Source organism: Paenibacillus sp. 8b26 (genome assembly GCF_050626875.1).
Lineage (GTDB): Bacteria > Bacillota > Bacilli > Paenibacillales > Paenibacillaceae > Paenibacillus.
The window spans coordinates 5,162,402-5,220,072 of the sequence record NZ_CP192445.1 but is presented as its reverse complement, the minus strand read 5'-3'; the positions used below and the strand labels follow the sequence as shown (position 1 = coordinate 5,220,072).

Below are 57,671 nucleotides of genomic sequence, written 5' to 3'. Positions count from 1 at the left end.
CCCGCATACAAGCACAGCTTGTCTATCTCGGCAGCCAGCGATTGCAGCCCGGTCCCCGTATATTGAATGAGACTTTCAGCAGCTCCTGCAGCCAATTGGACTTCTCGTTCGCCTGCTCGCTTATGAATCCATGCCACCAGGTCATCTCCCCCCAACGGAGTGAAGGCAATGACCGAAGCGTCACTTTTCAGCCTTTTAACAATCTTTTTCCGTTCATCCAGCTTTTCAGCCTGAACCGTAAAAATGATAATGCTATAGTCAGCCGGGTTATCCATATAAGTCAGCAACGCTTCAATGCGGTGCTCAATCTTACCGCCATCCTTGCCTGCCGCAAATACACTGGTGTCCCGTACAATAATCAGCTTTTTGGGCACCAAAAAAGGCGCAGTCTCGGCCTCCTCCACGACTACCTCAATTGGCGTCTCGGTCAGATCGTAGGGAATAATAGCAAAGTCGCGATGCTCCTCTTCCACCACTTTTTCCTTAAGCATATCGACAAACTGCTTCATTTGATATTTTTCGCTGCCGTAGAGCAAATACACTGGCGAAATATCGCCTTTGCGAATAGCCTTAGCGGCTGTTTTTGCATCCATTCTCCGTACCCCCCATCCATTGATCGTACCCGACATCTGGTCGGAAGGCAAGTCATTATACAAACGAAAGGACCCTGCCTATAGGCAAGATCCTTTCACCACCATCTATATCAACACGGCAGCAGAAAGCTCTAGAAACTTTCAGCCGTCGGGATACGACGTCGGTTCATATAATCTATTCTCTGCTTTTAAAAATGTGTCATCTTCATAGCAACTATTTTCCGGAGGTACGCGGAACGGTATACGTATATTTACTTGCTGTACCATCCTGCTCAGTTTCATACATGAAGGTTTGGCTGTCTTCGGACCAGCTTCCTTTGACCCAGGCACCCTTCAAAGTACGCACTTCCAGCGTTGTCCGGTCTACACCGTTGTCGGAAAGCTTATACACTTTCAGCTTTTTGCCCTCAATGACCACCGCATAGCTGCCATCAGGTGAATTAAGCTGATCTGTAGACGTCGACTGGGCGCTAAAGGTGGAGGCATTATTGCTGTCCGGAGAGATTATTGAATTAGATGAGAAACCTTCATTGCGTACCGGGTTTTGCGACCCGGAGGGTTGCTGATCATTTGAAGCTGTATTGCTGCTCATATCTCCCGTCGTAGTCCCCGAATCCTTGGTAACCCCTTTGGAGGTCGTGTCTTTCGACGTTTCATTTGAAGCAATCCGATTCTGTAACATCATATCCTGACTGACAGACAATGACGAATCATTAGTAGCCGTGCTGTTGTCATTACTGTCTTGAGCAGTACCTGTACCCGCTATAGGTGCTTTTTCTAATTTTGGTTCTCCCTGCTGTTCAGGGGCAATCGTTTGTTGTTCGGATTTTCCCTGCTTTGACTGTTTATCATCGGACTTAGGAGTATCCGCAGCAGAACTTTGCCCGGCAGAGTTTTCTTTTGTCGCCTGACGATCCGTGTTTGGCTGTCCCTGCTGGCGATCCTGACGGGCAGGATGCCCTGCTGGCGTATGCTTCATTGAGCCTTTTTCACCAGCTCGCTGATCGTCACGTTGTGCAGCATCCTGTGTGGAAGGATTCTTTTGATCATCCGCACTGTTTACATCCTGTTTGCTCGGGTCAGGTTGCTCCCCTATAGGTGGCTGGGATGCGTCCGTTCCCTGATCCTGCTCTGACGGCTGCTTGATCGAATCCGATCCAATAGCTGCATCACTGCCTCCGCTTCCATTCACCGTACCTGGAACTTCTGTCTGTTTCTGCTGACTCATCACTCCAGGCGACTGGGAATCAAGCAAGCCTTCCGCATCCTGCACCGTTTTCGGTTCAAAATTGAATACCACAATGCCCAGTACAACAGCAGCGGCAGCCACGCCTATCGCAGCTCGCCCGCTCATCCGATTCCACCAAGGTATAGGCTGAGTACGCTGTCTCGGTCCCGGTCCAGGATCAGCAGCTACAGGCTGCATCTCCTGAAGCGCGCTTCCCTGCTCCTCACGTGCGCGGTCAATGGCATCAAGCTGAGGCATGATGGAATCCACCAGGCTGAACGACGGGGAAACCGCAGGCAATTCCTCCAGCTCGCGTGAGAGCGTCTGAAGAATGTGAAATTTTTCCGCACAGTCCGGGCAAGTCGCAATATGGTTCATTAATTGGGACGTCTCTTCTTCGCCCAGCTCATGATCCACATAACGCTGCATCCAATCCATCACCTCTTCCCCACACTTCATCCTGATACACCACCTTTCTGATATTCCTGAAGTAGCCCTTGCAATTGCTGTCTTGCACGATACAAGTATGACTTGACCGTATTTAGCGGCAAATCCAGAGAGTCGGCAATCTCGTTATAAGAGAAATCCTGCAAATATCTCAATACGATCACCGTCCGGTGGTGCTCTGGAAGCTGCTGTATAGCCTCACGAACATCCTGTGCCAGGTAAGAGGTCAACACCTCGGCCTCCACATTTTGGGGATCGTTGAATATCATGTCGTGCTCGTCAATGGATACCGAGGGCTTTGTCCTTCTGAATTTGTCGATACATATGTTCGTTACAATGCGTTGAACCCAGGTTTTGAACTGCGCCTTTTCCTCATAAGAGTTAATTTTGGAATAAATCCGTATGAGGGCTTCTTGTGAAGCATCCATGGCGTCCTGTTCATTGTTTAAAATGTAATATGCCGTACGGTACACATGCTGTTCTATCTCTCTTAATAGGGTAATGAGAGCGTCGCGATCGCCCGATTGAGCGGCTCGAATGAGTCCCTGCTCTACCACAAAGGATCCCCCTCTCCCTGCAATATTACAGACGTTTCCCCTTTGCAAATTGTTGCAGGATAGACGTCTGACGATAATTTTATTTTTTATAGTGTAAAAAATGTTACCAAAAAGCCCATATTCCCCATTATAGCCTCCCTTAGAATAACAGAAAAAGGGAAGGTAGTCACCTTCCCTTAGCCCTTACTCACATAAATCTGCTGGAATCTGTCGAATTGAACTTGCATATTGTTACTTCTTGGAAATCAGGAAATCCGATATGAGTTCTAACTGGTAATTCAGAGCGATCGGGTCCTGAAAATAAAAGTCGTCGATCGAATACTGGTATACTTTCCCTGCTTTAACGGCAGGAAGGTTTTTCCACACACTTTTAGATTCAATATCTTTCCCTTGATCTACTCCATCTCCCCTAATCCCCAGCATCAGGTAATCGGTATCGCCTAGCATCTCCGGTAAAGCCTCCATCGAAATGCTGGCCCAGCCCTGTTCGAACGCCACCTTTTCTACCTTCGCCGGGGCACGAAGCCCCAACTCATCGTAAAGTATGGCTCCTCCCCGTCCGTAGGACTTGCCATAGAGATATAATTCTTTGCCCGTTATCTCAAAAATAGCAATTTTTTTACCCGAATCAATGACATCAGACAAAGCCTGTTTCTTCTCAGCAATCTTAGCCGCAAAATCAGCAAGGCAATTCTTCGCTTCCTGCTCCTTCTTTAACACTTTGCCCAGCTCCATCAGACGATCCTTATATTTATATTTACCGTATGGAATAAACACTGTAGGCGCTATTTTTCTCAGATTTCCATAAGCTTTCTCATCATAGGTAATGATCAGATCCGGATTCAGGGTGGTCACCTTTTCAAGGGACAGTGCGGAGCTATCACCGATATTTTCAACACCATTCAAGTATTTTTTATAGTATGGAGCATCGAATACAGTGTCTGGAGCCCCTACAGGTGTAATCCCAAGTGCAAGAACATCGCCTACATAGTCGCCGACCGCTACAACGACACGCTGTGGATGTTCAGGAATAGTAACTGTACCTTTATCGCTTTTATATGTACGTGTGTCAGCTGCATCTCCGGTAGATGCAGTTTTCGAATCAGCCGTTGTCCCACTGTCCGTTGCCATTCCTCCTGCATTCGTGGCGCATGCGCTCAGTACCAGCATCAATGAAATAATCAATAAACAAGCCGAAGTTCGGAATTTTAAATAGTTCACAATATCCCTCCCATTAATAATGATTCTCATTTTCAATGATTCTTAGATTTTATCAAAGCTCACAAGTTATGTCCATGCAGGTTGGATTAAAAGCAAAAAGCCCACTCCTTAGAGTGAGCATATCTTTAGTATTTTTCCTGGGTCGCTCTTGTTCGTTGCTACAGTTCAAGCGTGTCCATTGGGGCATCAGCATATCACGGCAATAACTGTACAATTCATCTTGTATCCGCATGTTCAAGGTTATGTTTGTACCGCACACTCAATTTGCCTTGGTACGCATGGATTTGCACCTCTCCCATCGCATCTGTTCGATATATGGCAGAACCAACCGCTGATAGACGATCCAATACCGCTTCATTCGGGTGTCCATATGTATTGCTAGCTCCGACTGAAATGACGGATACCTTCGGTTGCCAGTAGGATAACCATTCTTCCGAGGTGGAGTACTTGCTACCGTGATGTGCTATTTTCATGACGTCTACAGCTTGCCTTACAGCCAACGTCTCCCCCTTTCCTTCGGTATGGGATGGAGAGTGAGCTAACTCGGAGAGCAACTGCGATTCTGCTGCATCATCCATATCTCCTGTGAACAAAAAGGAAGCCCCCTCCATCTCTAATATCATTGCAACGGAATAATGATTTTGGTCCTTCACAACGGCCAAACTTCCGGTTTCTTCCTCCTGCGACGGAAGCGGATGAATAAAGCGGATTTTCGTATCCTGATCCGGTCTCCACTCCATACCATAATGCGCACCATACAGCTTGACCTGCTTGTTTAAAGCCGTGTTCAACAGCTTGCGGAAAGGGGGCTTGTCTGTCAGGGTGCCGTTAAAAACCAAGGCTGATACTGGAATCTGGTCAAGCACAGCCTGCAATCCTCCGGCGTGGTCATGATCTCCATGCGTTAAAATGACTGCGTCCAGCCGATGTACACCGCGCTGCTTCAACAAGGGTACAATCGTATCCTCTCCTACCTCATAGGGGTCTTTTCGTTTGCGCCAGGCATTTTTTCCTGTCGTAAAATCCATCGTGCCCCCGCCATCCACCAATATATGTTTGCCACCCGGCGTTGTAATTAAAATGCTGTCACCTTGGCCCACATCCATGTACTGAACTATTCCCGTATTCCCTCCACCTGGAGTTACGTAACCAATACACAGGATGCCAAACCAGGCAATACCGCTTAAGGCCAGCGCCAAATGACTATAACCATTCCACTGTCGACGTGCATATTTGCCTGCTCCTTCAGGCTCATGTTCCGTCTGCAATATAGCCGCCCACTCCGCAGATGCCGCTAATCCTGTATGTATGGGTGATGGCATGGGAGCGGATGTGCTTTGTCCCGCCGAATTGCGTTCGGCTGAAAGCCTCCCCTTGTCCTTATCCGGTGCTACCTCCAAGCCCAGAGATTCTTCTGTTCGCCTTCGAGATATCATCCATGTTTTGAGCCAGTACAGAATACTGTACAAAGCAGCATAATACGCTATGACCCACAGAATGGAGGAAGACGGCCAAATACTCACATAAGTGTCATCCACGTTCATCCATTTTACAAGCCAAAAGGTCAGTTCGTTCAGCTGCTCTGCTGGCCACGCAAGGATACGTCCCCCGTCCTCCCATAGAAAGGCGATTCCCATCGCCACCGTTCCCAGTGGAAGCACGATATACGTGATAAGTGGAACAAGCACAAAATTAGCCGCAAACGATAGCAGCGAAAACTGATTAAAGTAGAAGACTGTCATCGGAAACGAAACAAGCTGCGCTGTGATCGTAATCGCAATTTCGCCGCCAATCAGAAGAGGCCATTTGGCGAAAAATGGCTTCATCAGCGGCATGTAAATGAGCAGCCCGGCTGTTACCAGAAAAGAAAGCTGAAAACTGACACTAAGCAGGTAGTAAGGATTCCAAAGCAGCATCAATAATGCGGACACACTCAAAATGCTAAGTCCGTCCTTGAGCATTCCCCGTCTGGCTGCAAACAGGCCGATCATAGCCATAATTCCAGCCCTCACAACAGAGGGAGAAGCACCTGTCAGCAGTACATAAGCCGGAATAAGCACCATCACGACCGTAAGAGACGTCTCGCGACTCACTCGCAATAGCTTGAGTAAATACAGTAGCGTAGCCGCATATACGGCCACATGCATACCGGATATCGCTAAAATATGCGTTAATCCAAGCTGCGTAAATTCGTTATACGTTGCCGGGTCCAGCTCATCCGTAACGCCTAGCACCAGTCCTTTCATATATCCTGCGTGATAAAGAGAACCAAAAGCTAATTCCATCCGTTGCCCCAATTGCTCCCTAAGCTGATCATTCCACCTGAACAAGGTGTAACGGTTCCACTGGGAAGCTTGCTGCTTTTGTAGCGAAGCGGCTCCATTCCCTTTGAAAAGCCAGTGAATCTCCTGTGTATGCAGGTATTCATTGTAATCAAAGCCGCCAAAATTCCCCGCTGTTGCAGGAGCCTTTAAGCTGCCGTGCAGTTGAATTGCATCTCCACGCTGCCATTCTGCCGCAAGTTGCTGTTCCTGTTTGGCAGCCAGCTTGATGTGCACGATAACCTGTTCAGAAATAGCTTCGCTCTTTCCAACCCCGCCCTGAAAAGTGTCATTTGGCAGTAATGTAGAACCAGTACGGGTACTACTCGCAGATGTAGGCTTCTTGTTCAAATTGGAATTGCCTCTCGTTTTGCTTATTGCAATAATCCTCATCTCAAATTGTGCCCGATCACCGTCTACCTGTACCTCGGAAGCAATAAACCCGGATGCTTGAACAGGCACGGCTTCCAGCTTGGAAGCCGATACATGAAGGGCCTCGGGAATATGGCTCACATTATGCGTATCATGCCAAGCCCAATGGAATCCACCTCCGCTCAAGGCAATCCACAGCAATACCACATGCCGGACTGGAATTTTCATCAATAGAGCTGCAAGAGGTAAAATCAGCGTGACACCCGCCCAGAGCAACAGCAGCATACGTCCGGAATACAAGCATGCTCCTGCACTTCCCGTAATCCAACATACCGTAAGGGTTAAGATAGGTCTGCTTAAAACCAGTTTGGCTTGAATATAACCACCTCCCGGTAGAAAAATAGGGTTCTGTGCTCAAACCGCAAAACAAAAAAGAACCCCTGACTAAATAGCATTCGTCAGAGGTTCTTCCTCGTGTACTTTTTAATTCATCATGTCTTAATTCATAACATCCATCAGCGTTTCTTTCGGTGGATGATAGTTCTCCAGCATACGGAAGGCAATACCTTTTTGCTCCATCATGGCACGAACCTTGTCGGCATCCTTTGGGTAAGGACGGTGGTATACAATCTCCACAATACCGCTGTTCGCCAGCATGTTGGCACACGTCCAGCATGGCTGGTCGGTCACATATACCGAGGAGCCTTCACGATCAATCCGGTCCGTGAACAGTAGCAAGTTCTGCTCCGCATGAATCGTGCGGATGCAGCGCTGCTTTTTAACCATTTCCTCCCGCCCCTCGCGATGCACGACCTCGTATTCCTCCGAAATCATACAACCTGCCTCAGAGCAATCAGGTACCCCGGATGGTGCACCATTATAGGCTGTACCCAAAAGCTTTTTGCCTTGTACAAGTACGGCTCCAACATGACGCCGCGAGCAGCGCGAACGGGTGGATACCATATAAGCGATATCCATAAAATAGGTGTCCCAGTCCTTGCGTACATCTGCACTCATATCCATCTCTCCCGTAAACACAAGTTACAACGTAAATATATCCGCTAAAGCCATCCTGACAGCCTTGTCACATGTCCACTTATAAGCTGACGTAAGGCTTCATTTTCGCCAACATTTTAGCACCGATTCCCTTCACATGATCCAAATCGTTCACACGCTTGAACGGCCCGTGCTGATTACGATAGTTCAGAATCGCTTCGGCTTTTTTAGCTCCAACCCCCGGCAGTTCCATTAACTCGGCAGCAGTCGCCGTGTTGATGTTCACCTTTTTTTCACCGGAAGCGGATGAAGCAACGGGATCGCTCACTGCATTCGTCCTGTTCGTCGTGGTATTCGAGTTGTCAACGCCAGTAGCGGAAGTAACGGAACCAGAATCCGTCGCCTCAGTCTGCTTTACAGTACTGGAGCTTTCGCTCCCGTCGACTGATGCACTAGCAGAACCCTGTACAGCACCACGCTTCACATTGCCAGCTCCTTCGCCATCCGAACTGCGTTCAGTTTTGCCTGAGGTTTCCGTTACAACACGCTTTCCTTGAGTCAGTCCGCTATTGCTCTGTGACTCATTTTGGTCCGGCTCTACTAAAGCCTGCTCTACCTTACGATTAAGCAACTGCCATTCTTCTTCTGGCTCCGGACGCTGCCCACCAGCAAACAGAATAAGCCCACTGCCGATTAGAGAAAGCACTATTGCCGTTCCAGTCCATACGCGGTTCATTTCCATTTCGTCCCCTTCTACACATAGATTTAGGGAAAGTGAGCCACTCAATACAGCATCACAATTGAACAGAGCAAGCCTGTCCTATCCCGTTAACCGGAGGATGTAAACAACCTCCATACGGTTCGCTGTGAGCCATTTTCCAAAGAGAGGTACGTCCTTGGGCACGATCTAATATGCTCAGACATAAAATTCGTCATGTCGGCCAAGACCGGGTGCATACACTAAGAAGAATGACAGCGTCTATACCGCAAAGTATGAAAGGAGGACGTTGAACGATGAAAGTTGGATTTATCGGGACTGGCAGCATGGGAAGTCTGCTGATTGAATCTTTTATTCATTCCAACGCACTAAAGCCACAGCAAATATCAGCAAGCAATCGAACGTATTCCAAGGTAGCCGAGCTGGCCCGTCGTTATCCAGGATTACATGCAGCCCAAAGCAACCGTGAGACGGCAGCGGATAGCGATATCCTGTTTATCTGCGTGAAGCCGCTGGAATCTAAAGCCGTGACGGATGAAATACGCAACGTCATTACAGAAGAGCAAATCGTCGTTTCTATTACAAGTCCGGTACAGATACGCATCTTGGAGCATTCACTGAAAGCCAAAGTCTCCAAAATTATTCCCAGCATTACCCACCAGGTAGGCAGCGGAGCCTCACTATGCATCCATGGCAGCCGGATTACAGAGGAGGATCGCTCCCTTCTGGAAGAGCTTATGTCCCACATTAGCAGGCCGATTCGGGTTAAAGAATCCCATACGCGTATTACGTCGGATTTTTCCAGCTGCGGCCCTGCTTTCCTGGCCTTTTTTATGGACCAGTGGATTCATGCTGCGGTTCAGGCTACGGGTATAGACCGTACGGAGCTATGCGCCCTGGCCGGTGAAATGATTATCGGCACAGGAAAGCTACTTACGGAGGGCGGAATGACACCAGCCGAGTTGCAGGCGAGGGTAGCAGTTCCCGGAGGTATTACCGCTGAAGCCCTTGCGCTGCTGGACATCAGCCTGCACAGCGTCTTCCCCGAGCTGATACGGGCTACGCACAACAAGTATGAGGAGGACATGCAAAAGATAGACGCCTCCTTCGGCTTAAAGCCGATTAACCCGCAACAATATTGACCAGTTTGCCTGGAACAGCAATCACCTTGCGGACCGTTTTACCAGCCAGCGCCTGCTGAACGTTGTCCAGCGACAGCGCGAATGCCTCCATCGCTTTGGCGTCAAGGTCTTTGGCAATCGTCGCACGCTGCACGATTTTACCGTTCACCTGCACCACAATTTCCACTTCGGCATCCACCGTCCATGCTTCATCATAAGCAGGCCAAGCCGCGTAGGTAATGCTTTCGCTGTGTCCCAGCAACTGCCACAGTTCCTCAGCCATATGCGGTGCAAGCGGCGACAGCATTTGCACGAAGTTTTCCATTGCTGCACGCGGCAAACGGTCTGCTTTGTATGCATCATTGGTAAAAATCATCAGTTGGCTGATCGCCGTATTGAAACGCAGCGCGTCCAGATCCTCGGTTACTTTTTTCAGCGTTTTATGCCAAGTCCGATTGAACTCATCACTGCCGCCTTCATTTGTAATTTTATCGTTCAGGCTGCCATCCTCGGAAACGAACAGGCGCCATACGCGGGACAGAAAACGATGCGCTCCCTCAACCCCGTTTTCGCTCCATGGCTTGGTCGCTTCCAGCGGCCCCATAAACATCTCATAAATGCGCAGCGTATCGGCGCCAAACGTATTCACAATATCGTCAGGGTTGATGACATTACCGCGTGATTTACTCATTTTTTCATTATTGTTGCCCAGAATCATACCCTGATTGACCAGCTTGTAGAAAGGCTCTTTCGTTTCCACAACACCGATATCATACAGTACCTTGTGCCAGAAACGGGCATACAGCAAGTGAAGAACTGCATGTTCCGCACCGCCGATGTACAGATCCACAGGCAGCCATTCGCGCTGCTTCTCCTTGGATACAGGCTCTTTATCATTGTGCGGATCAATATAGCGCAGGTAATACCAGCAGCTTCCTGCCCATTGCGGCATGGTGTTCGTCTCACGGCGTGCTTTCAAGCCCGTCTCGGGATCAATAGTTTCTACCCAGTCCGTCGCATTCGCCAACGGAGACTCCCCTGTGCCTGAAGGCTTGATGTTATCCATTTCCGGCAACACGAGTGGCAGTTGATCCTCAGGAACTGTTTTGATCGTTCCATCTTCCAGATGAATCACTGGAATCGGCTCGCCCCAATAGCGTTGACGGCTGAAAAGCCAATCGCGCAAACGGTACGTTACTTTGCCTTGTCCTTTACCCTCGGCTTCCAGCCATTCAATCATCTTCGGAATTGCTTCCTCATTCGTAAGTCCATTCAGCGGACCTGAATTGACGTGCGGACCATCCTCGGTGTATGGCTCTTTAGCCACGTCCCCACCTTGGACAACCTCAATGATATTCAGCCCGAATTGCTTCGCAAATTCCCAGTCACGTGTGTCGTGACCTGGTACAGCCATGATCGCGCCTGTTCCGTAGCCAGCCAGCACATAGTCGGCGATCCAGATCGGCAGCTTTTCACCGTTCACTGGATTCACTGCATAAGCGCCTGTGAAGACACCCGTTTTATCCTTTGCCAAATCCGTGCGCTCCAGATCGCTTTTACGGGCAGCTTGTTCACGGTATTGATTTACGGCATCCTTTTGCTCAGGTGTAGTGATAACATCCACCAATTCCTGCTCAGGAGCCAGCACACAGTAGCTTGCGCCGAACAGGGTATCCGGGCGAGTTGTAAATACCGTCAGTTGCTTGTCATGGCCCTCAATCGGAAAATGAACCTCTGCTCCGGTAGACTTGCCGATCCAGTTCCGCTGCATATCCTTAATGCTTTCGGACCAATCCAGCTCCTCCAAATCGTCCAGTAGACGATCAGCATATTCCGTTATTTTCAGCATCCATTGACGCATGGGTTTGCGGATAACCGGATGACCGCCACGCTCACTCTTGCCGTCAATTACTTCTTCATTCGCTAACACCGTTCCCAATGCAGGACACCAGTTCACAGGCACTTCAGCTACATAAGCAAGACCGCGCTTATACAGCTGGATGAAAATCCACTGTGTCCATTTGTAATAATCGGGGTCTGTTGTGCTAATTTCACGATCCCAGTCGTATGAAAAGCCAAGCGATTTGATTTGACGGCGGAAGTTATTTACATTTTTCACCGTAATTTCACGTGGATGCTCTCCTGTATCCAGCGCATGCTGCTCGGCAGGCAGACCGAAGGCGTCCCAACCCATCGGATGCAGTACGTTGTAGCCGCGCATTCTTTTATACCGTGAAACAATATCCGTTGCCGTATATCCTTCCGGGTGGCCTACATGCAGACCAGCTCCAGACGGGTACGGGAACATATCCAAAGCATAAAACTTCGGTTTGTCCGGCTCTTCCCCGGTACGGAACGTTTTGTTCTCATCCCAATATTTCTGCCATTTTGGTTCAATACTTTGCGGTTGATAGCCGTGCTTCGGCTGTGTGTCTGTCATTGTCATTTCCTCCTCAAACGGTATGCAACAAAAAAACCTCTGCATCCCGTAGCGTGTCAGCGCTAGGGACGAGAGGTTATATTCCCGTGGTACCACCCTAGTTAGCAGAAAGCGTTCTTCGCCTTCTACTCCCTTTGCACCTGATAACGGAGGTGATCCGATGCGGGTTAATAACAGGGTACAAGCACCTGTATAGGGCATTCCTGCGTTGGGCGCATATCTCCGAGGCGAGTTCACTTTGCGCTGTCAACCGGCTTGCACCATCCGCCGGCTCTCTACATGTCCAGACAAAACTACTATTCCTCATCAGCGATTGTTTAACCGTTAATAATGGCACTATTATATTGAAAACCGCGAAAAAAGTCAAATAGGGACTACATTTGGTGCTAAACACCAACTTCATTCGTTTGCTCCATGACACACGGAGGCAAATGTTTTATAATAACTCTGGGTCAGATTGAGATGAGTTGAGATGAGAAAGGTGAGCTGAGATATGGCACAAATTAAAATTTACGGAATAAAAGAAGCCCTGAATCCGATCAAGGAGCAACTTTCAGATGTGGTTCATTCCGCTGTGGTGGATGCCTTCCAATATCCCCCCGACAAAAGGTTTCATCGTTTTTTCCCTATGAATCAGGAAGACTTCATATTTGCCCACGATCGCTCGGAGGCTTACACTATTATTGAAATTAGTGTGTTTGAAGGCAGAACAACAGAGGCTAAAAAGCACCTTATCCAGCTGCTATTCCAAAGAATTAACGATTTAGGCATTGCTCCGCAGGATCTTGAAATCACTATATTTGAGACACCGAAACAGAATTGGGGCATTCGCGGTGTACCGGGTGATGAACTTCAACTGAACTATAAAGTAAACATATAATTTCGAAGCTCTTATGCAAAAAGACGCCCTTCATGTCATCATGAAAAGCGTCTTTCTTTTTCCATATTCGCTTTATGAAGCTACACTATTTTACAGCAACATAAAATAATCTGGCCGCGTCATCTACTGCTTCTACCCATTCAAAGTCCGCATATACTTTCACATCGCGAAAACCGGCTTTGGACAATTCCGTTTTCATCCAGTCCGGGTCATAGGCACGTTGCACATGAATTTCCTCGAACCGCTGGTATACATCGCGCCCTTCATTTTCTGCTCTCGCAAAAATGCTGAGATGATGCTCAATTTCACAGCGTGGAGCATCCAACGCACAAGTCCAAATATATGAAATGGAGCGCTCATCCAGTACAAAGGGCTGCTCTTCATCATAACGCACAAACGTCTGGGGATGATGTACATCGAACAGAAAGGTTCCGCCAGGCTTAAGGCCGGCATACGTCCTGCGAAAAGTAGCAATAATGTCCTCTTCCTCCAGCAAATAATTCAGACAATCGCAAAAAGAAATGACAGAATCCACGGGCTCAGGTAAATTCCATTCCCGCATATCCTGCTCTATCCAGCGAATGCTCCCCTCACGGAACAAACGCTGTCCCTGCGTAGTCGTTTCCATTTTGCGACGGGCTACCGCCAGCATATCTGAAGACAAATCGATGCCAGCCACCTCGAAGCCCGAGTTGACCAGTGGAATCGTAATGGAGCCCGTCCCACAGCCCAGCTCTGCAACTGTATGCGGCATACCATGCTGATCCCAGGCCTGCCGAGCAAAACGCAGCCAGTCCGGGTACGGCATGTCCTGCATCAGCTCATCATACACATAGGCAAACTTCCGGTAAGAAGCCATTTTTTATTCCCCATTCCCGTCCTTCGGTTCAGGCATTTTCTCCACCAGGTAGGTCCAGTTTTCCTTTTGTGTAACCAGCCCTTCCTTCATCAGCTTGCCCATCGCACGCTTGAAGGCAGATTTACTGATACCGAACCGTTGCTTAATAATATCCGGCGGCGTTGCATCGGAATAAGGCATACCGCCACCCGGGCGCTCTTTCAGAAAGGCAATTAGCCGATCCGCATCCTCATCACGGCCCACTTCCTTGCGCGGCGACATCGCCAGATTCACCCGACCGTCTTCACGAACCAGCGTAATCCGTACCTTAACCTCTTCGCCCAAGCGAAGCATCCGGTTACGTTCCGAGGAATGAATCATGCCAATCGCGCCAAAACCAAGCACACCTCCGTCCACCAGGACAAACGTACCCATCTGAAGCGGCTTGTACACCGTCGCCTGCACCCATGCATTTAGCCATGAATCAGGTGCATGGAAGGACAACGGAGCCAGCTCCTGCTCACCCGCCAGCTTCGCCCGCAGTCTGCCCTGCTTATCATGCTCCATGATAGCATACACGTAGTCGCCCACCTGAGGATGCAAATCTCGGTTCTCAGGCAACTCACGAATCGGCAGCAGCAATTGACGCCCCAATCCCATTTCCAGAAAACAACCCAGACGCGGATGTACATCCGCCACCTGTAGCTTTGCCAGTTCGCCCAACGACAGGAACGGTTTTTTCATAGTAGCGGCCAAACGGTCCTCTGTATCGTGAAAAATAAATACTTCCAGCCGTTCTCCAACCTCGATCTCACGTGTCAATTCTGTATAATGCAGCAGTACATCCTGATCGCCGACTGTGAGAAAGTAGCCGAAGGGGGATACCTCACGATCTACCATAATCGTGACATAAGTACCAGCAATCAGATTCATACCTTCTCCACGACCTTAGCATCCGACCAAAGTCTTTCAATGTTATAATATTCGCGCTCGTCACGATGGAAGACATGCACTACGACATCACCCAAGTCCATCAGAACCCAGCGACCGGAATCCATTCCTTCGATCCCTTTGATTGTCGTACCTTCATCATGAGCGCGTTTGCGAATTTCCGTCACAATCGCCTGTACCTGGGTATCCGAATTACCGTGGCAAATTACAAAATAATCCGCGACAAGGGATACCCCCCGCAAGTCAAGGGCTACAATATTCATGGCCTTCTTATCTTCAGCGGCCTCAACCGTAATTTGCATTAATTTCTCATTAGTTATGGTCATTCATGAACCTCCGATTTTCTCTGTTTAAGTTGTTGAATCAGATCATTTCGCGACAGTACCGTCAGCGGAAAAATAACCTTTTTCTTCTCCAGCAGCAGTGAAATCGTGGAATCAAATCCAGCGACAAGACCCTGCTCCAAACTTTTTTTCGCCTGCTTGCGGATATGCTCGACCCCGGGGAAATCCCGTCCCGGCTCGATGTAATCAGCTAGACACACGACTTTGTCCAGCAAACTCATACCCACACGCCCTGAGGTGTGCCAGCGAATGGCATTCCGTATTTCAAGGTCTTCCACCCCGTAGTCTCTAGAGGCAACGCAATATCCTACCTCAGAATGCCACAGTTGCTTGTCATGCTGTAAAAGCTCCTGGTCACATTCGGGATGATTGCGAATTACTTCCTCCATCTGCTGAACGGGCCAATATTTCGCTACATCATGCAAAATAGCCGCCAATTCGGCCTTATCCGGGTCCGCGCCATACCGCTTGGCAAGCTCCACCGAGATATGCATGACCCCCAGAGTGTGCTTCCAGCGTTTTTCAGGCATTTGACCGGATACGGCCTCCATCAATTGCTCACGGCTGTACTTCATACAAACCGCCCCTTGTAATGTAGTCATGCACACGATCAGGCACAAGATAACGAATGGTGCGCCCTTCCGCAACACGTTCCCGAATATCCGTCGAAGAAATATCCACCACCGGCATATCCGCCAGTAGCACCTTGTTCTGCAAATAATGCGGCAGTTCATTCAGCGCAAGTTGGAAACCGGGACGCCGGACACCGATAAAACAAATTCGCTGTGCCAGCTCCTCAATCCCCTGCCAATGAGGTAAGTAATTCACCATATCCGCGCCGATGATAAAATAAAAATCCACAGCAGGATGCAGCTCCTGAAGCTCTTTGATCGTGTCAATAGTATAAGATACCCCACCGCGAAGCACTTCAATATCCAACACTTCAAAAGCAGGATGGCCCGCCACCGCTTCACTCGTCATCTCCAGCCGCTCCGTGCCGCTCGCCCCCGCCTGATGCTTGTGCGGAGGGATATGGGAAGGCATGAACCATACATGGTCCAGCGCATAGGCATCCCTTGCCGCTTCTCCAGCCATTAGATGTCCAATATGAATCGGGTCAAATGTACCGCCCATAATACCGATTTTCATAGTCTTCTCCCCGCGTGCTTATCCTCTAGGCAACTCAATTTGCTTGTTATCACGGGATTCCTTGTATAAAATAATCGTGCTCCCGATGAGCTGTACAAGCTCGGAATCTGTTTCCGTAGCCAGTTCTTCCGCAATTTCATGCTTGTCATCCAGACAGTTGTTCAAAATCTGCACCTTCATCAGCTCGCGCTTTTCAATCGCATCGTTAATATGACGCATAAGATGCTCGTTCGTACCGTTTTTCCCTACTTGAAAAACGGGGTCCAGATGATGCGCCATCGAACGCAAATACCTTTTTTGTTTACCTGTTAACATGTATAATTAACTCCTTCATAACCACATATGCCATGCGGCAATTCCATAATTTTAATGTAAAATCCGACTTACGACAGGCTTCTCAGCACCGCCGCTCTCATTTCGTCTACAGCAGGAGCTACGCCCATAAAATACTCAAAAGCCACCGCTCCCTGATACACGAACATGCCCAAGCCTCCATGCACCGTGCAGCCGCGCTGTTCACGGCTTTCGCGTAAAAATCTCGTTTCCAGCGGGTTGTAGATCAAATCACTCACAATGATTCCTTGCGGAATCAGACTCGTTTCAAGTGGAAGCTCATCGGATAAAGGAGACATTCCTACCGAGGTCGTATTAATCAGCACATCCACCGATGCAAGCACGCGCTCCGCTTCATCGTTAGAATAGCCCGTCACAGGGATCGCTTCCGTCGTCCACTCCAATGCCAGTTGCTCTGCCTTATCGCGTGTCCGATTCAGAATAATGACCGATTCGGGCTGTTCCTCCAGTAAAGCATGAATCACACCTCTGGCAGCACCTCCAGCTCCGATGACCGCAATTTTTGTGCCTTTCAACTTAACCGAAGTCTCTTCTTTGAGCGAGCGTACGTAGCCGATCCCGTCCGTATTGTAACCCTTGAGCCGTCCGTTGTCGTTCACAATCGTGTTAACAGCACCGATGAGTCTGGCCCCTTCATCAATCTCATCCAAATATTTCATAACCTCAACTTTATGGGGAATCGTCACATTGACTCCGCGGAAATGCAAAGCCCGAATCCCCCTCATGGCGTCCTCTAGCTGTTCCGGCTTAACATGAAGAGGAACAAAATCCCCCTCTATCCCCGCAGCCTTTAAAGCTACTTTATGCATGAGAGGCGATTTGGAGTGCTTGATCGGATCACCCAATACGCCCAATAATACAAGATCTTGTTCAGTCACTCCAGACTCCCCGCTGCTCATCGTCGTTCTCCCCCATATTGCAAAATATTAGGCTGCACAAATACATGAACGGCGGCAGGAACCTGAATATGTTCCTTGCCGCCCTATCACATGGTTTAACATCCGTTAAATCAACGAAGGCCGTAGAAGAACACGAATTCCCCGAGGAGCATGAACCGCTACCAAAGCCCCGTTCTCACTATTGACCCTGATCCATCCCAGACCGGAGATATAAATATCCGATTGAGATTTACGGGGAATGCGGAACTCATGTCTTGTCCATTCCGGCATATCTGCCAACTGATCACGTGTCGGCGGTGACAGCAGTTCTCCGGCATGATCTTCGAACAGTTGATCCGCCCGCTCCAGCTTGGTGCGATGAATTTTAAGGCCGCCATTGATGTAGCATGTGAATGATTGGTGTTGCCCCTCTACAAAATCAAAACGTGCCATCCCACCGAAAAACAGCGTTTGTCCGGGATCTAGCTGATAAGCAGCTGGTTTCAGCGGCTTGTCTGGCATAATAGCGCCCAAATCCTGCCGGGACACGATTTCACTGAAACGCCAAGGATACACAATCCCCGGTGTATCAATAATATGCTTGCCGTCGTCTAGCGGAATATTCACCATATCCAGCGTCGTTCCCGGATAACGGGATGTTGTTAACTCCTGCTCCATATCGCTATGATCACGGATCAAACGGTTAATGAGCGTGGATTTACCAACATTTGTTGCACCGACCACATACACATCCCGATTGCGGCGCAGTTCGGATACTACATCCAGCAGACGGTCAAAGCCCTGATTTTTTTTGGCCGAGCACAGAACGATATCCGCCGTGCGAAGTCCTTGCTCCTTAGCCTGTTTTTGTACCCAGTTCAGGACCTTGTTCCAGTTCGTTACCTTAGGCAACAAATCCGTCTTGTTCACAGCCAGTACAACCGGATTAGAGCCTACAAAACGTTGTAAGCCGGAAATCAGACTACCTTCAAAGTCAAAAATATCCACAATGTGGATGACGAGCGCGTCCTTATCCCCAATCTGGCTAAGCAGTTTCAGGAACTCATCCTGATCCACGGCTACCGAAGACGTTTCATTATAGTTTTTAATCCGGAAACAGCGCTGGCAAATGACAGGCTCTCGTGTAAGCAGTTTTTCCAGAATATATCCCGGCAACTCCGGGCTGTTGGTCTGCATCGTGATACCGCAGCCACTACATTTGACGGCAGTTCCGCCGTCAGGTCTTTCAGTCATTCTTCTTTTCCTCCTCAAGCCATAAGCCTTTCTTACGTAACCTTGTGAGCGCGATTCGCTCCAGCCGCCGATTAAAGCGGGTCATGATTCCTTCATCATGGATGGATATCGGCAACACGAGCACTGTGTGCAATCCCAGTCGGTTGCCACCCAATACATCTGTCAACATTTGGTCCCCGACCATAATAGTCTCTTCCGGAGTAAGCCCCATCATACGGATGGCTCTGCGAAAAGACGAGTTGGAAGGCTTCCGTGCAGCATGTATAAATTCAATGTCCAAAGGCGTAGCGAACACGGATACACGTCCCATATTATTGTTGGACACGATGACAAGCTTAAAACCCGCCTGTTTGACCTTCTCAAACCAGGCCACCAGCTCGGGAGTCGCATTCGGCGCTTTTGCACCAACCAGCGTATTATCCAAATCCGTAATAATGCCGCGATATCCTTGAGCATACAAGCCTTCAAGATCAATATCAAAGACGGTATTCACCCGTAATTTGGGCATCAGCATTTCAAACAACGTCGGTCACCTCAGTTTCATACGACAAACTATACCATATTAATATGGGTTAGTAAAAAGCTATCCGCAACAAACGGACAGCTTTTTACTAAGCATATGATGAAGATTATAAATCGGCAGCATTCGAGCCGAATAAAAATGGTTTAGCCCTTTCGTTCAGTTTGCCGTCTGGACTAACCTTTCTTATGCAACAGGGCCGCTTGTCGGCGGACCTTGCGCCAATCCTCGGCAGTTACCGAGGAAGGACTGTAGCGTGCTTGTTCAAACAGCTCCAGCAGCAGATTCAGAATTGAAGCACGTTCCGGTGATTCAACCGACCATCTGCCGACCGATTCCCTCAGCGTCTCGTGGCTAGTGCGGGCAAACCCCTTACTCCGCATATACCTTAGCCAGCGCTCAGTTTCGACGATCACCTTTTCATCAGGGGTCAACGGCTTTCCTTTACGCAGACGCAGCAAATAAAAATGAATATCTGCCCGATTACGCCATACGATATAAGCGCCCCACAGTACGATAACAGCCACTGCCGCCGCTATGATTACCGGATGAATCTTCGTGCCTTCCTCTGAATTGACCTGCGCTGTCTGCGCAGACTGTTCCGGCTCAGGCTGATCTTTCACTTCTGGAGTATCAGGCGTTTTCGAATCCTCCTGCTCCGTAAGCAACGGCATATCAAAGCCCGGTGTGGCTTCTACAGGAACCCAGCCGTATTCACCCAGATACACTTCGGCCCAGGAATGAGCATCCGCGTTGGTAACGGAATAGGAAGACATATTTTCGTTACCATCGCTGGTCGTTGCATCATCCGAAAATGTTTGCTGACCAGGTGCATATCCTTTGACCCACCGTGCCGGAACACCAACGGAGCGGGCCATCATAACCATCGAAGTGGAATAATAATCGCAATATCCTTCCCGAATCTCAAACAGAAAGGCATCCACAAAATCCTTGCTTCTTTTGCGGGAAAGATCCGGATTGTTTGTATATGCATAATTTCGCTGTAAATATTGCTGTAGCAGTCCGACCTTTTCATAAGGTGTCTTCGCCGATGACGTTACATTTTGAGCCAAGTCACGCACTCGCTTCGGCAGCTCACTCGGGATTTGCAAATAGGCTTCCTGCTTGTTCTTTCCATACAGCTCATTAAACGTTTTCTTGCGCAGCTCTTTCTCCGGGATCACAGGTACATGTGACACCAGAGTATACGTTTTCGGATAAGCAGTTCTTCTGGAGGATGAATTCCAAAGCAGTTCTGCCTGTTCCGGTTTCCAACGCAATCCGTCTGCCCGCGAGTCTCTGTCCACCGATTGAACACGATGTACCGAATACGCGCCGAACAAAACCGGATAGCTCTGATCATTTTGCATCGTAATGGTCTGAACGACCTGCTCGGTCGAATGCCGTGTTTCTTGTGTATTTTCCAGCTCTGCTGTCATCGCTACATCGTTCAGCGTCTGGTCGTCGTTGCCTGCATCACTCCAGCCTGTGCCGGAATACGTTCGTTTCGTCTCGCCCCGCCAGTAGCTTCGCTGATTGGTTGTGATCGTCATTACCGGAGAATAGTCAAAATTAAATCCCCCGCCCAAACGATTGTCCTGCCGGCTATAGCCTGATGCCGTACTCATCCGCTGATTCATAGCCCCGGTTCCATTGTTAATACCAACAGTGGATGAGCTATTTCGCTGGGTCCATGCCGTATAAGGGTCAGTTAAGGTCGGCTGTATCTCTGGCATATTCACGCCAGCCATAATAATCAAAGCAAAAATCACCGCAATATTGGCTGCAATTTTGTACGGGTAACGGAGAATGTGCTTCCAGCCTTGAGGGTAATGCTGCCGAAAATACTGCAAATGCTGAGTCACCAGCCACCCCATACCCGCAAAGACCATCCATGCGACTTCTTGCCACAGCACGGTTGGCGTGAACGAATCAAGTACTGCCAGCGCGGCAATATTAATGCCTACAAACACCAGAATGCGCTGCTTCGTCGTAACGATGAGCGGTAACATCTCAATGACTAGCCAAGCAATCAGTGAAAACCAGATATACGGAGACATATTCGATATAAATTGATCCAGGCGGTTTGTAAAACCCCCGAAAGGAATAATGATCGAGTAAGACACGAGCGTCCGGTACAAAATAAAAAATAACGTCGCAGCCTTGAGGATAAATTCAATCCAAGGTCGAAGCGGCAGCAAAATTTTCACCAAAGCCAGCATCGTAACCGTCGCCAATACCAGCGTTCTTGTCTCTTTCAGCCATAGGTCTGAAGCAAAGGATACCCACTGCATGGCAATAATAATAATCCATAAAAATGTAAAGGCAGCAGCCCAAGAGCCCTTCAGCGATTGCAGCCAGTTTTTCATAGCGTCCCTCCCCCCATTACTGTCGGGAGCTCTTCAAGACCCGGAACATGATAACCCTGAATGCCTCTTGTACGAAGCATGCTCATCCATTCTTCAGCCTGTCCCTCGCTTGAGCCTTCTCCGATATAGATGTGGCAAGGGGTCATGCCCCGGGTATCGGCCCAGCGAAGAAGCTCCAACGCCTGATGATCCTTCAACGGACTGATCAGCACAAAATGGCAGCCTTGTGGAAATTGCCGCACACTGCTTTCTACAGCAGCCATAAGACTGCCTTGGGAAGTAGTGTGTATGTCCACCAAATGATGCATCATCCGTTGCCGTTCTATCATCTGCTCACTGGGCTGAAAAACAGTACCTGTTTTCCCGGCCGTACAAAGACCTACTCCCATCCGCTCCCGCCCGCCATATTCCAGCAATGAAGCAATGGAGGATACGGCCAGCTCAAACTGATCGGCATTTACATAATGTTTTTTGTGTGTATCCAGTACAAGCATCGTTTTGGGAACCGTCTCATGCTCAAATTCCTTAGATTTCCAACTGCCTGTACGTGCGGTCGCATTCCAATGGATACGTGAAAAACGGTCCCCATATACATAGTCCCGCACTCCGTTAATTTGCGTCGTTTCGCGCCGTGTTCGAGTCTGGACAGTTTGTGGTCCAGACATCCGCGAGCGACGATCATTCAACTGCCAATACGGAATGAATACTGTACGGGGCAGTACCCGAAATTCGCCGGGTGCGTTTAACTTGCCTTTATGCTCCAACAGACCGAAGATATCCTCACTCACGCATTCGGTTTCGGCAAAATAATAGCTTCCCCGCTCCAACGCAGGCGTCTGGAAGGCAAGCTGTCCGCCTCCTTTCATGCTGGGGATAACACTGTCCTCAAACGACCAGGATTCACCTGTATGACGCTTGAGCACCTCGCGAACAATGATATACGGCAACGGCAGAAAGCCGGGAAGGCTCAAGCTCAGCTTTACATGTACCTGATCTCCCGCATGCAGTAGCTCCCCAAACTCTGAGCCTTGCGAAAGCTGCCTTGAACCCTGAACACGGCGTACCCCGCTCAGCCCAACGATCCATAAATATATGCCCAGTAGCGTAACCATGGACAATAGCATGACTGACGTCTTGCCACCCTGAAACAACAGATATAGCAGACATACCACCCATATGACCATCAGAAGCCAGATTCGGCCCGACAGCCGGGGAAGCCTGCGCTTCCTTTTGACCATCTTCATTCCCTACGGACGCTCCATTCGTACGGGTACGTTCACCTGCCGAAGGACAGCCTGAAGTACAGACTGGGCATTGGAGCTGTCGAGACGCGCCTCGGGACGTAACAGCAAACGATGCGCCAGCACATAGGGTGCCAATATTTTCACATCATCAGGGAGAACGTAATCCCGATTTTCCAGAAAAGCGTATGCCTTGGCCGCCATCACAAAAGCAAGCGCCGCCCGCGGACTGGCTCCCAGCAGTACCGATGGATGCTCTCTTGTCGCACGGACAATATCAAGTAAATAGGACGTAACTGCTTCGTCCATATACATTTCTCTGATTTCCTGCTGGATCGAGGCAATCTGTTCCATATGGGCTACCGCCTCCAGACGGTCTGCCGGCTGACCCTCCTGATGACGAAGCAGCATGTTCCGCTCAGTCTCCATATCAGGATAGCCGAGACTGATTTTGAGCATAAAACGATCAAGCTGCGCTTCCGGCAGCATATAAGTCCCTTCAAAATCAATCGGATTTTGCGTAGCACACAGCATAAAAGGATGAGGCAGCATATGTGTTTCTCCATCCACGGTTACACTGCGCTCCTCCATCACTTCCAGCAAAGCCGATTGGGTTTTCGTCGTGGCCCGGTTAATTTCGTCTGCCAGTAAAATATGGGTCATCACGGGACCCGGACGGAAATAAAACCGCTCATCCCGTGGATGAAATATGGAAACCCCTGTAATATCACTGGGGAGAATATCAGGATTACATTGAACACGGCGGTAATCACCGCGCATGGATTTAGCAAGAGCCTTGATCATTTGCGTTTTTCCCGTACCCGGAACGTCTTCGATCAGAATGTGCCCACCCGCCAGCATAGCTGTTAGCAGTAATTTTATTTCAAAGGATTTACCTAATATGCATGATTCCAGATTAGATCGGATTGCAGATACAATCTGCACAGATTCTTGATGCACGGGCATAGCCTAATAAACCTCCTAGATAGCAACATGTTTCCTATTATTGTACATGAAGGAGGACATAGAGTACACTTGAGTCCTTGTCCAGATGTTCGAGCCAGTACCACAGTTTGGCAACATTTTGTAGGCAGGCACATAAAAAGCCCTCCGAGCATACAGATCCGAAGGGCTGATTTTTATGCTTGTTCCATTGTATGTTTTAATCTATAATGCGTTGCTTTTATGTGGTTATCCTTTAGGACGCACGACCAAGGCCGCCAAAAAGGAGAAAATAATCGCCGAGGAAATACCTGCACTTGTCACACTAAAGATCCCTGTAATGACACCAAGCCATCCATCCTTTTCCAGCTCGGTCAATGCGCCGTGTACCAGTGAATTACCAAAACTTGTAATTGGAATCGTCGCACCCGCGCCTGCAAATTTGATTAGCGGATCATATATGCCCACAGCATCCGCAATCGCACCTGCCACCACCAACGTGCTCATTGTATGTGCCGGGGTCATTTTAATAACATCCATCATCAATTGACCCACGACGCAAATAGCACCGCCGACTAAAAAAGCCCATAGATATATCATATTCTTAGCCTCCCGCTTCCAAAGCTACTGCATGCGCAATACAAGGAATACTTTCCCCTTGTTGTGTTGACAATGGAGACAGCAAGGCCCCGGTCGCCACGACCAGCACTTTCTGGAGTTCTCCCTTTTCAATCCGCTTTAGCAGATGTCCGTAAGTTACGACAGCCGAGCATCCGGCACCACTGCCGCCTGCAATAACTTGCTTTTGTTTGTTCAGATCATAAATAAGTAAACCGCAATCGTTGAATTCCGTCTGATTCATATCAATATTTTGTTTTTTTAGCAGCTCCTTGGTAATCGGTAAGCCCACAGATGCCAAATCTCCCGTTACAATGAGATCATAATAACCAGGGTCCCGGCCTGTATCTCGAAAATGTGACAACAGGGTATCTGCCGCCGCCGGAGCCATCGCTCCGCCCATGTTAAACGGGTCTTTAATGCCCATATCCGTAACACGTCCAATGGTAGCGCAATCCACCACCGTTCCTGTCTTGGCATGTCCCACCACTACGGTGCCAGAGCCTGTGACGGTATACTGGGCCGTTGGCGGCTTCTGGGCTCCGTATTCCGTAGGATAACGGAACTGCTTTTCCACAGTACAGTTATGGCTGGTCGTACCGGCCATAACATAGTCGCCTGCCTCTGAATCCACAATAAGCGCGGCTAAGGCCAAACTTTCCATCGACGTAGAGCAAGCTCCGAAAACACCCAAATAAGGAATCGCGAGCTTACGTGCCGAAAAGGAGCTACTGATAATCTGGTTCATCAGATCACCACTGATAAAAAACTGCACTTCCTCTTTGTTCAAATTGGCATTCATTAAAGCCAGCTCAGTGGAGTGCTCAAACAATCTGCGTTCCGCTTTTTCCCACGTTTTTTCGTTAATTTCGAGATTGTCATAAACGTAGTCAAAATCCGTGGACAACGGTCCCTCTCCTTCATCCGGGCCAACAACGGTTGCACTTCCCACGATGCGCGGTCTGGATTCGAACTTCCAGGTTTGTCCTCCCTGTCTTCTCATAAATGGTTGCCTCCCACTCCAAGAATGGCGTAGATGACACCCACAACGAATGCGGCAACAACCCCGAATACGATAACCGACCCTGCCAGCTTGAACATATTCGCGCCTACTCCGAGCACCAGCCCCTCAGACCGATGCTCCAGTGCAGCCGAACACATCGAGTTAGCAAAGCCTGTAATCGGTACAGCGGTTCCCGCACCCGCCCATTGGGCAAACTTGTCGTAAACCCCGAAGCAGGTCAATATAACCGCCAACAGGATCATCATGGATGAGGTCGGCGGTGCCGCCTCCTTGGCCGAAATGTGCATCCCTGCCATGAAGGCTTCCTGAATCGCCTGACCAATCACACAGATGCCGCCTCCAACCAGAAAAGCCCGCACACAGTTGGCAAAAACTTTTCTGGATGGCTCGTGCTTTTTGGAAATACTTTGATAGTCCTTCTCATTTATGGACAGCGGCGGCGTATTGGTACGAAAACCGCTTTGCCCGGATTTAGCTGGCATCATTCACCACCCCTTGTTCGTAATTTTCCGCACTTGGCGGTTCGGATTCATTGTGTCCTTATCATTATTAGCTTTATGGGGAATTGTTATGTCAGGAAAATGATATCGTGGACATTCCGTACAAATCCATTCATACTGGATGGATGACGACCACTGGTTAATTAATAAGGAGTGAGGTATAACATCATGGAATTAAAAACATTAGAACTGTTTAAAACTTTAACGGAGTTTCCTTCCATTCCCGGGCATGAGCGAGAGCTGCGGGCATGGGTTAAAGAGCGGATATCCGGTTATACAGACGAAATCGTACAGGATCGTTTGGGCAGCCTTTTCGGCGTGCTGCGCGGTGAAGAGAACGGACCGCGTGTCATGGTGGCAGGGCATCTGGATGAAGTCGGATTTATCGTCAATGGCATTTCGGAAAATGGAATGATTCGTTTTCAGCCGGTTGGAGGCTGGTGGAGTCAGGCCATCATGTCACAGCGTCTTCAGGTGCTGACTCCGAATGGACCAGTTATCGGTGTCGTTGGCTCTGTCTCCCCCCATTTACTGGATGAATCGCAACGCAGCAAGCCTATGGACATCAAGCATATGTATCTGGATATCGGCGTGGACAGCCGTCAGGAAGCACAGGATTTTGGCATCGTGCCGGGAACAGCCATTGCGCCGATTTGTGATTTTACTCCACTGGCGAATCCGAAAAAAATTATGGCTAAAGCGTGGGATAACCGCTATGGTGTAGGCTTGGCTATTGAGCTGCTTGAAGCGTTACATAAGGAAAAGGACAAACTGCCTAATACGCTGTATGCGGGGGCTACTGTTCAGGAGGAAGTGGGACTGCGCGGCGCACGCACGGCTGCTAACCTGATTCAGCCGGACGTTTTCTTTGCACTGGATTGCAGTGCGGCCAACGATATGGGTGGTGATCCGAATGCATACGGGCATTTGGGTAAAGGCGCGCTGCTACGGGTATTTGATCCGGGTATGATTACCCATCGCGGAATAGTGGAATACGTGCAGGATATGGCTGAGACGCACAAGATCAAGTATCAATACTTCATCTCCACAGGTGGAACCGATGCAGGTCAGGTCCATTTAAGCGGAATTGGAGTGCCATCCACCGTTATTGGCATTTGCGGACGATACATCCACACTTCCTCGTCCATTATTCACACCGACGATTATGATGCAGCCAAAGAGCTGATCGTCAAGCTGGTGCAAAACCTGGATCGCACGACACTGAATACGATTATTGAACGAGCTTAAGCTTTTTCCAGAGAACTAGAATCTATTAAAAACAGTCAAAGCACGGATAACGTGCTTTGACTGTTTTTTAGTTGAATAGAGTTACCGATTGGAGCATTTCATATCAAATGCTTATAACGAAGCAAGGCGATAATAACAAGTACAGCTGTCAAGGCAATGCAGATGTTCTCCACCTGCGCCCCTTTGCGCGTTCCGGTACTCATCAGCTTAAATCGCAGCTTCCATTTGAACGGTGGCAAAGGTTTAATTCCGTTATTCGTCAAGGAATCTGCCAATAAATGCAGCAGATACGCCAAGCCGCCAGCCAGCCATATGCTGTCACCATGCAGACGGGTTGTACCGTACAGCAACGCAGTCCATGCGACTGTTCCATACACCGTATGCGTCAATCCCCGGTGCGGGACAAGCGTACAGATAATCAGCAGACACCCGGCTATGTAATTCCACGGCGCATAGGCTTCTCCATACCAGGCCAAGCCAATTCCAATTAAAAAGATAATGGCCTTTCGCATCGACCGTGAAGGCATAAAGGAAGCGCTGATCATCAGCAAAGCCAGAACAAGATTCCACGGCGGCGGAGCCAGACGGGTAAAAAATACCCAGCCCGCAGCCCCAATCATCAGGAGCTGTACGAGTCTGAGCATTTTGGTAGGCAACGCACGACTCACGAGCATGGAGTTAGGCTCATCAATATCCGGCAGCAGTGAACCGACTACAGCGGCAGCCACGGCAGCCGGAGTCACTTCGTATCCGTTCAAGGCTAATACCGACAGGGAGACCCCGGTTCCAATAATCAAATGGGCTCTTCCCATCATGGTGCATAACATCCTTTCGTTGCAGCATACAACAGAGTTTGACATCACTCTATTTGAATCAGCATGATTCGATTGTATACGACAAACAAAAGGAGAACAATAGTTCGCTTATTCTATTTAAAGGATATCGTTCAAAAGTCCCGGTCAAAAATTCGCCTTACAGTATTTTTTGGAACAACGCGATAACTTCCTCTTTGGTCGGCTGAAACGGATTACCAGGCGCACACGCATCTTTCATCGCATTGTCGGCTAACAGATTAAGATCCGGGTCCGTTACCCCCAGCTCAGACAAGCGTTTCGGGATCCCTACCTCCTGTGCCAGTCCGCGGATGGCATCCACGACAAATTCAGCGCACTCCTCGTCGGTTCGCCCTCTGACCGAGAATCCGATCGCTTGAGCGATAGGTCTGAATTTACGGGGAACATGCTGTGCATTGGCCTCCTGCACATAGGGCAACAGCATCGCATTACACACCCCATGTGGAAGATCATACACACCTCCAAGCTGATGAGCCATCGCATGCACATATCCCAACCCCGCATTGTTGAAAGCTAGCCCTCCCAGAAAAACAGCATACACAAGCTTTTCCCGAGCCTCAATATTTTGACCGTTCTCCACAGCATCAGGCAAATAACGGAATATCAACTCGACAGCAGCCAAGGCAGTGGCATCGGTGACCGGATAAGCTCCCGGGGTAACCAGCGCCTCAATCGCATGAGTAAGCGCATCCATACCTGTCGCAGCAGTTAATTCGGCTGGCTTACCCACCATTAATTCGGGGTCATTTACAGAGATGGAAGCCAGACTGTTTTTATCAACCATGACCATTTTGACCTTACGCTTCTCATCAGTAATGACATAGTTAATGGTGACCTCGCTGGAGGTACCCGCCGTTGTATTCACTGCCACAATAGGAACGGACGGTCGTTTGGATTTGTGAACGCCTTCATATTCTGAAATATGTCCTCCATTGGTGACAATGATGCCAATGGCTTTGGCCGCATCCTGAGGCGACCCACCACCTACCGAGACGAGAACATCACATCCGTTATCCTGAAACACCTTGACTCCTTCGTGAACATTGTCACAGGTAGGGTTAGGCTGTACTCCATCATACACGATATATGGAATTCCATGTTGCTCCAAAACAGCAATAACCCGGTCGGTAATCCCATTTCGACGCAGCCATTTATCCGTCACGATAAGCGCTTTCATAAATCCTTTCTCTTGCAACATCGGTCCCAGATCTCTAAGACATCCAATCCCCATCAAATTCACTGGCGGTACATAAAAGATGTTCCTCCCCATACGTAAACCCCTCCTCTGTGTTAATCGTTCTCCAGTCATCTCTGCTCTCTGTTATCATGCATCTTCCTAATACTACCACCAGATCAAGCAGATATCTGCGAAAAAAAGCACAGTTCAGCAATTCCCATAAAAACATGCAATAAGGCCTAGAAGCATGTTGACAAACTTTTGCAATATTTTCTTTTTGCCTCAAAAGCCTATTGTACTATTTGAAATATTATGTAATATAGTGTTTATATTTACTATATGAATCTATTAAATGAACAAGGAGGAAATAATTATGCAAAAGAGTTCTGCGATTCGCAAGTTCAAAACGATTGGTCTGGCATCATTGCTAAGTCTTGTTTTGTTCGCTCTCCCCGCTTCAGCTGCTTGGAATGATACATACACGGGTTACGCTACCTATACCGGATCTGGCTACTCAGGAGGAGCATTACTACTTGATCCCATCCCTTCCGATGCCAAAATTACGGCTCTTAACCGCACACAATTGAATTATAACGGAATCAAAGCCGCATTGGCAGGAGCATATCTCGAAGTACAAGGCCCCAAAGGGAAAACAACAGTCTATGTAACCGATATTTATCCTGAAGGCCCAAGCGGTGCGCTTGACCTGTCCCCGAATGCTTTTAACCAAATTGGCAATCAAATTGATGGAAAAATCAATATCTCATGGAAAGTCGTCAAAGCTCCAGTTAATGGCAACGTCTCCTACCGCATTAAAGAAGGCAGCAGCCGGTGGTGGGCAGCTATTCAGGTACGCAATCATAAATATCCAGTTTTGAAGCTGGAAGTCCAACAAAATGGACAATGGCTCAATCTCGAAAAACAGGACTACAACCACTTTCTTGGTACGAACTTAGGGAATCAGCCTCTTAAAATCAGGATTACAGACATTCGCGGTGTGGTGCTGAACGATACCCTCCCGGCTCTAGCAGAAAATGGCACAGGCGATGCCTATATTGTCAAAGGTAATGTGCAATTCCCTGACTGATTGAAGATATCTTCTCACAGCTTGAGTCCTGTCAGGCACAAATGGGCGCTTCCTACCCATGTGCTGTCCAATTCGTGACAGGCTTTATGTAATCCCCAGGCTGGGAACCGACGCAAGCGATTTTGCGTATCGGGTTCCTGGCCTTTTTACGAAAAAATCATTATTTTTCATAAAAAATTAGTTTGTTCACTGTCCTGTTCACAGGAAGGCACGTATAATGAATACATAAATAGGGTTTATTTTGGCTATATGCAAATAGACAGGAGACCTGCGTACATGAGCAATTTCAAAAAGCATCACAAGCTTCACAGCAAATTGCTGATCAGTATCACGTTATGTATTACACTGACGTTGCTGGTATCTACCACGGTGTATTATTTTTATTATATTCGGGTGGAGAAGGAGCAGGCATTCGAAGCCAATCACAGTAGCCTGGCACTGAGAAGCAGAGAGGTCATTAACATGACATCCATCGCCCAATCGTTGGCCTTTCAAATGTACCGCAGCAGTACCCTGTCCAAGTTGTTGTATTATCCCAAACCCAATGTATATGATGAAACCGCTGCCATGTCTGAGCTGAACAATTATCTCAATTCTATGCCGTACATTGAATCCATCTATGTATATAATCCGAAAAGCGACACCTTCTACATTGCATCCTCGCGGGGGCAAAACGGGTTATTCAGCAAAAAAGAACTGGCTGATACGGATATTATACGCGTGCTGGATCATTATCAGGATTATAAGCCGTTTACACCCATCCCACGCACCTATCCGTTGCTGTCTGCGTCCGATTCGGTGGCCGGAGCAGATCAAGCCAGCACAGACATTACAGCCTATACGTATTTATGCTATGACGCTATCAACTCGAACGAAGCGATGAATTCGGCTGTGATCGTCAATGTATCTGCGACCTGGATGAACAAGGAAATGGCGACGAATCCGACATCAGGTGGAGCGGCTTATATTTTGGATGATCAGGGCAGACTTTTATCCGGCGCGACGCTGGCAGACGAATCCTTGAACGAGAAAGAACTGCTATGGCTGCACACCCGAGTCAAAAAACAGGAAACAGGATATTTTGTAGAAGATTTTCACGGTAAAAGATCACTCATTTCTTATACCTCCCAGGACGGACTGGGTTGGCAGTATATTAGTGTCACTCCGTATGAAAGCGTTATCAAAATGGCGAGTGTTATTCGCAATGCGATGCTGCTGATTGCCGTTGTCATTGCATTGGCAGGGTTTGTGGCTTCCTGGCTACTGTCCAGAATGCTGTATACCCCCATCGGGCAGATTGTTGTCCATATGAATTCACTCGAATCAGAGAAACGAAACAGCATGTATACGATCCGGCAAAACATTTTACGGAATATTATTCGGGGGGTCCATTTGCTTCCTGCTGGAGAGGAACCGGAGCGGTTGCGTGAGCTTGGAATTACATTCCAGTTCGACAAAGACTATCGACTGGTGCTGCTGCGAATAGATGAATATGCCCGTTGGCAAAGCGAACGCGGTCCTGACCTGTTGCCCTATAAGTTTGCCATGATGAATATCGCTTCTGAAATATGCGGGCAGACGTACCAGGTGGAAGCCGTTGATATCGACGAAGACAGCGTCCTATTGATGCTCAACATTCTTGATCCTGCGGAGCATACAGATACCGTGCTGCTGGAAACCTTATTGCGCCAAATACGCGAAGCTTGCCTTGAGTATTTAAAGCTGAGCGTATCGCTAACCTATAGCGCCATCGCAAGCCAGTCGGAACGGCTTCATCTGTTGTACCGTCAGGTACAGGAAGCGTCCATGCACCGATTTTTTCAAGGGCACGGCTGTATCATTGATGCGCAGAACACCATTGAGGCACATGCTCAAAATGCCTACGTATACGCGTCGGAAAAGGAGAAAAAATTGCTCGACACGCTGTTATCTGGTCATACGGAGGATGCTCATGGCATGTTCAAGGACTTACTGATGCATATGGAAAAATATTCGTTTTCCGTCGTGCAGGTGGCCATATCCCGGCTGATGATGAGTGTGAATCATGCCATTCAGCATATGAGTGAACGTAATGGGTTTGCTCCCGAATCTATACCTGAATTGCCGTCCGCAGATCAGTTGGAGACGGCCCTGGAGCTTATCGAGCAATATCAATTGGTCTTTGATCATGTACGCTCCAGCCTATTGGAAAAACGAAACACGAAACAAGAACGGCTGGTACGGCAAATTAATGAGCGAATAGAGCAAGCCTATGCTGATCCGGATTTTTGCCTCAACCAGATCGCTGAAGAGCTGGATATGTCGCCGATCTATGTCAGCAGACTATACAAGCAACAAACTATGTCTACCATCGTGGATGTCATTCAACAGCTGCGCATTCGCAAAGCCTGCGAGCTGCTGGAGCAAACCGACTGGTCGGTAGCTGACGTGGCAGAACAAACCGGATTTGCGAGCAGCTCTTATTTTCACCGCATGTTCAAACGTAGCTTGGGCGTGACGCCGACAGATTTTCGCCGTTCTAAAGCTAATGCGCAGTAAGTGAGGCGTAGTTAGTTAGATGTTCTACGCGACCGCTCCGAGAACGGAACGTTGCTCCCATCGCTGTTGTCTCCGGATTTTTGAATTGCCGCTTAGCGGTATAAATCCGAAGACAAAGGCGACCGCTGACGCTTGTACGCAATCGTTCCGCCCTCTCCGCTGCTTAGCGATTAACTTCTACAAACTTATCAAAGATAAACACATGCCTTCGGACACCACCTTCGTCAATCCCTCCAAAAATAAGCGGACACTAAAAAAGCAAGCCTCCAACTTTCTGGAGACTTGCTTTTCTTCTTTATATCATAACTCTTCATGTTACAACTGTTCAAATCTCTTTGCCTTGCCTAATTACTTAATGTTCTTCTCCTTCACGTAGGCTTCCCATTGCTTGGTATATTCCGTCTGGATTTTCTCCAGTCCAGCCTGGTTTGCCTTTTGCAAGAAGGTCTGCAATCCTTGATCCACATTATCAATCAGTCCAGCTTGGAGCGGATACAGGTATTGCTTTTCAACCTGCTCCAAAGCCGCTTTTTCGGCTTGATAGGTCGTATAATCCTCTGCAAAGCCGGTAAACACGTCAGGCTTCTGGATTTTATCCAGCTCAGCAAAAATCTTCTTCACCCGGTCAAAGCCTGAATCAAACAGCATGTATTCCGGGTTACGCCAAGCCCAGCTATTCATACCTTCCCGTGAAAAGCCGTTCGTGCTGCCGCTACCGATCATTTGATAGTAACCGTCTTTGACTTCATAGTTTTTGCCCTCAATACCGTATTGCGTGAGCAGGTTATAGCGTTTGTCCGTGACAAGCTTTTCATAGAAAGCTAATGCGCGCGCAGGGTTAGGACTGCTTTTTGGAATCGCAAAGCCGTTATGAATCGGATGCACTGGAGTTGCATACCCCGTCGTCAGCGGGAACGGATAGTAATCCAGCTTCCAGTCCGGATGAGACGCTTTGAGCTTAATCACCATGTCATTAAAACGGGTCGGATTGTCACCGAAAATACTCGCTGCTTTACCGGAAGTCACCTGATCCTGAAGCGTATCCTTTACGTTCAATACGTTTTTAGGGATAAATCCTTTGTCGGCCCAGCGTTTGTAGGTACTCAGCTCTTCTTTTTGCTCATCTGAACCCCAATATTTATAAACCTCTGTCGGCTTTTCATATTTAATACCAATGCCGTAAGGCAGAGCACCCACACTCTTCGTCACCAATTCGGAATAACGGTCATGCAGGTTCCCTTTGATATCACTGTTCAGGGAGATGGGTTTCATGCTAGTCTCATGCTGACGGATACCATCCATATAAGCCTCGTAGCTTTTTATATCCGTAGGTTTAGGCAGATTGTACTTCTCGCGCAAATCCTCGCGCCATACAAATCCATTAGTTACATACTCCTTGTATGTGCCAGGCACAGTGTAGATTTTGCCTCCGATTTTAACGCCATCCCACATCTCCTGAGGCACAAATTTTCGCAAGGCAGGTGCCGCCTTCGGCAGCAGATCATCGAGTGGCAGGAATGCGCCTTTCTTGGCATACGCCTGATACTGCGTCCAGTCTGCGGTAAAGATCAGGTCAATCGGCTGGCCGGAAGACAACAGCAGCTTATACTTTTGATCCCAGTCCGTCCACGTCGTATAGTTAAATTTGACGGTGGCATTCAAATCTTTTTCCGCCAATTTATTGATTTCAGTCTCAATAGCAGGTAAATCCTTAGGAGCATCACCCAGCATATAAAATTGCAGTTGTACCTTTTGGGTTTTATCGTCCTCTCCGCTTGCCTTTTGTGCGCTGTTTCCGCTACCGCCTCCACATCCGGCTAATAGCGCCATGATAACCATAACTGCAATCAGGATGGACATGCGTTGCTTTCTTTTCTTTGTAAATGTCATGTGAATCCTCCTTTTGAAGTGGTTGCTGGTTTTAATAAAACGCTTACAATATATGTTGTCAGAATGGCACAACGTCAGCACGTCATGCCATCTTTAAACCAATGAGTGTCCACTTTAGCCTTTTACAGCACCAATGGTCAAGCCCTTGACAAAATAACGCTGAATGAAAGGATACAGCAGTAAAATCGGCCCAGTGACCACGATCGCCATTGCCATTTTGGTCGATTCGGTCGGCATATCGTTGGAGAGTGAAACGCCGGTACCTGCCCCCATTTGGGCGATAAACTGCATCGAGTTGATTACATTATACAAATAATATTGCAGTTGGTATTTATGCGGATCATTAATAAAGAGTGAAGAAGAGAACCAGTCATTCCAATACGCCAGAGCCAGAAACAACCCCACCGTGGCAATGCCCGGTGTAGACAAGGGCAGCACAATCCGATAGTAGATTTTAAAATCACCCGCACCGTCAATTTTAGCAGACTCAAACAGCTCTTCCGGCATAGACGAACGAATGAAATTTTTCATCAAAATGATCAGAAACGGAGTCATCAGCCCCGGGAAAATAAGCACCGTATACGTATCCAGCAGTCCTAAATACTTCGTCAACATAATGTACCAGGGTACCAAGCCGCCCCCAAACAACGTTGTAAAGTAAATATAGAACGAAAATGCGTTCCGGTATTTAAAATCTTTACGCGCCAGCACATATCCCGCCATCGTCATCAGGAACAGGCCCAACGTCGTACCTACTACAGTTGTAAAAATGGTCACACCGTACGCCCTCAGCACCTCTTCAGGAAAGGTGAACACCGTCCGGTATCCTTCCAGCGAAAATTCCTGTGGAATAAAATGATATCCATCTCTGATAATCGACTCATTACTGGTCAATGATGCCGAAATAATAAGTAGAAATGGCAGTAAACAAGCAATAGAAGCAATAATGATTACCGCATAAGAAATAATCTGAAAAATTCGGGTGTATACATCCTCTTTGATCGCCATCCGTTTGGGTCCTCCTTTCTAGAACAAGGCATATTCGTCGTTCAACTTGCGAATGATGTAGTTCACGGTCATGATCAGCACGAAGCCGAACAAGGACTGGTACACGCCTGCCGCCGAAGCCATGCCCACATCAAAGGTTACTTTCAGCGAACGGTACACGTAAGTGTCCAAAATATCCGTTGTATTGTACAGCACCCCATTATTGCCGATTAATTGATAGAACAGGTCGAACTGTCCCTTCATAATACTGCCGAGCGCGAACAGCAGCAGCACGACAAACGTCGATTTGAGCATAGGCACGGTAATGTACCAGATCCGCTGAAAAATGTTGGCCCCGTCCATTTTCGCCGCCTCATAATACTCGTCGCTAATGCCTGTAATGGCCGCCAGATAAATCACCATACTGTAGCCGAGATTTTTCCACAGGTAGAACAGGATGATCAGGAAAATCCATACCCACGGCTTGTTGTATACATCCACGCGTTCACCGCCAAATTGCAGCAGCAGCGTGTTTAGAAAACCGTTGTCATAATTAAATATGTTGTACACGATGACGCTTAGAATAACGAAAGAAACAAAATAGGGTAGGAACATCACAGATTGAGCTATCTTTTTAAAATAACGGCCACGCAGCTCATTCAGCAAAATCGCGCACACAATCGCCAGCACGTTGCCGAGTAAAATAAATGCTGCGTTGTATCCGACCGTATTCAATGTCAGTTTGGTCAGCGTGCCGGATTGCCATAAAAACTGAAAATTCTGGAGTCCGACGAACTTGGCATCGAACAAGCTGGTATTGAAGTCAAACTGGGTAAATGCATAATAGATACCCACCATAGGAATGTAAGAGTTAATGAAGAAAAAGATCAAGGTCGGCAGCAACATGAGAAATAATATCCGATTGCGGATCAGTTCATGGAAAAATCCGTTTTTCCTGCCGCTTGCCAGCCTCCTCCCGTTCAGACGGGAATCTGTCGTAAGCATAGCAGAACTCTTAGGCACAGGCTGATTCAATGTGAGTCACTTCCCCTCTGTATACGTTACCGACAGCATGGTTTGCAGCACCGTTGTCGTATGCCTTTATTTTATGTAAGCGTATTCAAAATGAAAAGTGAAGCCTTGCATGCTTCATGAACAAAGGAGTGTACAGGAGAGTGAACAATTCGGATATTTGTGAAGTATTGTGTGATATCAGGCGCCTGATAGACGCCCGAAACCCACTTACAAAGCATAATTGAACGTTTGAGGCTGTCCTTCACTATCATGTAGCTCGAAGCGCAGTTCACCGTCATTTTTGTTCTGACCGATAAACTTAATACCATCTTCCCTGAATCCGTTCAGTTGCTCAGGAGCTAATTGAAGCAACTCATACACCAACAATGACTGGTGGGTTTTAAGATTAAATAATATTAAAAAGCCCTCATCATTCGATCTGGCAAGAATAAATCCCTCGCCCATGCCTTCCACCGCAAAGCTGTCCTTCAAACGACCGGAAAGCTTCCCCATATTCCATGTTTCTTTTACAGAACCATTAGCGTCAATCAGACGAACGGTCTGTCCATCGTTCATGACTGCTTTACCATTATAAAGCTTGATATTGTTGGCATTAAAATTCCAATAATGAGCCTTTGCCTGACGAAGTACCTTTCCTTTCTGGACGAACAGCGTATAAAAATCGTCATTAATCATGGGCTCCCCATACGCTTGCCATACCGTAACCAAATCTGCATCCTCCGTAACCTTGGTTGAAATGATTTTCGTCATGTCAAAATAATCTTCTTTCAATTTGATATTTGTTGGACTGAGCGCGCGGATACGGCCGCCATCCTTTTTACGGTACAATACCCCGCTGCTTGCATCCAGCAAATAGCCTTTACTTTCCTCCGATTCCCCAACCAACTGAGGATAGCTTATGCTAGCCATTCGTTCGTTTTTCTTCCATTCCAGCTTGCCTCCGACCACATCACTGATAAATGCCAGAGGAACATAAAGCGTTCCACGAATGCTACTGGCTGAAACGTCGTAAGTAACCTTCCTGTTATGTACAAAACCTATATTGGAGTTAGCCTTTATTCGACCGGAACCCAGACTGGCTATACCATTGGTGAGTGAAAGCGTCTGTGTTTTGGGGTCATAGTCCGTGGCTATTCCTGGCAGAGCAGCATCTGTAATAGGAATCATGACCTGTCCCTTGTTAATGAATGGCTCTCCTTTGGGAAACGACATTATATTTCCGTTAAAATAAACACGGACACTTGCAGTTTCCTGACCTTGCTTCACAGATGCAAAAGTTCCCGCTGCCTGAGCAAACTCTCCATCGTTCAGTCCCATTGCCACACTTGCCAATAAAACAAATGCAACTATTATCCGCTTGTCAGGCTTATACCGTTTGACATTTTGAAGCTGGATCATGCTTGAACCCCTCCCTAAAGATCAAATTCGTTTCAGCCGAACCCGTTTCATTCTTCCTGAAATTCGCCGGACAGGTGTTAAAATCCTCTAAAAAAGGACCCTGCTACCTGCGCAGAGTCCTTGCTTGTACCATATCCTATTTTCAAGCTTGCTGTACTACTCTCGCTCTGCGATTCACCAAATAAATGCTAAGCCCAATTAATACCAGACCGATCAGCAGGAAAGCCGTAATCGCTTCGCGCAGCACCAAAGAGCTGACAAACACCGAAATAACGGGCACCAAAAAGGTATAAGACGCGACTTTACTCGCATCCCCTGAGTTGACCAGTGTGAAATACAGCAGCCATGAAAGTGAAATTCCCAGCACAATGCCGAATACCAGCCCTGACACATAAGGAACATTCCATACGATGTCTGACCAGCTTTCCGTCACTGTTCCGGCTCCTGTCAACACGATGCCTCCCAGTGTGCATTGAAATGCGACCAGCCACAATGAATCCACGCGCTGGTTTACCCTTTTCACGTAGACGGTACCCAATGCCCAACTCACGGCTGTAATAATAGCGATCACTACACCTGCCACAGCCACATGTCCCGAAAATCCTCCGACACTGACAGCTGCAACGCCCAAAAATCCGATGACCAAACCTGTCACCTTAAGTCCGGACATCGCTTCACCCAGCCACATCCATGCAAAAATGCCGACCAATACAGGCTGAAGATATACCAGCACAGAAAACAGGCCGGATGGTACGTACATCAGTCCCACCGTTTGCAGACCGTAAAACAGTACCACGTTAAAAACACCCGAAATGGCGTAGACACGCCAGTTCTCTTTCCAACGGATACGTTTCCATCTTGGCAGTAAAATCGCTCCTAACAGCAGACCTCCCAGCAACGTGCGCAATCCTGCAAACAAAAGTGGAGGCGTAAACTGCAACGCTACTTTATAGATGGGCCAAGATATGCCCCATAATACAACCAGCAGCGCGATCATCAAGATCCGTTTGGCTGTCGTTAACTCTTTCATGCTGCTTTCGCTCCTCTATGCAAAAAAATGACTAGACTTCATATTTTACGCCTATAGGACGAGTTTATCAAACAAAAAATATGTATTGGTAAGCACGACTCCAGACAGAGGAATCCGGTCATTTGCCTATGTTACAATATACCAAACCAAAAAGAAAAATAGAGATTGAAGGATAGGAGGATGTCTGCACTTGATTTATATCATCAAATTTTTATACAGCTTCGTGCTGCCTCCCGGTTTATTTATCCTCGTGATGGTTGGGCTTGTGATCTGGCTGTGGAGGCGTGCGCGTAAACCTGCTTTCGTTCTACTCGTTGTCACACTACTGCTGTATGGCTCCTCCACCAATTGGGTCGGGGATTTGCTGATCAGCAGTCTGGAAAAACAGTACCCGCAGCCTCATGCCGTGCAAGGCGATATTATCGTTGTGCTTGGCGGCGGAGCTACAGAGGGAACACCTGATATCAACGGACAAGGTAATCTGCTGGGTTCAGCGGCCAATCGCCTGCTCACTGCGGTACGGTTGCACGAAGCAACAGGCTTACCTATTCTGTTTTCCGGTGGACAGGTATTTGGCGACAGTGGCAACGAAGCGAATATTGCCCAAAGACAACTTCTGGGACTCGGTATTCCCGCAAAAGATATTTTGATCGAAAACCGTTCCCTGAACACGCAGCAAAATGCCGTCTATACATCCCAGATTTTGAAGCAGCATCAGCTCACCAAACCCATTTTGGTAACCTCCGCCTTCCATATGCCACGTGCGGCGCTGGAATTTCAGCGTGCAGGCATGCAGGCTGTACCTTATCCGACCGACTATCTGGCAAGTGAAAATCTGTCACTGTATGCCGCCAAGCTCTCCCCGTCTGCCGGAGCCATGGCTACTACTGGAACAGCTCTCAAGGAGTATCTGGGGATTCTTGCGTTGAAGCTTAAGTAGCCCTTGGTATGTATCTAGCGCGTAGGTACCACATCACAAACAAGCGCCTTGGCAGCCTGCAGGTATAAGATAAGCCTGTAGACTACCAAGACGCTTGATTTTACCATGAGTCTTTCTTTCATGAGTACTGTGAAAGTTCAAAACCTGTATTTTATCCTACTTTCATGTCTCCGAACCCACTACATATCCTCATGCAGGAAAATTTCCGATATTTGTTCCTCCGATATCACCTTGAAGCCTTCCTTCTTCAGCAACGCCGATGTCACACCATTACCCGCTATTTTCCGGTTTTCAAATGACCCGTTATAAATGGCGGCTGATCCGCAGGATGGACTGTTTTCTTTTAAAACAATAAGTGTAGCGTTAATCTCCTTAGCTATGTTCAAAGCTTCGTATGCACCTTTAATGTACATCTCACTGACATCGTTGTCCGAGGACTCCACCACCTTGGCTTTACCGTTCAGTACATCCTCCCCCGTCCCGCCTACAATTTCAGCAGGCGGTCTTGGCGTCATAAAGCCCCCCAACAGTTCAGGACAGATGGTCATAGCCTTCTTTTCCTCTACCAACTTCTGAATATGTACGTCCAAGCTATCCGTCCCGTTATACCGGACCTTCATCCCTGCCAAACAAGAACTTACCAAAATCATCTGCTTCCACCTCAGGTCCATTGCTTTTCACAACTTAAGTCATTTAAGTATAATCAAATTTTCTCATAGAGTCATCGTACGAAAAATAAAACTTCCTTCTTCCATATCAATCATGGTGCTTCTTCTACCGTATGACATTAAAAATGAAGAAAGCCAAGCCGTCCCGTAAAGTAGGGATAACTCCGCTTGATTTAAGATAGCCAAAACGGTTCTTCCTGCACCAATATAATGAACGTTTAAATTTTAGACCTCACTAACTCACTATAAATTTAACCCGTGTTCCATCCGGATAATCTTCCAACTGATGACTTACCCATGATCCTGCGCCACGATTATCACTAGGGCTTATATAACTTTCTATCCCCATAAATTGTTGCGGAGCAGTTTTCGGAGTACAGGCACGGATGGGCACCTGCCCACATACAATAAACAGATCACAAGCCCGGTAAGGTACCATAAACCGGTAAGTTCGCAACTACCTCAGGAGGTGTCAACCGTGCCCGGACTATTTAGCGCTATCGCTTTGTTCATCAAGGAATTGACGCTACTCGTCTCTTACGTGAAAAACAATGCCTTTCCGCAGCCATTGACTGAGAAAGAGGAAGCCCGACACCTGAAGCTGTTTGCCGAAGGCAACGCGCAATCCCGCAACACACTAATTGAACACAACCTCCGATTAGTGGCTCATATTGTGAAAAAGTTTGATAACACCGGTGAAGATTTGGAGGACCTTATATCCATCGGCACCATCGGACTGATCAAAGCCATTGAAAGCTTTCAGACCGGGAAAGGTACAAAGCTGGCAACATTTGCAGCCCGTTGTATAGAAAACGAAATTCTGATGCATCTTCGCTCACTGAAAAAAACACGTAAAGACGTGTCTCTCCACGATCCTATCGGGACGGACAAAGAGGGTAACGAGATTACTTTGATTGATATCCTCGGCACCGAGGCGGACGATATTGTGGATAAGGTACAGCTCAAAATAGAGAAGAGTAAAATCTATCGTAACCTGGATATTTTGGATGAGCGTGAAAAAGAGGTGGTTATTGGTCGATTCGGCCTGGAAGCCGGAGGTGAAGAACGTACACAGCGGGAAATCGCCAGAGAGCTGGGGATTTCGCGTTCGTATGTGTCCCGCATTGAAAAGCGTGCATTAATGAAGCTGTACCATGAATTTTACAAGCAGAAGGGGTAATGGATAAGGAGATATATGAAGCCACTTGAGGCCCTTAACAGGGCCTTTTAGGTCTTTTTCATAATTCAATTACTTGCTTCCTTTCAGTTATTCTCTCTATCCTTACTTGTATTTCATTTTCTAGTTCATTAATTCGATTCCGAGTCTTTGTTCAAATGATCTCCAAAAAGGATCTTCTTCTGACCAGCGAACAGCATACGCTTGTCTTTTGTCCTTATCAACATGCTCTGTACTCGTACACCGTTTTTTTCGCTTCAATAATAACTATTTTGCTATGTATTTTCATTTAAAACGCAAATAAAAGCCTGTAGTGGTTTTCTACACTACAGGCTAAAAATGCTTGATATTATTGGGTATTTTTACTTCGTCAGGACAAGCTCCTCCGCTAGTTGGCTCTCTTGGATTGAATTTATTTTCCTACATACTCATCCAAAAAGCGATCTACTCTTTTGAAATATTCAGTAGGGTAATGGTTGATGGCATCGATGTGCTCCGTATTTTGCGGGTACCATACTTCTGCTTTTGGGTTATCTTTTAAGGACTCGTAAATAATTTCTGTATTTTTATAACTAATTTGCTGATCTCCAGTACCATGAATGAGCATAACTGGCTTGTCTTGCATCTTTTTTACCGCATCCATAGGAGATATGGAATCAAGATCAACCTTAAAGGCCCAATTTGCCATCCATGTCGATGTATAACTGAATGGAAACGCAGGTAAACCTGAAAAGAAGGGCAAACCCTCTCTCAGAAATAGACCAGCATTACGAAAAGGACTATCCGCAATTACGGCTTTGATGTCATCACTTTCACTTGCAGCTAGCAAAGAAGTAGCAGCACCCATTGAAAAGCCGATAACTCCAATATTATCACCCGTATGGTTTCTGGATTTTAAATAGCTTACAGCTCCTAGCAAATCGTATTTTTCATTGAGGCCCAGTGTAATCAAATCACCATCGGATTTACCTTGCGAGCTGAGGTCAAATGCCAATACATTGTAGCCTTTCGGAACGAAATGCTCTACTAACTTTGGGGTCCGCCCTTTGACTAAACGATTGCTCGTATATCCATGGACGACAATAATCGTCTTATTACTTGCTTTACCAGAAAGACCACTTGCAGGGAAGAAGGAACCTCTAATCGTATTATCATTTTTCAAACTCTTGAACTCGACCTCTTCGTAGGGAGTTTTATCGATATTCAATTCGTAGCTGACATTAGTGTCTCTAGGATGGTGCAACAAGGTGTCTACTACTTTATAAGATATAAAAAATACAAGAGCCATCACAAGCAAAAGCACGATCCCTAGGCTCCATAAAATTTTCTTCCGTTTTTTCACACGAACGTTAAATGTCAGATCGGGTTGTAATGATGTTTGACTCATTCAGACTCCTCCAGTTTTTCTTTAGGTTGTATGGGTGCAAACAAATAAAAGGCATGCCCCTTCAGATTTTCCCACTCAGGATGATGAATAATACTTTCTCCAAGAGTTAAGCCCACTCCATTTAAGAAAGAGATATAGGCACGAGAGATCATTGCTGGAGAAAAGCTTTTGTTGAATTCTCCCATTAACTGTCCCTTGGCATAGACGCATTCGATCGCATCTGTCATTACCTTTATACTTTCAAGGACCTTCTGTGTAAGTTCAGGGAATCTTATTCGTTGTCCTAAGACAGATTGAACAAGCCGCAATTCATTTATATAGAAGTAGATATGGTTGAATTGTTCTGCCACCATGTTCTTAATCAATACGCCCGGCGTCCCCTCTTGTTGTAGACAAGCAAGCGATTTCGCCTGAATATCAGCAAGCGGCTCAAGGACAGCGGCGTAGTATAAAGCTTCTTTGCTAGGGAAATATTGAAAAATGGTTCCAGGAGTCACTCCCACACTCTGCGCAATAATAGCCGTTGTGGTATTAGAATATCCACTTTCTGCGAACAGGACAACAGCTTCTTCTAGGATACGTTTACGCCGCTCCAGTCTTTTTTCTTCATTGATGGGTCTTGCCAAATGTATTCCCCTCTCTTTAAATTAAACTTTAATTAATTAAATGATTGATTATTTAATTAATAATATATCTTAAATTACGACTTATAGCAAGAGTGAATTTATCTTACTTACGAGCAGGATGAACCTCAACATATAAAAATAAGCCGGAGTGCTGCCCAACATGCGCCTCCGGCTTGTTTATATCAGGTTATTTTGGATGAGCGTGAAAAAGAAGTGGTTATTGGTCGATTTGGACTGGAAACCGGAGGAGAAGAACGTACGCAGCGGGAAATCGCCAAAGAGCTGGGGATTTCGCGTTCGTATGTATCCCGAATTGAGAAGCGTGCGTTAATGAAGCTGTACCATGAACTTTACAAGCAGAAGGGGTAAAAGGTGTTAAACACAAATATATGAACTGCTTGAGGGCCCAATCAGGGGCCTTTTTCGTAATTATATCGTTTAAACTCTATATTATAAAACCATTTGAACAATTGTTCCATTTTAATGTTAGAAATAAACACAGGTTTGCTTATACTGTATGTGTCGTCATCAACAGCATTCTAGCCATAACTGTATATACAGCCTTGCGCTCATTTGCGAATTGAAGCAATCAAGTGCTATATCTAACCCGGGTTTACTTCAGTCCATTTGAAGCTATGTAGACGACAATCTCTACCTGTTGATGAGTATTGACGTGTTTATTCTGGCAGTCGCAATATGTATTTTATATTAGGGAATACATTTATTGAGAGGTTCATATGAATATAAATGATAACTTCAACAATATTAAACAATTTAACTAATGGAGGAAATCCAACATGACAAAATTTAGTCAGAATCCAAACGATTATTCTTTTTCAATTGATCCTGTCGTTATAACAGAAGAAAATGTTTCGACAAATGGTGATTCCAAAAATACTTTTCCAAAAAATGTTTTAGTCGATAATAATCTGTCTTGGGAAAGCAGCTTAAGCGGTAGAGGTGGAGAAATCATTTTCAAATTAGATGAAGGCAAAACGATTAATGATATCCTCTTGGCTCAGCCAACCTTTAAAGCTTTTATCCTAACGTTTTCTCTTCATGGTTCAAACGACGGAGAAAATTGGTTTAGATTAGGTGAAGTAGAAGCTGTGCCCACTACTGCAAAAACGACTTACCAATTTAGCAATGAGATTCCTTTTCAATATTATAAAATAACTGTACTTTCATCTGGCCTGAATAATACAACAACCTATTATGGTGTACGATATATTCAGTTAAGAACCGCTTTAATCAATGGCGTTCCAGCCTATAGAAATTCCAATTTAAATCCCGCTATAGTAGAATAAAAATCAATGTGAGCATCTATACCACTCAAGATCGCTATTCCGGGCTCAACCCTAATCAATCTTGCTGCATCAAGTCCTCTATGTAAATACACAAAAAAGGGGCTGGCTAATGCCACCCCCTTCTTTTTATTGAATTTTTTGAATCATGTTATAAATCATTTCAGCCGCTTCGGCACGTGTGATTTCCTGTTTTGCACGGAAGCTTCCATCTGGATATCCTTGTACTAAATTAATTTCGGTTAGACCAAGTACATCTTCTCTGGCCCATTCCACAATTTGAGAGGCATCTGAGTAGATATTGCTTTCTTGTTGTGGCGTAGCCTTGATAACGTTGTTCACCATTTTAGCCGCCTGCTCCCGGTTAATAACGCGATCTGGAGCAAATACCTTATTACTAAATCCACGAGCGACCTGATCTTTAATCGCTGTTTTTAGTAGATCAACATACCACGCTGATGGATTGATATCCTCGAAGCTTAAAGCCATATCCGTTTCGAGCGGTAATTTCAGGGAACGGACGAGCATCGAAGTGAACTCCATACGTGTTACAGGTCTGCTCGGCTCAAAAAGGGTTTGGGTCATACCCTTCACTACCCCCAAATCTGCAAGGGCATTAATCTTATCTTTATTGAATGCCCGCTCAATGTCACTAAAGCGATTGGGCTTCGCCTCGACTGAAGGTGCTTGAATGATTGCTGTTTCAGTCAACTCCTCTACATCGGGCTGAATCGGCTTGATGATCCCCCCACCTCCTGCTCCACCGCCTGAGGCTGAGGCTCCAGTACTCCCTGTTGTTTTACCGTTCGCTTGTTTTGCAATGGTACGCTTTCCTTGGCTGTTTTCTGCCCAAAGCTGAACAGCATACGATTGTTTCTCTTTAAGTTGACTCCAAATAAAGCTTCGATCCTTACCACGATATAGTTCCATTTGTCCTTCACTGGTGAGCACAAAAATATCATTTTTGTGTTCTGACTCCCAATGGATCATAAACTCGCTATTGGTCGTTTCTGTTTTCGAAAATGCAAATTCTGGAGACGGTAACGTTTCTACCTCACCTTCTGTCTGTTTACCTTCACCGCTTGTATTAATCGGTTTGACGGTAATACGATACACCGTGGAGCTGTCCAAGCCATCTACTTTAAAATTAGAGTTGGCCGTATGACCGATAAGCAGCCCATTTTGGTATACATGGTAGGTATCCGCACCAGGAGCTTCTTTCCACGTAACTACCAGATCGGTATCTGTTACATCTTTAAATGTCAACTCATGATCTGGTATTTGGCCTGGGAGCGCACGATACGTAAATGGAGTCCACTCACCTGCGCCCGTTGTATTGACAGCTTGAATGCCGAACGAGTAAATCGTACCGGGTTGGATACCTGAAAGCTTAATACTAGTATCCTGAGTGTCCAAGATTTCACCAGTATCTTTCCGAATTACAGCATATTGATAAGCATTTTTGGTTTCATCCCAGTTCAGCAAAATCTGGCCATTCCCTAGCTCTGTGACTTTGACGTTTTGCACTTGAGGTGGAAGCGTAAGCAGTTCTCCCCGCACGGGCTGACTGAACCCGCTACTATTACCGCTGCTCACCTGAAAATCGTATTTTTGTCCACCTTCTAATCCGGATACGACTACACGTGGTTCAGTGCTGTAATAATCCTGGCTATTGATTGATACTTTATATTTGGTCGCCCCATCGACTGGGTCCCAAACAATCGCGGCATCATGTTCCCGAACCTCTACCGCTATAAGACGTACAACCGATGTGGGTAGTGTTAACGCGTTGATAGTCGTATCTCCGCCTATACCACTTCGATTGTAGGCTCGGATTCGAATATTTGCATTCCTACCTGCGGGCAATCCATCAAAAGTATAGGCATAGCTTCCTCGGGGAATCCGTACATCTGGCTCATCATTAACATTCAAGATGTATCCGTCAGCCCCTTGTACATCTTGCCAATCTACACTAACAGAATATACATCATTCTTCACACTAGCCAGCGTAGTTACCCGATCAGGCAATGTGATGACCCTCAAATGTGCATAATCTCCAAAGCCCGTTGCATTTTCAGCTGAAATGGAATAATCATACTCCGTTCCTGCCTGAATTCCCTGATCAGCGAATTCAGTATACACATCCTTATAAACAGATGCTTTGTCCCGCTCCAGAGCATAGTATGTCGCCGTGATTACACGATTCCATTGTAAGTCGATTCCATCGTCCTTCACGGTTACATTTTGGAATCCACTTGGGCTATCTGGCAGGCTTAAAAAAGACACATGCTTGGCCGCACCCTCTCCACTGGCATTCATAGCTGATACAGAAACATCGTAAAATTCTCCCGGTTTCATCCCCGTAATTGGATTATACACATCCTGTGTAACAGTATCCTTAAATATGACTTCCCCCGTACTAACATCCGTTGCTGTAATCTTATAGTTGTCAGCTGAAAGCACTGGCGTAAAATCAGCCATGATTTGTGCTGAATTACGAGAAATGGTTCGTAATCGGATCTGATCCGGGGCATCAGGTAACGTTAACACACGAACTCGATTGGAATAAGCATTGCCTCCCACGTGATTACCGGAACGCACTTCATATTCGTATTGACGCCCTCCCTGTAGCCCTTTGTCTGTAAAAGAATTTGTCGGATGCGTAACATCCCAAATCTCATTCGTAGTTAAATTTCGGATGGTATAGACGTAACCATCATCAAGGCCCGATGGAAGAGTCCATTGCAGATCGACCTCTGTATTTCGTACGGATGACGCAGAAAGCTCAGCCGGCTGAGGCTGCTTCTGAATGCGAAGTGCTCTGCTGACCGTTTCAGAAATGTTACCCGCCTGATCTTTAACCTTAGCATGAACATACCATTCACCTTCATTTGAAAGGTTAATCTGAATTCCTGTATCGGCAGCTGTATCCCAATGTTCGGGTACATCAGGGCTGTTCGTGATTTTATACTGCATCGTTGTTGGTTCGATCCCCGAATGCTGGTCAGCGTATCGTATCCCCACCTGAATATTCGTATCCTTCCATTCACGGGAATCTGGTGTCAGCTGGATCGTAGGGGGTTCCAAATCAACATAAGATGTTGCGGACACCGGATCACTCCGATTTCCAGCTGCATCCACAGCTTGAGCAGTCACTTTTACGATGCCAGAACTATTTAATACTCCCGATGAACCAGGAACATAATTACCAGAGCCCATTTGATATTCGTAATGCACTGCTGAAATATCCGTTCCACCCGAAATAGCAAATTGTACTGGCTTATTGGTGTATCGGGTGGGCATCGTCACCTCGGAAAATGTAACTTCCGGGGGCGTTGGCTTGGTTCGATCAATCATGACCGATTGAGTCACGATTGGACTAGGCACGTCCAGATTATTGATTGTTCGTGCTGATAATTCGTACAGCCCTTCCGCGTTTAATGTAAAAACGCCATTGTATGTCTGCCACTCCCCTGCTGAACTCAAACGGTACTGCGTCATCTTAATCCCATTTACAGGATCACTTCCTGAATCAATGGCAATATTCACATTGTTGATCGTTGGACCCACCTCGCTAGCCCTGATGGCGGGAGCAGTCGGTCCCTTTTTATCAATAGTGACTTCCTTGCTTACTTCTTGGCTCACATTACCCACATTGTCTATGGAGCGGGCATAAATCGTGCTTTTACCATCTTTATTAACATGGAATGCTCCACCATAATCTTGCCAACCTTGATTAATAACGCCCGTCACGCGAAATTGTGTATGAGCCAGCCCAGAATAGTCGTCCGCTCCTGGCTGCAATGTAATGGTATAGTCATTACTGTTGCCCGTTGCACTTATGATCGGTGGCGTCGGCGGCATTTTGTCTATCCTGACATTCCCGGAAGAAAGACCACTGTACTGGTTATTCACGTCTACAGTCCGGGCATAGATTGTATTTACACCATGATCATACACAGTAAAGGGTCCTGTGTACTGTTGAAATGCTCCACCATTTAGGCTGTATTCATAGTATTTCAGCCCTTCAGGCGCCACGTCTCCATTGATCCAAACCGTTACAGGTCCTTTGGTCCATTCCGTACTTGCTTGGCCCTCAGCCCCTGCATTAATCTGGGGTGGTTTAGGCATCAGATCTGATTTGGGAATGACACGGACTCCAAACTTGGATATTTCATTACTAGTCTGTTGGTTAGTACCCATAGCTCTAAAATACCGAATATCTTTTAACGTAATAGAGTCTGTGATCTCTACCCATTTCCCTTGATAAGTGCTACTGGCATAAAATTTTGTGACATCGGTCCATGTATATAAATTTGTTCCATTAGGCTGCCAACTGTTACCCGCTGCTGCATTAGATACAAATATATCAGTATGGTAAGACCCTTCGATATAAACAAAAATCTTATAATCCGATGTCTTAATAGATTTTCCAATATCAACAAAACGGTGTGCAGGCTGCGTAGTACCATCGCATTTATATCTTGCTGAACCCGTACCATTATAAACTTCAGTTGCTCCTATTCCATTTCCTGACCATAGCCCCCAACTGTCACCCCCACCAGGTAAATTATTTTGGCAAAAAGGTCCACCGATGATCTCTTGGGTAGCAGCTGATACCCTCTCTGGAAATATAGGGAGGGCGGTTAACATGATCATTACAGCTAAAAATCCATATACCCACTTGCTATACTTCCTTACCTTTCGCTTATTTCTTGGATACATACATTTCTCCCTTGCTTTATTTTATTTTCAAAGAGTTTTACAAACTCGTTTCGGCCAAAATAGAAAAAGCACCCCAAACGAAGGCGGTTAAGCCTAAGTTTGAGGTGCTTCCTCAAAGTAACGAGTATGTTTTGAAGTTATTATACTTCGTTCTAAACGTAATGTAAACAGCACGACATCATTTAAAATTCATAAATTCTTGTATTCCACATTATTCCACATCTCGGGATCAGCCTTGAAGCCTTAATTAACGTGAATGCCCAAGTTCCGAAAAAAGCCGCGCAAGTTCTGACTGTAAGAGTCCTGTATAGCGGAAGATTCCTTAAGAATATTTTGCATACTGTTCATAAATGCAGACGCTGAAGTCGTATCAGCCTTGTCAAACCGGTTCTCTATTCGCGTGTTATTTAGCAACTCCGCAATCTCTCCTGTACGTTCCTTATATTTCTCAATCCATTTGGGGTTTTGAGGAACCTTTTGTGCAAAATCTATCAGCTGACTCAGTCCATTCCCTCCACCTTTAATGTCATTGATGAACGCAGTATATTTTTGGGGATCAGCCTGCTTCATCACTTCAGACAGTTTGACATAATCCTCAGGGGCACCTAACGGACGGTCTATTGGAGTCGTGTAGTTAATATCTCCGGTCTCCGGATCAGTTGATCGTGTCAAAGCAATAGCCGCTATCTGGTTCATGGTTTCCAAAAACTCTTTGGCCTTGTCACCTTCCATATAGTGGTCTGCAATATACTTGGATTGGGAAACTCCCATCTCCAGTAACACGGTTCGCTGGCTCTCATCTGTTACTGTACCATTGACGATAAAATTGGATTCAATCATACTGTACACCGCGTTGGACACTTCTTCTGGCTGACCTTTTAAAACTCGGTTTAATGAATCGTTGATCTGGGTTGTACCGAAATACTTAGCAGACTGTGATACAATAGCTCCTTCAGCCAGTTGCCTACCGGTTTCGCTAATCTCTACGGAGTCTTGAATAACCAATTCGGAGCGTTTTCCTTCATAAAGCTGGGGGGATTGGGCTTGCTTTGCTTCCGGATTTATCCGCAGGCTACTAGTGTTAATAACGGCTCGTTGCATTCTAAGGGGCTCAAAATTCATTTCATTTCCTCCTGTCATTTGGTAACAGGCACTCTAAGTCGTATGTATAATGTAATGTGACCCTGTTTCTATATATATCGGACAAAGCACATATGGAATGAATATATGCTTTGTCCTAAAAAATGAACAAATATTAAAGCAGTTAATCAACCGCCATAAATACTGTAAGCGAAGTGATATACAACATCTGTGTCTATAATTGAAGTACCTCTAACCTGAGCAGCTACCCCTGAGAGATCAAAATAGTGTGTAAAACTGATTGCTCCAGACAGATATTCCGCAATACTTCCAGTTGAAGGTGGTAGGGAAACGGTAACACTAAAGGCTCCGTTCTGATCCGTATATGCAGTACCTGTACGAGTGCGATTTCCGCTGCTTTCGGTCCAGTTCTGATTCAACCATGTCACATCAACAGGGGCATTTGCAACTGGATAATTGTCAGTTGTAGTAACCACACCCTTCACAGTAAAACTGCTGCTTCCGTTAACTCGATAATGACGCCCATAAGAGTAGGTTGGGTAGTCATTAGGGCCATTTTTAGAAGAGTCGTAACCGTTAATTACAATTTTCCCAGCCCGAAGTACCGGTTTAAGTGTTAGTGTATACAAATGGTCAGCTGAATACTGATTTGTTGTATATACTCGTACATAGTAGGTTCCGGTATTTAAAGAAACATTGTGATTCGTTTGCGGGAGAAGCACCATCTGGTTGCCACTGAGAGCTCCATAAACTTCCGCTTTGTAACCGTAGCTTTCCGAGGTACTATCCAGCTTTACATTTAATGCATCGTAATTACGGCTTGCGGGGATCGTGATTTGATACCAGTCGTTATCAATGCCTGAATGGATGGAACGTGAGTTAAGGGAAGATCCACCCGTACTAAAGGTAAAGTTATAAGCATGAAAAGCGCTCTCATCCGGCTCATATGCATCGTAGCTGGAACTTATATCGACAGTTAGATAGAAGGGATCATTAATGCTAGAGCCCTTCTTGGCATGAACTGCAATCGCATAAGCTTTTTCAGATCCGATAGCGTTGCGCGCTCCTACGTTTTCGGGAAGGGATGCAGCCCCCTGTTCATAATTGTTAAAATAAGTCCCGTAGGTGGAAGCGTCAATAGCATTGGGATTAATGCCACCTGTCGTCATATCAAACTCGTATAAGTATAAATCATAGTCAAGCTGTGCTGAAAATGGACCATCCAGCTGAGCTTGCAACAATTCGCCGGGCTGCAAGTAGATTGGGTATAAAAACTGTGTACCTCCCTCTTCCGTAATCGTACCGGAATACGTAGCAGTAGATGCTGTGGCTGCTGTTGGGCTTGCTTTCAGCGAAGGAACAGTTTCTTTTTTCAATGAGGGTGTCTCTGGTGTCTTGAAGTTGATATCTTCCTTCATTGCATACACCGAAGAAGTAATACTGTCCGGCTTGTCTGCCCGCGTTAGCTGCTTAATGACGCTTTCATTTACAGTTGTTAGCTGAACATCGGACTCCGCCTTAATCGCTTGGTCCGATACCCCCTCTGTGCCTTGACTCGCGTTCGCAGTCAACCCGAAAGCAAACAGGAGCATCGTGCTTAGCATAACTGCAATAGCCTTTTTGAACCTCTTCATACTGAAATCCCCTCTCAAATGGTTTAAGGAATTCCCGCTATTCCCCGGATAAACCAGGGTAACTTCTAGGCTGTATGACTCTATCATAAAACACTTCTAGTTCTAATGGAAGATACTGTACTAAATATTTTTATTTGTAATATATGATATCAGGACCATTGGCGTATATAGTAATGTAGTGTGGCTGAATCAAAAAAACATAAAGAGCCGCCTTTTTCGAAAATGGAAAGCCTCAGCAAGCCATTGCGAAAAAAAGCGACTCTTATGTTTTACTCTACTACGTTAAAAGATGATTTAATTTCTAATACTGTAAGCAAAAAGATAAATAATATCCGTTGTACTAATCGAGGTGCCGTCGACCTGAGCCGCTACTCCTGTAAGATCATAATAGTGCGTAGAACCAATGTCACCCAAATAATCTACATTTCTTCCTGTAGACTGTGGAAGGGAAAGTGTCACACTGAATGCCCCGTTATTGTTCGTATACGTAGAAGCCGTTCTGGTACGGTTACCGCTACCCTCGCTCCAGTTCTGATCCAGCCAAGCGACAGTGACAGGAGCATTGGGAACCAGTTGACCATCCGTCGTTTTAACGACACCATTCACGATCAGGCTGCTGCCTCCATTAATACGATAATGACGACCGTATGAGTAAGTTGGATAGTCATAATAGCCATTGGAGTTATAGCCAGTAATTTCAATTTTACCAGCCTTGAGTACCGGTTTAATGGTTAGTGTATACAAATGGTCGGCTGAATACTGACTTGTGGTGTACACTCGCACATAGTAGGTTCCCGTATTCAAGGAAACATTGTGATTCGTTTGCGGGAGAAGCACCATTTGGTTACCAGTGAGCACCCCATAAACTTCCGCTTTATAGCCGTAGCTCTCCGAGGTACTATCCAGCTTTACATTTAATGCATCATAATTACGACTTGCTGGTACCGTGATTTGATACCAATCGTTATCTATACCGGAATGGATGGAGCGTGAGTTAATCGAAGAACCTGCGTTGTTAATTGTAAAATTATAAGCATGAAAGGCGCTCTCATCCGGCTCATATGCATCATATTTGGAGCTTGTATCCACAGTCAGATAGAAAAGATCATTAATACTTGACCCCTTCTTGGCATGGACTGCAATCGCATAAGCCTTTTCAGATCCAGTCGTGTTGCGGGCTCCTACATTTTCGGGAAGTGATGCAGACCCTTGTTCATAATTGTTAAAATAAGTACCGTAGATGGAATTGTCAATGGCATTGGGATTAATGTCACCTGTCGTCATATCAAACTCATATAAGTACAAGTCATAGTCAAGCTGCGCTGAAAACGGTCCGTCCAATTGAGCCTGCAACAATTCACCGGGCTGCAAGTAGATCGGATATAAAAACTGTGTACCTCCCTCTTCCGTAATCGTACCGGAATATGTAGCGGAGGACGCTGTAGCTGTGGCTTTCGCTGATGCTGACTTTGGACTTGCTTTCAGGGAAGGGGTAACTTTCTTTTTCAAAACAGATTTCTGTGGTGTTTGTAAGTTGATATTTTCCGTAATGGCATACACCGAATCTGTAATGCTTGCGGGCTTGTCTGCCCGTGTTAAATGTTTAATGACGCTTTCATTTTCAGTTGTTAGCTGAAAATTGGACTCCGCTTTAATCGCTTGTTCCGTTTTACCCTCTGTGCTTTGACTCGCGTTCGCAGTCATCCCGAAAGAAAGCAGGAGCACCGTGCTTAGCAACACCGAAGTTGCCTTTCTGAACCTGTTCATACTGAAATCCCCTCTCGAATGTTTTAAGAAATTTCCGCTATTCCCCAGATACATCTGGAAAACTTCTAAGCTGTCTATCACTATCATAAAACAATTCTGGTTCTAATGGAATATACTTCTTCAAATATTCTTATTTGTAATCCGTGATAATTAAGTCACCGCTTTCGGAAGCATGCCTGAGGCAGTGGACAGAGTACTGAAAATCCTTGTCTACTTTTCTATCCTAAAAATCACGACGAAAAAGACTCCCCTAATTAAGAGGGAGCCTTCTTTGAGTTTCAAGCTAAAAAACTTGAGCGCACATAATGTACCTTTCGCAAAACACGTAAAAAGTTATTTTGAGCACTGTGCTTCAATCTCGCACTCATATAGAGTGCGACGTAGACCAATCAAATTTAGAGCGTAGGACGTGTTCGCATTTCAATCCACGCACTCATATAGAGTGCGACGATCAGCTCCATATACCGCGCACCACACTGAACGAATGATTTCAATCCACGCACTCATATAGAGTGCGACTCTCTCGAGATTATCAAACATCGGGAACTGACTCAATTTCAATCCACGCACTCATATAGAGTGCGACCAACGAGTCGGTCAAGGCCGCGGATACCCTCATATTTCAATCCACGCACTCATATAGAGTGCGACGTATGTAAAAGACGCTGGATATGCATCTCTAAGATGATTTCAATCCACGCACTCATATAGAGTGCGACTTGAATAAAATAAATATTGCAAAATTTGAAGATATTTCAATCCACGCACTCATATAGAGTGCGACATAAAGGGCAAATGAGTATTGCCTCTAAACACATGATTTCAATCCACGCACTCATATAGAGTGCGACCATGGATGAGCTTGAAAGATTATATTACGAGTCGGACATTTCAATCCACGCACTCATATAGAGTGCGACACTCACATCCTGAGACGTTGTAATCACAGTAGTATTGATTTCAATCCACGCACTCATATAGAGTGCGACAATGTCACCCGTGTCGTATCGTTAATCGTGCCTAGCGATTTCAATCCACGCACTCATATAGAGTGCGACTACACAACGCCAGCCGTAAGAAGACAAAGAAAAAAGATTTCAATCCACGCACTCATATAGAGTGCGACTTGTACCGGGACGACTATTACAACCGAGATACCGAATTTCAATCCACGCACTCATATAGAGTGCGACGAACAAATCTGTCGGATGTTGTCGTAGAGGGAAGAATTTCAATCCACGCACTCATATAGAGTGCGACTGAAAGCGTTGAACCATCGTACTCCCTTAGTTGCATATTTCAATCCACGCACTCATATAGAGTGCGACTATGATGTTGTCCAAGCTGGCATAGTTATTTTTATTTCAATCCACGCACTCATATAGAGTGCGACTGTCCCCAGAGGGATATTCCACCGCTGGACCTAAAATTTCAATCCACGCACTCATATAGAGTGCGACAGCGAAAATGCAGTAATTCATACCCTAACGATATCAATTCCACACATTACCGTAAAAACTGATGCCCAATAAGCTTGGATCAACTATTGACTTTTACGGATAGATAACCAATCCAACACTTTTCGACAAGTTTCGAGGTGCGAAGGACCCGGGATTTTCATGTGCGCTTGGGGTTCGCACCGAATCGGCTTCTATATGGTTACCTATTTTTAATGAACAGATCAATCAACTTAGTTTCGACACTATTTTACCATAAAAACCCTACCATTCTCTTATTTATACGATATAATAAAATGATATGGATAGTTCTTTTTGACTACAAGGCACATCGAATTACCCATAACATACATAAAAAGGGGAATACAGATGAAAAAACTTAGCGTATTTATGTTGGTATTATGTTGCTTTTCCATTTTGGCAGCCTGCTCTACCGATCCGGTAAAAAAAGATTTAATTACCTATGTGAATGATGGAATGCTTCCCTTAGCACAAGATGAAAAAGCAGTAACTGATAAGTATGAATCCGTGACCGGAGATAAATACACAGATGATCTAACGCTATATAATACTTTAAAAGACAACATTATCCCCGAATATACCAAATTCGTTGATAAATTAGAAGCTGTAAAGACGGAAACTCCTGAGGTAAGAGCCGTCCACGAAACCTACATCAAGGCCGCTAGTACTCAAAAGGAAGCCTTCATTATGATGGTTGATGCGTTGGAAAAACAGGATATGGGCTTAGTCAATGAAAGTAACGCCAAACTCAGCGAGGGTAGAAAGCTATTCCGAGATTTTGGCGAACAGGTCAACACACTTGCCAAAAAGCATGATGTGGAGATGAATAAGAAATAAATTCTTAAACTCCCTTCTAGGGAGTTTTTTTTTCATTGACCCTTACGAATATTCGAAGCAAATTACCGCTTTACTTAATTCTTTATCATAAAATAAATAAACCGAATCCGCCCCAAACGCTTGAAAATAATATCCGGTAAAGGAACCGAGATAGGTAAAAGTCTCACCATTGGCGCGTTTAGGCACATGTAGCAGATTCGTATGCTCGAACTGGAGCATCTCTTCCAGAGATTCGTCATATTCCTTTATATAGCTTTGAGCCTCATCAGATTGAAAAGCGACATCATCCAAAATACCGTTGACCTCAGGCCAACTCAGTCCCCAGCCGTTGGATTGCTTTTCCTCAAAATCGCGGGTAAGTTCTTCTACGGACTCTTTGGCATCCCCAAAGGAGGAATACGGATAAATGTTGTTATTTTTCAGAAAAAACGCTTTGCGAGATAGATAGTCTTGTTCATTAGCAATGTACGCATGCTCTACTTCATCCAGGGACATGACTTCCCTTTTCATTCGTAGATACGCTTTATCCCCGGTGGATTTCAGCGTTTCATAGGCAGCTTCCAACTGCTCTTTCTGATGAAGGATAAAATAATCCCAATCCGCTTCGAATTTGTATTTACCATCCATCACATCGAACCCCAGCATATCTTCCTTCGTGAATGTGGTGTGAAATGACTGGGTATCCTCACCTACACTGCCCTCGTGAATTTCTTTTACAGAAACAAAATGCAACCACTCATCCTGCTCCGGGAACAAAAATTGAAGATTAATCGAGCAAATCGGCAAAAAATGCTTCTGATAATGTTCAAGATTGCCAACAAATACGTCCTCATATGCTGGAAAACGTTTGATAAATCGCTCAGGTATGTTCAAGCATAACTCCCCCTATATTGTGTGATTCTCCGAC

48 protein-coding genes, 2 pseudogenes, 1 CRISPR repeat array and 1 other annotated feature (2 of these 52 running past the window's edge) are annotated in these 57,671 nt (G+C 46.3%); of the genes and pseudogenes, 10 read left to right on the top strand and 40 right to left on the bottom strand.

The genetic code is table 11. From position 1 onward, the window contains the following. The 7 genes from holA to ACQ4MX_RS24255 all read right to left on the bottom strand — a co-directional run. Positions 1–593: the 5' portion of a DNA polymerase III subunit delta gene (gene holA / locus ACQ4MX_RS24285; RefSeq protein WP_431087767.1), read on the bottom strand. Its footprint begins 439 nt before the window's first position; the window shows 593 of its 1,032 coding nt (coding positions 1–593); the start codon lies at positions 591–593; its stop codon lies off the left edge, out of view. A gap of 214 nt (positions 594–807) precedes the next feature. After that, the gene (locus ACQ4MX_RS24280) at positions 808–2,280 is read right to left on the bottom strand and encodes a zf-HC2 domain-containing protein (protein ID WP_431087766.1); all 1,473 of its coding nucleotides are present in this window, start codon (positions 2,278–2,280) and stop codon (positions 808–810) included. Beyond that, entirely contained in the window at positions 2,277–2,825 is a 549-nt protein-coding gene (locus ACQ4MX_RS24275) for an RNA polymerase sigma factor (RefSeq protein WP_014282534.1), read from the bottom strand. The genes ACQ4MX_RS24280 and ACQ4MX_RS24275 overlap by 4 nt, the downstream gene beginning before the upstream one ends. A gap of 231 nt (positions 2,826–3,056) precedes the next feature. Then, the gene (locus ACQ4MX_RS24270) at positions 3,057–4,046 is read right to left on the bottom strand and encodes an iron-hydroxamate ABC transporter substrate-binding protein (RefSeq protein ID WP_431087765.1); all 990 of its coding nucleotides are present in this window, start codon (positions 4,044–4,046) and stop codon (positions 3,057–3,059) included. Between the two features lie 215 nt (positions 4,047–4,261). Further along, positions 4,262–7,024: a ComEC/Rec2 family competence protein gene (locus ACQ4MX_RS24265; RefSeq protein ID WP_431091403.1), complete on the bottom strand. Its 2,763-nt coding sequence runs from the start codon at positions 7,022–7,024 to the stop codon at positions 4,262–4,264. Positions 7,025–7,237: 213 nt separating this feature from the next. Beyond that, positions 7,238–7,756, bottom strand: a complete 519-nt coding sequence (locus ACQ4MX_RS24260) for a deoxycytidylate deaminase (protein ID WP_431087764.1) — start codon at positions 7,754–7,756, stop codon at positions 7,238–7,240. Between the two features lie 79 nt (positions 7,757–7,835). Beyond that, positions 7,836–8,471: a ComEA family DNA-binding protein gene (locus ACQ4MX_RS24255; protein ID WP_431087763.1), complete on the bottom strand. Its 636-nt coding sequence runs from the start codon at positions 8,469–8,471 to the stop codon at positions 7,836–7,838. Between the two features lie 278 nt (positions 8,472–8,749). Between ACQ4MX_RS24255 and comER the strand changes: the two genes are divergently transcribed. Continuing rightward, positions 8,750–9,595, top strand: a complete 846-nt coding sequence (gene comER / locus ACQ4MX_RS24250; RefSeq protein ID WP_149093924.1) for a late competence protein ComER — start codon at positions 8,750–8,752, stop codon at positions 9,593–9,595. Here the strand turns inward: comER and leuS are convergent. Next, positions 9,576–12,014: a leucine--tRNA ligase gene (leuS, locus tag ACQ4MX_RS24245; RefSeq protein WP_431087762.1), complete on the bottom strand. Its 2,439-nt coding sequence runs from the start codon at positions 12,012–12,014 to the stop codon at positions 9,576–9,578. The two genes, comER and leuS, sit on opposite strands and share 20 nt — an antisense overlap. A gap of 61 nt (positions 12,015–12,075) precedes the next feature. Next, positions 12,076–12,333: a binding site (T-box leader), on the bottom strand. Positions 12,334–12,507: 174 nt separating this feature from the next. Here leuS and ACQ4MX_RS24240 point away from each other — a divergent pair. After that, a complete protein-coding gene (locus ACQ4MX_RS24240) occupies positions 12,508–12,894 on the top strand; it encodes a tautomerase family protein (RefSeq protein WP_431087761.1) in 387 nt (128 codons plus the stop codon). Positions 12,895–12,979: 85 nt separating this feature from the next. On the opposite strand, the gene ACQ4MX_RS24235 is transcribed toward ACQ4MX_RS24240, so the two are convergent. The 15 genes from ACQ4MX_RS24235 to spoVAC form a co-directional block, all read right to left on the bottom strand. After that, the gene (locus ACQ4MX_RS24235; protein WP_431087760.1) at positions 12,980–13,753 is read right to left on the bottom strand and encodes a class I SAM-dependent DNA methyltransferase; all 774 of its coding nucleotides are present in this window, start codon (positions 13,751–13,753) and stop codon (positions 12,980–12,982) included. A gap of 3 nt (positions 13,754–13,756) precedes the next feature. After that, positions 13,757–14,665 (bottom strand): CvfB family protein, encoded by a 909-nt coding sequence (locus ACQ4MX_RS24230; protein ID WP_431087759.1) that lies wholly within the window; start codon positions 14,663–14,665, stop codon positions 13,757–13,759. Next, entirely contained in the window at positions 14,662–15,009 is a 348-nt protein-coding gene (rsfS, locus tag ACQ4MX_RS24225; protein ID WP_025682016.1) for a ribosome silencing factor, read from the bottom strand. Before rsfS ends, ACQ4MX_RS24230 begins: the two co-directional genes overlap by 4 nt. Beyond that, on the bottom strand, positions 15,006–15,602 hold the full coding sequence (gene yqeK / locus ACQ4MX_RS24220; protein WP_431087758.1) for a bis(5'-nucleosyl)-tetraphosphatase (symmetrical) YqeK: 597 nt from the start codon (positions 15,600–15,602) through the stop codon (positions 15,006–15,008). The genes rsfS and yqeK overlap by 4 nt, the downstream gene beginning before the upstream one ends. After that, positions 15,586–16,176: a nicotinate-nucleotide adenylyltransferase gene (gene nadD / locus ACQ4MX_RS24215; RefSeq protein ID WP_431087756.1), complete on the bottom strand. Its 591-nt coding sequence runs from the start codon at positions 16,174–16,176 to the stop codon at positions 15,586–15,588. Before nadD ends, yqeK begins: the two co-directional genes overlap by 17 nt. 18 nt (positions 16,177–16,194) lie before the next feature. After that, positions 16,195–16,491, bottom strand: coding sequence for a ribosome assembly RNA-binding protein YhbY (yhbY, locus tag ACQ4MX_RS24210; RefSeq protein WP_431087755.1), 297 nt, complete (start codon positions 16,489–16,491; stop codon positions 16,195–16,197). 68 nt (positions 16,492–16,559) lie between these two features. Further along, positions 16,560–17,429 (bottom strand): shikimate dehydrogenase, encoded by an 870-nt coding sequence (gene aroE, locus ACQ4MX_RS24205; RefSeq protein ID WP_431087753.1) that lies wholly within the window; start codon positions 17,427–17,429, stop codon positions 16,560–16,562. Positions 17,430–17,534: 105 nt separating this feature from the next. After that, entirely contained in the window at positions 17,535–18,662 is a 1,128-nt protein-coding gene (yqeH, locus tag ACQ4MX_RS24200; RefSeq protein WP_431087752.1) for a ribosome biogenesis GTPase YqeH, read from the bottom strand. Then, a complete protein-coding gene (locus ACQ4MX_RS24195) occupies positions 18,655–19,185 on the bottom strand; it encodes a YqeG family HAD IIIA-type phosphatase (protein ID WP_044645131.1) in 531 nt (176 codons plus the stop codon). The genes yqeH and ACQ4MX_RS24195 overlap by 8 nt, the downstream gene beginning before the upstream one ends. Before the next feature lie 173 nt (positions 19,186–19,358). Continuing rightward, positions 19,359–21,551, bottom strand: a complete 2,193-nt coding sequence (locus tag ACQ4MX_RS24190) for a transglutaminase TgpA family protein (protein WP_431087751.1) — start codon at positions 21,549–21,551, stop codon at positions 19,359–19,361. Further along, the gene (locus ACQ4MX_RS24185) at positions 21,548–22,795 is read right to left on the bottom strand and encodes a DUF58 domain-containing protein (protein WP_431087749.1); all 1,248 of its coding nucleotides are present in this window, start codon (positions 22,793–22,795) and stop codon (positions 21,548–21,550) included. Before ACQ4MX_RS24185 ends, ACQ4MX_RS24190 begins: the two co-directional genes overlap by 4 nt. A gap of 3 nt (positions 22,796–22,798) precedes the next feature. Further along, the gene (locus tag ACQ4MX_RS24180) at positions 22,799–23,758 is read right to left on the bottom strand and encodes an AAA family ATPase (protein WP_431087747.1); all 960 of its coding nucleotides are present in this window, start codon (positions 23,756–23,758) and stop codon (positions 22,799–22,801) included. Between the two features lie 225 nt (positions 23,759–23,983). Then, the gene (gene spoVAE / locus ACQ4MX_RS24175) at positions 23,984–24,334 is read right to left on the bottom strand and encodes a stage V sporulation protein AE (protein ID WP_014282555.1); all 351 of its coding nucleotides are present in this window, start codon (positions 24,332–24,334) and stop codon (positions 23,984–23,986) included. Positions 24,335–24,338: 4 nt separating this feature from the next. Then, the gene (gene spoVAD / locus ACQ4MX_RS24170) at positions 24,339–25,355 is read right to left on the bottom strand and encodes a stage V sporulation protein AD (protein ID WP_431087745.1); all 1,017 of its coding nucleotides are present in this window, start codon (positions 25,353–25,355) and stop codon (positions 24,339–24,341) included. Then, the gene (gene spoVAC / locus ACQ4MX_RS24165) at positions 25,352–25,858 is read right to left on the bottom strand and encodes a stage V sporulation protein AC (protein ID WP_044645136.1); all 507 of its coding nucleotides are present in this window, start codon (positions 25,856–25,858) and stop codon (positions 25,352–25,354) included. Before spoVAC ends, spoVAD begins: the two co-directional genes overlap by 4 nt. Positions 25,859–26,044: 186 nt before the next feature. On the opposite strand from spoVAC, the gene ACQ4MX_RS24160 reads away from it, so the two are divergent. Further along, positions 26,045–27,124, top strand: a complete 1,080-nt coding sequence (locus ACQ4MX_RS24160) for a M42 family metallopeptidase (protein ID WP_431087744.1) — start codon at positions 26,045–26,047, stop codon at positions 27,122–27,124. A gap of 98 nt (positions 27,125–27,222) precedes the next feature. On the opposite strand, the gene ACQ4MX_RS24155 is transcribed toward ACQ4MX_RS24160, so the two are convergent. Both ACQ4MX_RS24155 and ACQ4MX_RS24150 read right to left on the bottom strand, forming a co-directional pair. After that, entirely contained in the window at positions 27,223–27,939 is a 717-nt protein-coding gene (locus tag ACQ4MX_RS24155; RefSeq protein ID WP_134913400.1) for a metal-dependent hydrolase, read from the bottom strand. A 157-nt stretch (positions 27,940–28,096) separates the two neighbouring features. Beyond that, positions 28,097–29,248: an iron-containing alcohol dehydrogenase gene (locus tag ACQ4MX_RS24150; protein WP_431087742.1), complete on the bottom strand. Its 1,152-nt coding sequence runs from the start codon at positions 29,246–29,248 to the stop codon at positions 28,097–28,099. A gap of 280 nt (positions 29,249–29,528) precedes the next feature. Here ACQ4MX_RS24150 and ACQ4MX_RS24145 point away from each other — a divergent pair, with 280 nt between their 5' ends. Both ACQ4MX_RS24145 and ACQ4MX_RS24140 read left to right on the top strand, forming a co-directional pair. Next, the gene (locus ACQ4MX_RS24145; RefSeq protein ID WP_431087741.1) at positions 29,529–30,242 is read left to right on the top strand and encodes an expansin EXLX1 family cellulose-binding protein; all 714 of its coding nucleotides are present in this window, start codon (positions 29,529–29,531) and stop codon (positions 30,240–30,242) included. Between the two features lie 276 nt (positions 30,243–30,518). After that, positions 30,519–32,780 (top strand): helix-turn-helix domain-containing protein, encoded by a 2,262-nt coding sequence (locus tag ACQ4MX_RS24140; protein ID WP_431087740.1) that lies wholly within the window; start codon positions 30,519–30,521, stop codon positions 32,778–32,780. A 348-nt stretch (positions 32,781–33,128) separates the two neighbouring features. Here ACQ4MX_RS24140 and ACQ4MX_RS24135 read toward each other — a convergent pair whose 3' ends face one another. From ACQ4MX_RS24135 to ACQ4MX_RS24115, 5 genes are all read right to left on the bottom strand, one after another. Continuing rightward, the gene (locus ACQ4MX_RS24135; protein WP_431087739.1) at positions 33,129–34,670 is read right to left on the bottom strand and encodes an extracellular solute-binding protein; all 1,542 of its coding nucleotides are present in this window, start codon (positions 34,668–34,670) and stop codon (positions 33,129–33,131) included. Between the two features lie 114 nt (positions 34,671–34,784). Further along, the gene (locus ACQ4MX_RS24130) at positions 34,785–35,678 is read right to left on the bottom strand and encodes a carbohydrate ABC transporter permease (RefSeq protein ID WP_134913395.1); all 894 of its coding nucleotides are present in this window, start codon (positions 35,676–35,678) and stop codon (positions 34,785–34,787) included. Between the two features lie 18 nt (positions 35,679–35,696). Continuing rightward, the gene (locus ACQ4MX_RS24125; RefSeq protein WP_149093911.1) at positions 35,697–36,692 is read right to left on the bottom strand and encodes an ABC transporter permease; all 996 of its coding nucleotides are present in this window, start codon (positions 36,690–36,692) and stop codon (positions 35,697–35,699) included. Between the two features lie 207 nt (positions 36,693–36,899). Further along, positions 36,900–38,090 carry a copper amine oxidase N-terminal domain-containing protein gene (locus tag ACQ4MX_RS24120; RefSeq protein ID WP_431087737.1) on the bottom strand — a complete coding sequence of 397 codons (1,191 nt, stop codon included), beginning with the start codon at positions 38,088–38,090 and terminating at the stop codon, positions 36,900–36,902. Positions 38,091–38,232: 142 nt separating this feature from the next. Beyond that, the gene (locus ACQ4MX_RS24115) at positions 38,233–39,120 is read right to left on the bottom strand and encodes a DMT family transporter (protein ID WP_431087736.1); all 888 of its coding nucleotides are present in this window, start codon (positions 39,118–39,120) and stop codon (positions 38,233–38,235) included. 190 nt (positions 39,121–39,310) lie between these two features. Here ACQ4MX_RS24115 and ACQ4MX_RS24110 point away from each other — a divergent pair, with 190 nt between their 5' ends. Next, the gene (locus ACQ4MX_RS24110) at positions 39,311–40,060 is read left to right on the top strand and encodes a YdcF family protein (protein WP_431087735.1); all 750 of its coding nucleotides are present in this window, start codon (positions 39,311–39,313) and stop codon (positions 40,058–40,060) included. A gap of 179 nt (positions 40,061–40,239) precedes the next feature. On the opposite strand, the gene ACQ4MX_RS24105 is transcribed toward ACQ4MX_RS24110, so the two are convergent. Together ACQ4MX_RS24105 and ACQ4MX_RS24100 are read right to left on the bottom strand one after the other, a co-directional pair. Then, positions 40,240–40,710 carry a DUF523 domain-containing protein gene (locus ACQ4MX_RS24105; RefSeq protein ID WP_134913391.1) on the bottom strand — a complete coding sequence of 157 codons (471 nt, stop codon included), beginning with the start codon at positions 40,708–40,710 and terminating at the stop codon, positions 40,240–40,242. Positions 40,711–40,963: 253 nt separating this feature from the next. Further along, positions 40,964–41,062, bottom strand: a pseudogene (locus tag ACQ4MX_RS24100) (sporulation protein); the annotation flags it as partial. Positions 41,063–41,206: 144 nt separating this feature from the next. Between ACQ4MX_RS24100 and sigK the strand changes: the two are divergent. Beyond that, entirely contained in the window at positions 41,207–41,908 is a 702-nt protein-coding gene (sigK, locus tag ACQ4MX_RS24095) for an RNA polymerase sporulation sigma factor SigK (RefSeq protein ID WP_014282571.1), read from the top strand. A 409-nt stretch (positions 41,909–42,317) separates the two neighbouring features. Here the strand turns inward: sigK and ACQ4MX_RS24090 are convergent, their stop codons facing one another. Both ACQ4MX_RS24090 and ACQ4MX_RS24085 read right to left on the bottom strand, forming a co-directional pair. Continuing rightward, positions 42,318–43,292 carry an alpha/beta hydrolase gene (locus tag ACQ4MX_RS24090; RefSeq protein ID WP_431087734.1) on the bottom strand — a complete coding sequence of 325 codons (975 nt, stop codon included), beginning with the start codon at positions 43,290–43,292 and terminating at the stop codon, positions 42,318–42,320. Continuing rightward, a complete protein-coding gene (locus ACQ4MX_RS24085) occupies positions 43,289–43,918 on the bottom strand; it encodes a TetR/AcrR family transcriptional regulator (protein ID WP_068496096.1) in 630 nt (209 codons plus the stop codon). The genes ACQ4MX_RS24090 and ACQ4MX_RS24085 overlap by 4 nt, the downstream gene beginning before the upstream one ends. Positions 43,919–44,107: 189 nt before the next feature. On the opposite strand from ACQ4MX_RS24085, the pseudogene ACQ4MX_RS24080 reads away from it, so the two are divergent. Both ACQ4MX_RS24080 and ACQ4MX_RS24075 read left to right on the top strand, forming a co-directional pair. Beyond that, a pseudogene (locus ACQ4MX_RS24080) lies at positions 44,108–44,287 on the top strand (sigma factor-like helix-turn-helix DNA-binding protein); the annotation flags it as partial. Between the two features lie 428 nt (positions 44,288–44,715). Continuing rightward, a complete protein-coding gene (locus tag ACQ4MX_RS24075) occupies positions 44,716–45,225 on the top strand; it encodes a discoidin domain-containing protein (RefSeq protein ID WP_431087733.1) in 510 nt (169 codons plus the stop codon). Positions 45,226–45,351: 126 nt separating this feature from the next. Here ACQ4MX_RS24075 and ACQ4MX_RS24070 read toward each other — a convergent pair whose 3' ends face one another. From ACQ4MX_RS24070 to ACQ4MX_RS24055, 4 genes are all read right to left on the bottom strand, one after another. Further along, on the bottom strand, positions 45,352–49,947 hold the full coding sequence (locus tag ACQ4MX_RS24070; RefSeq protein WP_431087732.1) for a fibronectin type III domain-containing protein: 4,596 nt from the start codon (positions 49,945–49,947) through the stop codon (positions 45,352–45,354). Positions 49,948–50,190: 243 nt separating this feature from the next. After that, complete coding sequence (locus ACQ4MX_RS24065; protein WP_431087731.1) at positions 50,191–51,069, bottom strand: hypothetical protein; 879 nt, start codon at positions 51,067–51,069, stop codon at positions 50,191–50,193. A gap of 146 nt (positions 51,070–51,215) precedes the next feature. Next, positions 51,216–52,682, bottom strand: a complete 1,467-nt coding sequence (locus ACQ4MX_RS24060) for an Ig-like domain-containing protein (RefSeq protein ID WP_431087730.1) — start codon at positions 52,680–52,682, stop codon at positions 51,216–51,218. Between the two features lie 294 nt (positions 52,683–52,976). Beyond that, positions 52,977–54,449: a hypothetical protein gene (locus ACQ4MX_RS24055; RefSeq protein ID WP_431087729.1), complete on the bottom strand. Its 1,473-nt coding sequence runs from the start codon at positions 54,447–54,449 to the stop codon at positions 52,977–52,979. 417 nt (positions 54,450–54,866) lie between these two features. Further along, positions 54,867–55,909: direct repeats of the CRISPR family, unit length 32 nt; unit sequence ATTTCAATCCACGCACTCATATAGAGTGCGAC. Between the two features lie 366 nt (positions 55,910–56,275). Between ACQ4MX_RS24055 and ACQ4MX_RS24050 the strand changes: the two genes are divergently transcribed. After that, positions 56,276–56,764, top strand: a complete 489-nt coding sequence (locus ACQ4MX_RS24050) for a hypothetical protein (RefSeq protein ID WP_431087728.1) — start codon at positions 56,276–56,278, stop codon at positions 56,762–56,764. Between the two features lie 42 nt (positions 56,765–56,806). On the opposite strand, the gene ACQ4MX_RS24045 is transcribed toward ACQ4MX_RS24050, so the two are convergent. Together ACQ4MX_RS24045 and ACQ4MX_RS24040 are read right to left on the bottom strand one after the other, a co-directional pair. After that, positions 56,807–57,637, bottom strand: a complete 831-nt coding sequence (locus ACQ4MX_RS24045) for a siderophore biosynthesis protein (RefSeq protein WP_431087727.1) — start codon at positions 57,635–57,637, stop codon at positions 56,807–56,809. Positions 57,638–57,649: 12 nt separating this feature from the next. Beyond that, positions 57,650–57,671 carry the 3' end of an ATP-binding protein gene (locus ACQ4MX_RS24040; protein ID WP_431087725.1) on the bottom strand. It continues 431 nt past the right edge of the window, so the window shows 22 of its 453 coding nt (coding positions 432–453); its start codon lies beyond the right edge, outside the window; the stop codon is at positions 57,650–57,652.

Bases quoted from the DNA above. Each gene is read 5' to 3' on its own strand.
- ACQ4MX_RS24280 (WP_431087766.1), bottom strand. From the start codon at position 2,280: ATGAAGTGTGGGGAAGAGGTGATGGATTGGATGCAGCGTTATGTGGAT.
- ACQ4MX_RS24265 (WP_431091403.1), bottom strand. From the start codon at position 7,024: ATGCTGCTGTTGCTCTGGGCGGGTGTCACGCTGATTTTACCTCTTGCA.
- ACQ4MX_RS24260 (WP_431087764.1), bottom strand. From the start codon at position 7,756: ATGAGTGCAGATGTACGCAAGGACTGGGACACCTATTTTATGGATATC.
- ACQ4MX_RS24255 (WP_431087763.1), bottom strand. From the start codon at position 8,471: ATGAACCGCGTATGGACTGGAACGGCAATAGTGCTTTCTCTAATCGGC.
- comER (WP_149093924.1), top strand. From the start codon at position 8,750: ATGAAAGTTGGATTTATCGGGACTGGCAGCATGGGAAGTCTGCTGATT.
- leuS (WP_431087762.1), bottom strand. From the start codon at position 12,014: ATGACAGACACACAGCCGAAGCACGGCTATCAACCGCAAAGTATTGAA.
- ACQ4MX_RS24240 (WP_431087761.1), top strand. From the start codon at position 12,508: ATGGCACAAATTAAAATTTACGGAATAAAAGAAGCCCTGAATCCGATC.
- ACQ4MX_RS24235 (WP_431087760.1), bottom strand. From the start codon at position 13,753: ATGGCTTCTTACCGGAAGTTTGCCTATGTGTATGATGAGCTGATGCAG.
- ACQ4MX_RS24230 (WP_431087759.1), bottom strand. From the start codon at position 14,665: ATGAATCTGATTGCTGGTACTTATGTCACGATTATGGTAGATCGTGAG.
- rsfS (WP_025682016.1), bottom strand. From the start codon at position 15,009: ATGACCATAACTAATGAGAAATTAATGCAAATTACGGTTGAGGCCGCT.
- yqeK (WP_431087758.1), bottom strand. From the start codon at position 15,602: ATGAAGTACAGCCGTGAGCAATTGATGGAGGCCGTATCCGGTCAAATG.
- nadD (WP_431087756.1), bottom strand. From the start codon at position 16,176: ATGAAAATCGGTATTATGGGCGGTACATTTGACCCGATTCATATTGGA.
- yhbY (WP_431087755.1), bottom strand. From the start codon at position 16,491: ATGTTAACAGGTAAACAAAAAAGGTATTTGCGTTCGATGGCGCATCAT.
- aroE (WP_431087753.1), bottom strand. From the start codon at position 17,429: ATGAGCAGCGGGGAGTCTGGAGTGACTGAACAAGATCTTGTATTATTG.
- yqeH (WP_431087752.1), bottom strand. From the start codon at position 18,662: ATGACTGAAAGACCTGACGGCGGAACTGCCGTCAAATGTAGTGGCTGC.
- ACQ4MX_RS24190 (WP_431087751.1), bottom strand. From the start codon at position 21,551: ATGAAAAACTGGCTGCAATCGCTGAAGGGCTCTTGGGCTGCTGCCTTT.
- ACQ4MX_RS24185 (WP_431087749.1), bottom strand. From the start codon at position 22,795: ATGAAGATGGTCAAAAGGAAGCGCAGGCTTCCCCGGCTGTCGGGCCGA.
- ACQ4MX_RS24180 (WP_431087747.1), bottom strand. From the start codon at position 23,758: ATGCCCGTGCATCAAGAATCTGTGCAGATTGTATCTGCAATCCGATCT.
- spoVAE (WP_014282555.1), bottom strand. From the start codon at position 24,334: ATGATATATCTATGGGCTTTTTTAGTCGGCGGTGCTATTTGCGTCGTG.
- spoVAD (WP_431087745.1), bottom strand. From the start codon at position 25,355: ATGAGAAGACAGGGAGGACAAACCTGGAAGTTCGAATCCAGACCGCGC.
- spoVAC (WP_044645136.1), bottom strand. From the start codon at position 25,858: ATGCCAGCTAAATCCGGGCAAAGCGGTTTTCGTACCAATACGCCGCCG.
- ACQ4MX_RS24160 (WP_431087744.1), top strand. From the start codon at position 26,045: ATGGAATTAAAAACATTAGAACTGTTTAAAACTTTAACGGAGTTTCCT.
- ACQ4MX_RS24155 (WP_134913400.1), bottom strand. From the start codon at position 27,939: ATGATGGGAAGAGCCCATTTGATTATTGGAACCGGGGTCTCCCTGTCG.
- ACQ4MX_RS24150 (WP_431087742.1), bottom strand. From the start codon at position 29,248: ATGGGGAGGAACATCTTTTATGTACCGCCAGTGAATTTGATGGGGATT.
- ACQ4MX_RS24145 (WP_431087741.1), top strand. From the start codon at position 29,529: ATGCAAAAGAGTTCTGCGATTCGCAAGTTCAAAACGATTGGTCTGGCA.
- ACQ4MX_RS24140 (WP_431087740.1), top strand. From the start codon at position 30,519: ATGAGCAATTTCAAAAAGCATCACAAGCTTCACAGCAAATTGCTGATC.
- ACQ4MX_RS24135 (WP_431087739.1), bottom strand. From the start codon at position 34,670: ATGACATTTACAAAGAAAAGAAAGCAACGCATGTCCATCCTGATTGCA.
- ACQ4MX_RS24130 (WP_134913395.1), bottom strand. From the start codon at position 35,678: ATGGCGATCAAAGAGGATGTATACACCCGAATTTTTCAGATTATTTCT.
- ACQ4MX_RS24120 (WP_431087737.1), bottom strand. From the start codon at position 38,090: ATGATCCAGCTTCAAAATGTCAAACGGTATAAGCCTGACAAGCGGATA.
- ACQ4MX_RS24115 (WP_431087736.1), bottom strand. From the start codon at position 39,120: ATGAAAGAGTTAACGACAGCCAAACGGATCTTGATGATCGCGCTGCTG.
- ACQ4MX_RS24105 (WP_134913391.1), bottom strand. From the start codon at position 40,710: ATGATTTTGGTAAGTTCTTGTTTGGCAGGGATGAAGGTCCGGTATAAC.
- ACQ4MX_RS24090 (WP_431087734.1), bottom strand. From the start codon at position 43,292: ATGAGTCAAACATCATTACAACCCGATCTGACATTTAACGTTCGTGTG.
- ACQ4MX_RS24075 (WP_431087733.1), top strand. From the start codon at position 44,716: ATGACAAAATTTAGTCAGAATCCAAACGATTATTCTTTTTCAATTGAT.
- ACQ4MX_RS24070 (WP_431087732.1), bottom strand. From the start codon at position 49,947: ATGTATCCAAGAAATAAGCGAAAGGTAAGGAAGTATAGCAAGTGGGTA.
- ACQ4MX_RS24065 (WP_431087731.1), bottom strand. From the start codon at position 51,069: ATGAATTTTGAGCCCCTTAGAATGCAACGAGCCGTTATTAACACTAGT.
- ACQ4MX_RS24060 (WP_431087730.1), bottom strand. From the start codon at position 52,682: ATGAAGAGGTTCAAAAAGGCTATTGCAGTTATGCTAAGCACGATGCTC.
- ACQ4MX_RS24055 (WP_431087729.1), bottom strand. From the start codon at position 54,449: ATGAACAGGTTCAGAAAGGCAACTTCGGTGTTGCTAAGCACGGTGCTC.
- ACQ4MX_RS24050 (WP_431087728.1), top strand. From the start codon at position 56,276: ATGAAAAAACTTAGCGTATTTATGTTGGTATTATGTTGCTTTTCCATT.